Below are 55514 nucleotides of genomic sequence, written 5' to 3' on the forward strand. Positions count from 1 at the left end.
AGTGTGGACACCACTGTGTCCCCCCTATACGAAAAGAATCTCCCCGCACGGCCCCGAGTTGGGGTGCCGCGCGGACAGAGTCAATGGCCGGTTCCTTGCGCACCAGCACGTCGAATGTGGAGAACGAGTGAACGGTTCATGCCATTTGAGTGGGGGAGATGTGGGCGTCTGTGTGTTGGAGGCCCGGGCGGGACGAGGCCGGTGGGGCGGTGTGCGGACGTGAAGACCTGGGCGGGTGGGCGCGAAGGGGCCTGCGAGCGGCTCCGCGGGCCTGGTGGGCCGGGCACCCGCGTCCGGCGGGCGGGCGTCGAGGCCGCGGCCGGGTGACGGGGGAGTGAAGGTGCGGTCCTGGCCGGCGAGTCGGGGCGGCGTCCGACACGGGGGCCGGGCGTCGGCCGGGGGGCGAGTCGAGCCGCGCGACGGGCGGACGGTCCTTCCGCGGGCCGGGGGAGTGGTCCGCGACCGGTTCAGTCGCGTCCGGCGTGGGCCAGGGCGCGCCTGACGGCGTCCTCGTTGCGGCCGAGCACCGCCTTCTCCACGCTGTGGTCGTCGTGCCGGGAGAACCGCTCGCCCTCCGCGACGTCCTCCTTGCTCAGCACCCTTCCGCACCACTCGCCCTGGTCGCCGGTGTGGTCGTCGAAGGGGACGGCCCCGCCCTCGCCGAGGACCACCCAGCCGCCCTCGCGCCAGCGCAGCGCGAGCAGATAGGTGTGGCCTACCTCGAGCCGGGGCGCGTCGGTGGCCGTCTGCGCCACCCGGGTGCCGCCGGCCCGGTGGACCTCCCGGCCCGGCGCGACCATGTCGAAGTCCCGCCCGACGGCGTGCCGGGGCGAGCTGCGCGACCACAGCCGGCTGTCGGTCCGGAAACTCACCCGACGGTCCATCGCGTACGCGATCGGTCCCTTGCGGTAGTTCCGCCGGTTGGTCTCCTGCTCCCGGACCGGGCCGGCGACGACGACGTGATCGGCGTACGACACCCAGTCCTTGGCCGTCTGCGACGGATAGAGGTCACCTGACGTCCCGCACCCCGGCACCGAAATCCAGCCCTGGCCTGCCGAGCAGCACCCCGGCGACGACCCCGACGGCGGCCAGGACCGCGGCGACGGACCGTGCCGGCACGCGCCGAGGCATGACAGATCGTTCCCCCATGACGAAAACGCCCCCCCCTGTGCGTCAGTCAGATGCTCGCGGAGTCCGGACCCGGTCAAGATCCGTAACCGCGGTGGTCACCTTAGGCAGGAGCAGACGAAAGTGAACAAGGGTCACCTCGGCCCGGCACAGAACTGTGACGTGGGGGGCGGGGGACGGGTCAGCAGCCCTCGGCGGTGGGGGTGAACTCCAGCCGGGCGTGCTCGTCCGCGGTCCGGGCGGCGCCGTAGTCCGTGGTGCCGGCCTGGAACCAGACGTCGTCCCGCGCCCTGTCACCGTTCACGTCGTCCAGCTCCACGCACCACTTCTCGGCACGCACGGTCCTGCGGTAGGTCTCGGTGCCGCTGCGGACCTCGGTGCAGGACCGGTACCGCTCGCTGGTGTACCAGGTACGGGTCGTGCGCCTGCTCCCGGTTCCGGTGCCGGAGGTGTGCCGGACCCGGCGGGTGGCGGTGGAGCACTTGCTGACCCTGCGGGGCCGGGTGGCCCTGGCGGTCTTCACGGTGACGTGCCGGACGGTGTCCTTCAGCCCATGCACGGTGCTGTCCCGGGCGGTGGGGGCGCTGTCCTGGCCGGAGGCGGAGCCGGAGCCGTCGCCGCCCGAGGCGGTGTCGCTCTGTTCCCAGGCGATGCCGTCGTCGTCTCCACCCTCGCCGCCACCCGAACACGCGCCGAGCGTGCCGATCAGGATCGCCATGACCCCGCTCACCACGAACCGTTTTCCGAACATGAATCCCCGCCCCTGCGAACCGTGCCGATCACCGGCAGGTGATCGCGCCGATTCTGCACGGAGCCCCGGTGCGTGCGCCGGGCGGGTCGGGTATAGCGTCGCGCAGTGGGTCTGATCTGACCTGACCCGTTTCGTCCCCGACGCGAGGACCCAAGGAGGGTGAGCGGGATGGCCGAGCTGACCGTGGGCCGGCTGCTGACGTCATGGCAGCCGGACGTACCGGCACTGCTGCTGGTCATGGTGCTGGGCGGGCTGTACGGCTGGGGCGTGCTGCGGGTACGCGCCAAGGGCGAGCCCTGGTCACCGGTCCGTACCGCCGCCTTCACCGCCCTGGGCCTGGGCGCGCTGGTGGTGGCGACGATGTCGGCCCTCGCCGTCTACGACCACGTGCTGTTCTGGCCGGCCGCCGTCCAGAACATCCTGCTGGACCTCGTCGCGCCGCTGGGCCTGGCGCTGGGCGACCCGCTCCGTCTCGCGGTGCGGGCGCTCCCGGAGCCCGCGGCGGCCCGGCTGCGCCGCACGATGACCGGCCGGGTGCTGCGCCTGCTGACCTTCCCCCTGGTCAGCACGGCGCTGGTACTCACCACCGAGCTCACCGTCTACTTCACCCCGTACTTCGGTACGGCGCTGCGGGTGGGCTGGCTCCACGAGCTGATGTACCTGCATCTGCTCGCGGCGGGCTGTCTGTTCGTCGTACCGGTGCTGACCCGGGAGGAGACCCTCCCCGCCTGGTGCACCCATCCGGTGCGGGCGGGCCTGGTCTTCCTGGACGGGGTGATCGACGCGATCCCGGGGGTCGTCGTCATGACGCACGGCACGCTGATCGCCGGCGCCTGGTATCTGCACCACCATCCGTCCTGGTCCCCGGACGTCCGGCAGGACCAGCAGCTCGGCGGCGGTGCGATGCTGAGCATCGCCGAACTGGTCGCGCTGCCGTTCCTGCTGATGATCCTGTTCCAGTGGGCGCGTGCGGAACGGGTGCAGACGGCGGCCCTGGACCGCCACCTGGACCGCCAGCAGGCCGCCGCGGTCCCCACCGCCCCCGCCGCGCCGGCGGACCCCACCACCCCTTCCGCCCTCCCTGCCGAACAGGTCCGCCCCTGGTGGGAGACGGAGAACAACGAGGTGGCGGCGAGGATCCGGCGCCAGCACGGGGAACGGTGACCGGATCCTCGCGCCTCGGAAGGCGGCCGGGGCCGTTCGGTACGGGACACCGTGCTCCGGTCCACCGCTCCCCCCGCACGACAATGGCCTGTTCTGAACGCGGGACAGCGCCCCCGTCGCCTCCCCGACCAGGAATCCGTCCCCGTTCCGCCGCCGGAAACCGCAGTAACCCCCTCATGTCGCTCCGCCTTCGCCCGCGTGTCCGGCGCCTGTGGGGGCCGCACGCTGGATGACCTGCGGCCGTCTTCCACTGCAGGGCCATTGCAGCCACCATGGAAGCGCGCCCAGAGCCGCCAAACACCATGTCAGGGGGGAACCACGTATGGCAGACCCTGCGAAGGACTTCCGTTCCGACCTTCTAGATCTGTCTGGGCTCTCTCTGGCGGAGCTGCAATCGAGTGACGATCCCGCGCTGCGACGCGCGTTGAGGGAGACGAACGCCAAGGCGGCCCTGGCCTTCGGAACGCTGGTGGGCGACAGTCAGAGCGACGAGATGAGATTCGTCCGCGACAGGCGTCCGGACGAGTGCGGGCGGTGACCGCTGAGCCGTTGGACGTCCACCGGGTGTCCCGGGACTCGTTCCGGGACATAGCGGCGGGCAGTGCGAGCGAGGCCGACCTCCGCCTGTTACGCGCCGCCCAGCGCAGCCGGCTCCTCCTGGTGCTGCGTGCCCTGCTGGAACACATCGACGAAGCGGCGCGGCGCAGCCGGCACCCCGGGGTTCTGTCGGGCCGGACGGCCTGGAGCCTGCTGTGCGCCGCGGAGGAACGGTCTCCCGAAGCGGTGGAGGCCGTCCTGGCGGATCCCACCGTCATGGGGTGGGCACTGCGTCTGCTCCGCCGGCTGGGCGGTGTCGCCGAGGGCCCGTCGTCCGCCGCCCCGCTCTGGGCCGATCTCGGGCAGTTCCAGGCGCTGGCCGCGGCGGCCGCCTTGCGGTCCGGGGTCCCCGGTGTGCTGCGGGTGCCCGCGCACCGGGGCATGATCTGGCTCCCCGGCGCCGGAATGGCGGGCCCGGTGGCACGCCGCCGGTGGTCCGAGGCCGAGGTCCGGGTGGACCGGGAGGGCGTCGTCGCGGTCGGGGAACTGGCGGAGGTACGGCTGCCGGCCTCCCGCCTCCTGGCTTCGGAGACGCCTGGCTGGCGTCCGCTACGGGCGATGCGCGGCTTCGCGCCCGCCGGGAACGGCGCCGTGCGACCGTGGCCGTGGCTGGACACGGTGAGTCCGTACCGGGACTTCACGCGCTACCCACGGTCTCCCGACCGTTCCGGCGGTGACCGACTGCGGGTATGGGAGACACGACTGGCCGGCGCGTACGCGCTGCTGGACCGGGAGTGCCCGACGGAGGCCGTCGCGCTCAGGACGGTGGTGCGGGCCCTCGTGCCGCGCTCGTTCCACGGCGCGCGGGGAGCCCTGGTGGCCAGCGCCTCCTCGTTGGACGCCTTCGGCGCGGTCACTCTGTCGCTGCCCTCCGACGAGACCCAGGCGGCGGCCGTCCTCGTTCACGAGTCCCGCCATCAGCAGCTCAACGCGCTGCTCGGTCTGGTGTCCCTGGTCCACGACCCCGAGAGGGAAAAGGACGAGGACAGCGGCGAACCCAAGGAACAGCGGCTCCACTACGCGCCGTGGCGCAGCGATCCCCGGCCGGTCGAGGGCCTCATCCACGGAATGTTCGCGTTCGCCGGTGTCGGGCGGTTCTGGCACGCGCACCGCAGGCATGTGACGGGCGCGGAGGCCCGGCGCGCGGACTTCGAGTTCGCTGTGCTGCGGGAGCAGTTGCAGGAGGCGATGGCAGCGCTGCTGCCCGACGAGAACCTGACGGAGGCCGGTGAGCTGTTCGTCGGCGAGATCGCGGATCTGGTCGCCACCTGGCAGGACGACGAGGTGGCCGCATACCCGGGCGCACTGGCCCGCGACTACTGCACGTTGCGCCGTGCGGTGTGGCGAGCGCGGCACCTGGAGGTTCCCGCTCCGACGGCGAATCGTTTGGCCGAGGCATGGATGGCCGGAGCCGCTGCTCCGGCCCTGCCCCCCTCGGAGCTTCGTCCGCGCCCCGACCTGATCCGTCTCGACACGTTCGGACCGTTGGCCAGGGTCCGGCTCTCCGCACCGGACACCTTCGAGCGTCGGCGGCTTCGGGAGGACAGGGCCGGAGTGCCCGCGCTCAGGGCCGGCTACGCCGTGGTCGCGGGAGACACCGACCGGGCCGTGGCCGCGTACGCGGAGTGGGCGGCTCAGGACCCCGGCGACCCCGAGGCATGGATCGGCGCGGTGTTGGCGCAACCCGAGCATGCCAGGGGGAAAGGTGCCACCCTGCTGCTGGACCGCCCCGAGGCGGTGGCCGGCGTCCGCCGGGCGGTCGCCGCCGCCGGAGGGGACGTGCCCGCCCTCGCCGAACTCGCCCAATGGCTGGGCGGGTCCGCTTCCTAGAGGGAGAGCAGGTCGATGTCGCCGTTGGCCCGCTGCCCCCTTTCGGCATCGAGCGTAGCCGGGTGGGAGGGGCCCAGACGATCGCGGTACCGGTCGAGTGTCGCGGCGTACAGCGGCTCGCTCTCCTCGGTCCTTCGCAACGCCTTCAGGTCATGGCTCAGGTTGAGTTCCACGGCCAGGTTCGTCGGGTGGTTCTCTCGCAGACGCCTGGACTCCTCGGCCAGGGCGTCGTCGAGTTCGTGAGCCTCCTCGACGCGCCCCAGCGCGAAGTAGTCGCTGGCCAGGTTCATCCGGGCGAGCAGGGTGCGGGGGTGCTGGGGAGGAAGAACCTGAGAGAGACCCTCGACCGACTCCGTGTCCAGTTCCAACGCCGCCTCGGGTTGCCCGAGCAGACGCAGTGTCACCGCCAGGTTCATGGCGATGGCGTAACTGTGAGGATGTTCCCGGCCGTACTTGGCTCGGTGCATGTCCAGCATCTCGGCGCTCAGGGCGCGCGATTCCTGGAGTTTGCCGACCTGCCGCAGGTCGTTGGCGTGGCTGACCGCGAGCAGCAGATACTGGCGGCTGGGGGTGCCCAGGGTCTGGGCGGTCAGCTCCAGGTACTTGCTCGACAGCGCGTAGGCGCCCTGGTGGTCGCCCATCTTGCGCAGGGTGACACACCGGTTGCGGTTCACCAGTGCCACGAACCGGTGCTGTTCACCGAGACTCGCGGTGACCTCCGCGGCCAGCGCCTCGTATCCCTCGTTGGCCTCCTCGTAGCGGCCGACCTCCTGCAGGTCGAGGAGATAGGCCTCCCGGGTGCCCAGTGTGTTGATGTGGTCCTCGCCGAGGACCTCGATCCGGCGCTGCCAGGTGTCGTAGTCGAGTTCCAGGGCGTCTTCGGCGCTGCCCGCCAGACGGAGGCTCACGGCGTAGTTGTGCGCGGCGAGAAGCGTGGCCGGGTCGTCTCTGTCGAATTCCCGTGCGCTGGTTTCGAAGACGCGCTGGTCCATCTCGCGGGCCTCTTCGAAGTGTCCGCGGGTCCGGTGGTGGATGGCCATGTAGCTCTGGGCGCGCAGAGTGTTCTCGTGTTCCTCGCCGAGGACCCTGCGATACCGCTCCACCAGGTCGGACTGGAGTGCGTAGGCGCGCGGCAGGTCGATCTCCTGCTCGCGCAGCGTCTCGGCGATCTGCTGGTCGATGGCGAGGATCTCCTCGTGATCCTCGCTCAGGTCCGCACGCCAGATGGCAGCCGCCTGCTCGCCCAGGGCGAGGGATCCCGCGTGGTCTCCGCGTGCCCGCAGGAACCGCACCTCGTTCAGGATCAGCCGACGTGTCCAGCCGTCCTTGCACCGCACCGCGTCGGAGGCCCTCAGGTGGCTGAGCAGCGACGAGTACCGGGGCCAGTAGACGGATCGTTGCGGGTTGCGTGGATCCGCGTGGGCCAGCAGCTGATGCGCCGCGTGCCGCATCGACGCCTGCTCCTGCGGGTTCATCTGCTCGATGAGCACCCGCTGGACCAACCGGTGCATGAGGACCGTGTTCTGGCGGTGGTCGATGCGGGCCAGGGCGTAGCGACCGATCTCCCGCACGGCGCGGCCCAGTCTGACGGGATCGTCCAGCGTGGCCTGCAGCTCCGGAGACACCGAGATGCCGCGCACCGCCGAGAAGAGGTCCCAGTCGATGGGCTCGGGCGCGAAGAACGCGCAGACCTGGAGCAGTTGCAGGGCGTCCGGCCGGCTCTCGCGCAGCCGGTCGAGCGACACGTTCCACGCCGCCGCCACCGACCGGTTGTAGTCGCTCGGAGGGTCCGACTGCATCAGCTCCGTGAAGTTGCGCTCGTACACCTCCAGGTACTGCTGCACCGGCATGCCGGTCTCGGCCAGCCAGACCGCCGCCTGCTCCACCGCAAGGGGCAGGTCACCGAGCGCGGCGGCCAGATGGTCCACGGCGTCGTCGGGCAGGTTCTGACTGCGGCGGCGCAGCAGGGCGACGCTTTCCTCACGGGTGAAGACATCGACTTCCAGGGAGCTGAAGTCGGTGGACCAGTGGGAGTTGCGAGATGTCACGATGATGCTGCCTGGTCCGCTGCTGGGGAAATATTTGCGCACTGTACGAGGATCTTCCGCGTTATCGAACACCAGTAGCCAGTCGGTGTACGGATCACCCTCGCGCAGGGCCCTCAGTACGGTCGGGACCGCCCCCACGTCGGAGCCGGCTTCCAGGCCCATCTGCTCGCCCAGTTCGATGAGCGACTGGACGATCTGGCTTTCCTGTTCCGCCGGGATCCACCAGACCAGCCGGTATTCCCGGGAGTGCCGGTAGAGGTACTCGATGGCGATCTGGGATTTGCCCACCCCGCCCATACCGTGCAGAGCCTCGGGAAGGACTGCGGCGACACCACCGCGCAACCGCTCCCGCAGCCGGTCGAGCAGCGCTTCCCGCCCCGTGAAGTTCCGGTTGCGTTGCGGGACGTTGCCCAGGAGGCGGGGCGGGGAGTTCGGGGGCTGTGCACCGGAGGCAGTGAGGGAGCCGGGGGACACGGTTTTGCCTCCTTGTCGCGGGGCGCTGGCTATGGGCAAGACACCGGTGGACGGTGGTGCTGCTGATGAAGTCCCCGCGAGGGGCCGAACGTTCGTTGGTTGCGCGGGCTGAGGCGTAGGCCCGTAATTTAGCGCGCCCTCGGGGGGAATATTCAAGTTTGACCGCATTTCGGAGTGTCTGTACCCTGATCCTTTTATTTGATCCGGTGCGGCTTGGGTGGCCGGAGCCGCCGGTGGCCCGGCCGGTCCGGGCTCGCTGTGCTGCAGGAGGCGGCCGAGCTGGTTGGCTCGCGCGAGGTAGGGCCCGGAGACCGAGCACAGCGCGGTGTACAGATGGGCGACGAACGGGCGGGTCTGCTCCGTCATCGGTGGGTTCGGGGGATCTCCCTCCGGTGCCACGAGCGCGTCCCCGCCCTCGCCCCACAGCGCCTCCAGCCTCGGCCCGACGTGGCGGCGGACCTGGCGCATCGCGCGCAGCGTCTCGGAGCGTGAGCCCAGAGCCAGGAGTTCCTCCCGCACCCCCTCCGGGAATTCGTAGGAGACCCGGTGGACGGCCTCGGCCTCGGCGGTGTCGTCGACGCGGCGCACCAGGCCGAGCAACATGATCTCGGCGAGGTTCCAGGGCTCGGAACCGGGCTGCAACTCCTGGAGCAGCCGCATGACCGGGAGACTCAGCGCGGCTGCTGCAAGCCGCTGAGCGAGGGTGTAGGCGGCCGGGGAGGCCGTGGCCCGAAAGCGCCGCACGGCGACGGCAGCACGTTTCGCCCGCAGCTCCGCGAAGGACTCGGCGGTGTGCGTCTCGTCCGCCTCGCCACCGAGGGGGCCGGTCACCAGGTCGGCCAGTTCCTCGGTCGGCGGGCCGACCGCCGCGGACCGCAGATCCCGGTCCGGCGCGGTCCACAGGGTCGCCAGGGAGTGCCCTTCGTCGCCGCGTGCCGCGGCCACCAGGCGGGCCCAGCGACTGAGCGCGTTCGGCCGCAGTTCCAGGACGGGTACCGGGATCGCGTTGACCCGGCCGGACCCGCCGACCACGGGCGACCGAGGGTCCAGAGGATCCGTGACGGGGTGCTTCCGGTCGGCGCCGTAGGCCCGGTTGGGGGCGGCGGGCGACGGCGCCTGTAACCGGGTGCGGGTGACCGTCGGCAGAGTGAGATCCCACAACTGCTGGGGAAGCAGGCTCAGTACGGCTACGGGAGAGGACCGGCCCAGCCGGTTCAGCACGGAGGCCGCACGCCCGGTCCGCCAGGCACTGTGGCCGCCGTCCGTGACGGCCAGCAGCACCTGCCGGCCGTCGGAGCGGACCTCGGCGGCCGGCAGGCCGGTCGGCGTGCTGGCGGCCAGGTCCCAGGGGACCGTCCGCACGGTGCGGAACGCCGCCGTGTGCTCCATCAGTTCGGTCAGGCGGCGCGTGGCCGGTGCCCACAGGAGCATCGAGGGGCCCGTGTCCACCAGCAGCAACAGATCCAGCCGGCGTTCCGGCTTCGGTCGGCACACCGGTGTCCATGTCCCTGTCGCGGCAGCCTGCTCGGCGGTCGCCTCCTCGTCCAGTTCGACCTCATAGGGCGAGTGGTGGGTCAGGCGCAGTGGACGCAGCGATCTGACGAGCTCGAGGCCGTCGACCGGCTGGGGAGACGCCGGCCATCCCGACGGACCGGGATCCGTCTGCGTCTGCCTGTGCAGGGTGTGCAGCGGGCGGGAGGGCACCGGACCTTCCGGTACGTGCGCGCCCAGCTCGGGGCGGGCGGCGGCCGGGCGTCGGTCTCCGGTTGCCGCGGGGGCGCCGGGCGCGGGCCGGTCCTGCTCTTCGGGCGGGGTGTCCTGCCCGCTGGGCGGTACCCGGCCGGCACGTCGGCGCCCGGCCTGCCGTACGCTCTCGCCGCGCTCCAGGGCGGCCCGCCCCGCCACGTCGAACTGCGGGATCGCCCCATCCTGGTACGCCGCCAGGTACAGGGCGTCCAGCAGTTCGGTCCCGTCCGGCATGTCCTGGTCCGGGGCAGAGCGGAATGCCCCCTCTGCCGACACGGAGGGGGCCGGGGGTTCAGCGGGCGCCGCCGTCATCCGGTCCTCGATTCCGCCCCCACCCCGTCGAGCCGGTGCCACAGCGCGTCCACGAGGTCCTCCAGCGCGCTCTCGTCGCCGGAGAAGCGTCCCGAGGTCGCCACGAACGCGGCATTGAGCAGCTGGTCGATGGCGAGGCCGCCGCGTTCCCGGCTGCTGCGCAGGAACTGGTCGATCAGGCCCTCCGCTCCCGAGATCCCCGGTGCCGCGGATCCGGCCCGCTCCAGGTGGGCCGCGACCATGCCGACGAGCTGTGGCCGGTCGGGATCCGGCATCTGCAACCGAAGGCACCGGCGCAGAAAGGCCGGCGGAAACTCCCGCTCGCCGTTGGACGTGATCACCACGACGGGGAAGGCGCGGCACCTGACGATGCCTTCGACGATCTTGGCGTCGCGGCCCGGATCGTCGATTCCGACCGTCACCTCGGGGTGGTGCCGTCGGGCCCGCACCAGCTCGGGAATGCGGAACTGCCCCTCTTCGAACACGCTCAGCAAGTCATTGGCCAGATCTTGGTCGCTCTTGTCCAGCTCGTCCACCAGGAGCACCCTCGGGACCTCGTAGGGAAGTAACGCCGTTCCCAGTGGGCCGAGTTGAAGGTAGTCGCCGATTTCGGGGAGCCGTTCCTCGGCCTGTGACTCCGCCCCGGTGGCGGCGGTGTCGCCCGCCGGGTGCAGGGTGTGCCGGGCCGCCGAGTCCTGGACGCGGCCGATCGCGTCGTATTCGTACAGGCCGCCGCGCAACGTGGTGCGGCTGGTGATGTGCCAACGCAGCACCCGGCCCAGCCGCAGCTCCCTGCTGATCCGGTACGCGAGCGACGACTTGCCGGTTCCCGGACGCCCGGTGACCAGCAGCGGCCGGCGCAGCACCAGGGCTGCGTTCACCATGTCCACTTCACGCCTGAGCTGGTCGGAACCAGTGGACAACGCGCTGATCCGCCCCAGTCGACGTTCGATCTCCTCGTCGTCCGGCGGGGGCGGGGACACCGCGGGGCCACCCGTGAAACGGCGCCAGGGCGGCGGCTCGGGCAGCAGGTCGCCGACATGGTCGTAACGGGGCTGGCCGGTGCCGTGATAGAGCCACCAGCGGTGATCCGCTCCGTTCCGCCCCGCAACGCCGCCGTCGGGCCCCGTGGCGCTCTTCGGGTCCGGAGCCGCCGTGCCATCCTTCACCGGTGCGTCCTCACCCGGACGCGTCCTCTCGCTCTCGCCGTCCGGCAGCATCTCGTCCCTCCCCTCCCCCTCGTGCGGAAGACTCCGCCGCTTCGGCCCGCCCGCCCGGAAGGCGGTGGGGGTCGTCCCAGAGCACGGCCGCGTACCGGCCGAGCGCCGAAACGCCGTTCATAGCAGGATCCTCGCCTCCGGCCGCAATGCGCAACGACCTGACTTCGTCAGGTAACCGGTGTATGCGTTTGCCCTCGGCCAGTTTTAGCAACTCTCTGCGGAAGACGGGGTCGATTCCCCCACCCCGCCGGTCCCAGACCACGATCGGTACGCCGGCGCGGAGCGAGGCGTCCAACTCATCGGTCCCCGCGCCCGTGCCGCCCCGCTCGCCCGGCGGTTCGCTGAGGACCGCCATCACCGGGTGCGGCTCGGAAAGCAGCCGGTCCGGGTGCTCCTGGGGGAACCAGTGGACCGGTCCCCGGCAGTCGGGTTCAAGAGCTTCCCAGCGCTTGAGCCAGCGCCCGTGCGTGGCTCTGCCTTCCACTCTTTCGAGACTGCGCAGCACGACCGGGTGGTCCTTCCCCAGAGTGGCCTCGGCCTTGCCGAACGCCTTCTTCGCCCAGTTCTCGACGTCCAGGTGCATCAGATCCCTGGAGAGTACGAACTCCAGTGCTATGTCTTCGCGGCACAGATAGGCCCATCCGGTCTCGGCCTCGTGCACCAGAGACTTCACCCGCTCGGGCAGGTCGCTCTCGTCGACCTCCAGATCGCCGCCCTTGACCGGATACGGGTTCGGGTCACCGCCGTTGCGCCACCAGTAGGTCAACTGGCGCCTGCCCTCGTGCTCGGCGTAGTACAGCGGACGCAGCCGGATCAGCAACCAGGTGGAGGGCGCCCAGACGGTCTCCGCGCCGTCTCCCGTGCCGTGCGCCGGCAACGGCTCGGGACGAGGGCGTTCCGGCGGGCCGAACTCGGTGTGAGAGCGGGCGGACGCAGGAGCCTGGCCGCCGCCGGCGCAGGGCGACGGTCCGTAGGACCCGGCGGCGCCGGCTGGATAGGCCTCGGGCCGGTCCCGGTGCTCCGCCACCCAGTCCAGCAGGTCCTGCCGTTGCCGCCCCTCCGCGTAGCGCGCCAGGTGCTCGACGAGAAGGACACAGGGCAACGGCCTGCCAGGGCGTGCGTTGAGATTCGCTGCGTACAGCACCGCCGACCAGGGTTCCTGGTAGTGGGCGGGCAGAGCGTCGGGGTGGTCTCCCACGGCCTCGCGGAAGACCCGGGCGATGTCGAGCACGTCGAGGCCACCGAGGAGGATCATGAGCCGTTCCCAGCTGCTCCCGTCGAACAGCGGCACCTCGGCGATAGCGATCGCGGCGCGCAGCCGTGCCATCGGGCGGGTCTCTCCCTCCAGCGCCGACACCACGATGCCCAGCGCCTGCAGACCCTCCGGGAAGGGCATCACCTCGCGGAGCAGGACCAGCAGCGCGGTGCGGTGCCGGCCGGTCCCGGGCAGCTGGATCCTGATCCGCAGCGCCCGGCTCACATGGCGTGCGCACTCGTGCAGCATCGCCGGATCCTCGAAGCACGAGATGGCTTCCAGCGCGTCGACCAGCACCTTGGGAGGGCCCCACGAGCCGTGGGTGTCGTTCATGACCGGCCCCCCGGCATGCGCGCTCTCCCTAAGGCCGAGCGTCCTGCCGCGTCCCCCTTGACCACTGACATGTCCCTTCCCCCGCGTGGAGCCGTCGACGGACGCCTCCACCGATGAACCAGCCTACGGAGCGCAGGCGTTCGACACATCCGCCATGCGCATCCCGGATTTTTACCGGCCGGGGCTTTCGTGAACCATCCGGCGTTCTCGCCGTGCGGCGTCCCGTCCGGTGAGAGGAGGCCGCCGCGTCCTCCCTCCTGATGCGGGAGTGACACCAGGGATGCTCGGAACTGCAACCCCGGCGGGGGAAAACACGTCCAACTGTCGTGGCTCAGTTGCTCGATGGAACAGACGGTACAGACGGAACAATCGGCGTCACCGGGACAGAAGGGGTGGACGGGAGGGAACGGCTTCGGGGCCGACGGAACCCGCCGCCGGTCCCCGGGCTGCCCCCCGCCGATGTCCGGGAGCGACTCGTCGCGCCGTTCCCCCGGCCGTCCCCCCGTCCGTGGACGCTCGTCGGTGTTCCGCCCGCGGCGGCCTGCCGCCTCGCGGGGGCGATGGAGTGGCTGGGGCCGGTGCTGGTCGCCGTGCTGGCGGGAGCGATCCGGTTCTGGCGGCTCGGGCGGCCGCGGGAGGTCGTGTTCGACGAGACCTACTACGCCAAGGACGCCTGGTCGCTGCTCCACCTCGGCTACGAGGGCACCTGGCCGGACCGCAAGATCGCCGACCCGCAGATCCTCGCCCACCCGCAGGTGATCCCCCTCTCCGACGGGGGCTCCTTCGTGGCGCACCCGCCGACCGGCAAGTGGGTGATCGCCCTGGGCGAGGGGCTGTTCGGCCTCACCCCGTTCGGCTGGCGCTTCATGACCGCGCTGCTGGGCACGCTGTCGGTGCTGATGCTGTGCCGGATCGGCCGCCGCCTGTTCCGGTCCACGTTCCTGGGGTGTCTGGCCGGAACGCTGCTGGCGGTGGACGGCCTGCACGTGGTGATGAGCCGTACCGCGTTGCTGGACCTCGTCGTGATGGTCTTCGCGCTGGCGGCCTTCGGGTGCCTGCTGGCCGACCGGGACCGGGCGCGGGCCCGGCTCGCGGCGGCACTGCCGGCCGACGCCGACGGCCGGATACGACCGGACGGCGACACCGGCGACCGTACGGGAACGGGATGGCGGCCCTGGCGGCTCGCGGCCGGACTCTTCCTCGGCCTGGCCGCCTCGACCAAGTGGAACGGCCTGTACTTCCTGGTCTTCTTCATGGTCCTGACGCTGCTGTGGGACGTCGGCGCGCGCCGGGTGGCCGGGGCCCGCCACCCCTACCGGGCGGTGCTGCGCAGGGACCTCGGTCCCTCGCTGCTCTCCCTCGCGCCGGTCGCCGTCGCCACGTATCTGCTGACCTGGACCGGCTGGTTCCTCTCCGACGACGGCTGGGGACGCCACTGGGCGGACGGCCGCGGCGGCACCTGGGCGTGGATCCCGGCCCCGCTGCGCAGTCTGTGGCACTACGAGTACCTGGTGTACCAGTTCAACGTGGGCCTGCACACGCCCCACAAGTACCAGTCGAATCCGTGGAGTTGGCTGGTGCAGGGCCGCCCGGTGCTGTTCTCCTACACCTCGCCGCAGCCCGGTGAGGACGGCTGCCACACGGTGTCCCCCTGTACCCGGACGGTCCTCGCGCTGGGTACCCCGGTCCTGTGGTGGGCCGCCTGTTTCGCCCTTCTCTACCTGCTCTACCGCTGGGCACTGCGCCGCGACTGGCGGGCCGGCGCCGTCCTGTGCGCGGTGGGCGGCGGCTATCTGCCGTGGTTCCTGTACCAGGACCGGACGATCTTCTCCTTCTACGCGGTCGTCTTCGTGCCCTACCTGTGCCTGGCCGTGACGATGATGATCGGAGCCATGGCGGGCCGGCCGGGCGCGACGGAGCGGCGCCGCCACACGGGCGCGGTGGCGGCCGGCGTCCTGGTCCTGCTCATCGTCTGGAACTTCGTCTACTTCTTCCCGCTCTACACCGGCCAGACCATCCCGTACTCCGGCTGGCAGGCCAGGATGTGGCTCGACACCTGGATCTGAGGCGGGCGTTCACTTCGCGGGGCCCGGCGGCGAATCAGCCGCCCGGCGCGCCACGCGGTAACGGAGGCAGACGACCTTCGAACTGAAGGTGCGGGTCCCGACGAGGTCGAGATCCACCCGGCGTCCGTCCCGGGGGAAGAACGGAACGCCGCCGCCGACCAGCACCGGGAGGACCATGGCCCGGTACTCGTCGATCAGACCCGCCGCGGCCGCCTCGGCGGCGAGTGTCGCGCCGCCGATCGCGATGTCGCCCGCTCCCGGCTCGGCCCGCAACCGCGCGATCTCCTCCGCCAGCCGGCCGGGGACCGGAGGGCCGGAGACCAGACGGGCGTTGCCCCTGACCTCCGACAGCGTGCTGGAGAACACCACCTTCGGGAGCGGGTTCCACAGCGCGGTCCACTCGCGGTCCGCGTCGTCGAGCGAGGGATCCTCGTCGGCGGTCTCCCAGTACAGCATCGTCTCGTACAGCCGCCGCCCCATCAGATGGACGCCGACGTCCCGGATCTCGTCGATCCAGAAGCGGAACACCTCCTCGTCGGGGGCGGTCCAGTCGAAGCGGCCGTCCGGCCCGACGACGTAGCCGTCGAGCGAGACACTCATCGAATAGGTCACCTTGCGCATCGGAGCCCTCCTGTGGCGCTCAAGTCACCCTCTGGCCATGACAGATGAGACGGCGAGTACGATCACCGCGAACTCGCTCTGTACTTTCTCACCGGCGCGATGGAGTTGCCATGACGACCAGTCCTCAGCCGTCCGGGTCGATCGACACCAGCAGGGCGCACCCTGCGCGGGTCTACGACTGGCTGCTCGGCGGCAAGGACAACTACCCGGTCGACGAGGCGGTCGGTGAGAAGCTGCCGCCCGAGGCGAGGGACGCGGCGCGGCAGAACCGTCAGTTCATGCACCGGGCCGCCGCCTGGCTGGCCACCCAGGGCATCGACCAGTTCCTGGACATAGGCACCGGCATCCCCACCGAGCCCAATCTCCACCAGATCGTGCAGAACGTGGTGCCCTCGGCCAAGGTCGTCTACACCGACAACGACCCGATCGTCCTGCGGCACGCGGAGGCGCTGCTGATCAGCCGTCCCGAGGGGGCGACCGACTACATCCAGGCGGACGTGCGGGACCCGGAGGCGATCGTCCGGCACGCCCGGCACATCCTGGACTTCGACCGCCCGGTCGCACTGTCGCTCATCGCGCTGATGCACTTCATCAGTGACGAACAGGACGCCCACGGCATAGTCCGCGCCCTGGCCGGCACGCTGCCCCCGGGCAGCCACCTGATCCTGTCGCACGCCGCGTCCGACCTGTACCCGGACCTCGTCGAACAGGTCGTCGCCGAGTACGCCAGGGGCGGCATCCAACTCGCCTTCCGCACCCGCCCGGAGGTGGAACGGTTCTTCGACGGCATGGACCTCGTCTCCCCGGGGCTGGTGACGGCGACGGAGTGGTTCCCCGCCGCCCCGGCGCCGGCTCCCGAGGGCAGCGGCATCTACGCGGGTGTGGCCCGCATCCGCTGAACGAGCAGAAAGGGCGAGGTCCGAAGACCTCGCCCGCCACTCGTGAAACCCGTGCGGCCCACGAGAACCCGCTGAAGTCGCGAGACCCTGCTCAGGGCCACACCAAGCAGTACGGCTGATGCCCCGCCTCATGCAGCCGGTGGCTGAAGTCCTGCCACTCGTGCAGCAGCTGGTACACGTTGAACGCGTCCCTCGGGCCGCCCCGGTCCGGGACCGTCGACCAGATGAAGGCCGCCGCGCCGACCGCTTCCTCACCTATGCCGCGCAGCGGGTCGACGACCGTCATGGGGAGCTTGACCACCGCGTAGTCCGGGTGCAGGACGACCAGCTCCAGGGGTGGCACCTTGTTGAGAGGTACGCCTTCGATGCCCGTCAGCACCATCGCGGCCATGGTCTCCGGCTTGATCTTCGTGAACATGCCGTTCATGCCGAGCTCGTCCCCGCCGAGTTCCTCGGGGCGCATCGAGATCGGGACCCGGGCCGCGGTCGCGCCGTCCGGTGCGCCGAAGTATTTGTACGTCACCCCCACCCGACCACCATTCCTGCTCCCGGTCTGAAGACGGTCGATCCGGCGATCGATCCGCTGGCCCCTCTGGTCCCACTGATCGATACGTCGGTCGCGCCGCTCGGACTCACCCGGTACGCCGCTCTGTTCCTGACGTGCTGCCTCAGCCGCTTCCTCCGCGTCGCGTCGGTGCCTTCCCTGCCGGGCACGTCGAGGACCCAGGTCGTCAGTCCCCTCGCCCAGTCCGCCACCGCGATGCATATCTCCACCCGACTGCTTTTCTAGGACGCGTGGCCCCCGCCGCGCAACCCGATCATCGTGTCAGTGACCTCCCCCACGGCCGCCCGCCGAAACGTGCGTCGAAACATCAGTCCGCAGGATCTTTACAGCCTCCGGCCGGCTACGTACCGGATGAGCTGGGTGTATCGGATCACAGTCTCGCAGATGCCCCGGGCCCCGCGCGGGGCCCGCCGTACTCCGGCGGGAGAAGTACCCCACCGCCGGTCCGTCACCGGTCCCGTCTCCGGTCCGCCGCCGGTCCCGTCACCCCGAGAAGGCCACCGCCGCTGCGAGCAGAGCTTCCTCCTCCGCCTACCCTGAGGAGGTCACCCCAGCAACCGGAGTCCGAGAAGCCGGAGTAGCCGCACGCCATGAGTGCCCAGAGCGAAACGCCCTATCCCTACGACGCGCCCGCCTCACAGGCGCTCTTCGACCGCGCCTCCGCGGTCACGCCCGGCGGCGTGAACTCCCCGGTGCGCGCCTTCCGTGCCGTCGGCGGCACCCCTCGCTTCATGGTCTCCGGCAAGGGGGCCTACCTCACCGACGCCGACGGCCGCGAGTACGTCGACCTGGTCTGCTCCTGGGGACCGATGATCCTCGGGCACTCCCACCCCGAGGTCATCGCCGCGGTCCAGGACGCCGTCTTGCGCGGTACCTCCTTCGGTACGCCCGGCGAGGGCGAGGTCGCCCTGGCCGAGGAGATGGTCGCCCGGATCGCGCCCCTGGAGCAGGTGCGGCTCGTCAGCAGCGGGACCGAGGCCACCATGTCCGCGATCCGGCTGGCCCGCGGCTTCACCCGGCGCACCAAGGTGATCAAGTTCGCCGGGTGTTACCACGGTCACGTCGACTCGCTGCTCGCGGCGGCCGGCAGCGGGGTCGCCACCTTCGCGCTGCCCGACACCCCCGGTGTCACCGGTGCCCAGGCCGGCGACACGATCGTGCTGCCGTACAACGATCTCGAAGCCGTGCAGGAGGCCTTCCACCGGCATCCCGGGGAGATCGCCTGCGTGATCACCGAGGCCTCGCCGGGCAACATGGGCGTCGTGCCGCCCGCGCCCGGGTTCAACCAGGGGGTCAGGGACACCTGCCACAAGAACGGCGCCCTGTACATCTCCGACGAGGTCATGACCGGGTTCCGGACGAGCCGGGCCGGATGGTTCGGGATCGACGGGGTGGTCCCCGACCTGATGACCTTCGGGAAGGTGATGGGGGGCGGCTTCCCGGCCGCCGCCTTCGGCGGACGCGAGGACGTGATGGCGCACCTCGCCCCGGCCGGGCCCGTCTACCAGGCCGGTACCCTCTCCGGGAACCCCGTCGCCACCGCCGCCGGGCTGGCCCAGCTGCGGCTGCTCGACGAGGCGGCGTACGAGAAGGTGGACGCCGTCTCCGCGCAGATCCAGGCGCTGGTCTCCGAGGCGCTGAACAAGGAGGGCGTGGCGCACCAGGTGCAGACCGCCTCCAACATGTTCTCCGTCTTCTTCACCAACAGGCCGGTGCGGAACTACGAGGACGCGCGGGGCCAGGAGTCCTTCCGGTTCACCGCCTTCTTCCACTCCCTCCTCTCCGACGGCGTCTACCTGCCGCCGTCGTCCTTCGAGTCCTGGTTCGTCTCCACGGCCCACGACGAGCGGGCCGTCCAGAAGATCGCCGACGCCCTTCCGGCGGCGGCCCGAGCGGCAGCGGAGGCCACGGCAGCATGAGCGAGCAGCAGGACATCACCGTCGTCCACGTGATGCGGCACGGCGAGGTCGACAACCCCGACGGGGTGCTGTACGGCCGTCTTCCCGGCTACCACCTCTCCGAGCTCGGCCGGAAGATGGCCGACCGGGTCGCCGAGCACCTCGCCCCGCGGGACGTGACGTACGTCGTCGCCTCGCCGCTGGAGCGTGCGCAGGAGACCGCCACCCCGATCGCCAAGGCGCACGGGCTCGACCTCGCCACCGACGAGCGGCTCATCGAGGCGGAGAACATCTTCCAGGGCAAGACCTTCGGTGTCGGCGACGGAGCGCTGAAGAACCCCGCCAACTGGAAGTACCTCGTCAACCCGTTCCGGCCGTCGTGGGGCGAGCCCTACGTCGACCAGGTCGTCCGGATGCGGGGCGCGCTGGACGCGGCCAGGGACCGGGCACGGGGTCACGAGGCGGTGCTGGTCAGCCACCAGCTGCCGATCTGGATCCTGCGGTCCTACGTCGAGAAGCGCCGGCTGTGGCACGACCCGCGCAAGCGGCAGTGCACTCTGGCCTCCCTGACGACTTTCACATACGAAGGGGACAGGATCGTCTCCGTCGGGTACGCCGAGCCGGCCATCGACCTCGTCCCGGTCCACCTCCGCGCCGGCGCCAAGCCGGTGAAGGGGAAGGGCAAGGCCTTCGGGGCGTGAACTCCGCGCCGCCGAAACCGGTTTCATTAAAATAATCTGAAAATATGTGCTTCCGTGTGGAACCTCCCGGTTCGTCCCGGCCTCTGAGTGGGTGACCACCAGCGGACGTGACGAATCGGGGAACCATGCGGACCTTCACCCGAAGGGGAATTCTCGGCGCCGGCGCGGGCGCCGCGGCCGGACTGGGCCTCGCCGGCTGCGGGTCCACGCACACATCGTCGGACGGGACGACCCATGCCGGCGGTTCCGGCGGAACCCCCTCCGCAACGCCCAAGCCCAAACCCAAGCCCACCGCCCGCCCCCTGGGCGACGGCTCCACCTCGAACACCGGCAAGCAGCCCCACCAGCCCGCCGCCCCCGAGCCGCTGGAGCCCGGCCAGACCCCGCCGCAGTTCGTGATCTTCTCCTGGGACGGCGCCGGCGAGGTCGGCAACGGCCTCTTCCCGCGCTTCCTGGACCTGGCCAGGGAACACGGCGCGTCGATGACCTTCTTCCTCTCGGGGCTGTACCTGCTCCCCGAGTCGAAGAAGCGGCTGTACAACCCGCCGAACAACCCCCGTGGCGCTTCCGACATCGGCTACCTCACCGACGAGCACATCAAGGCGACGCTCACCAACGTCCGCCGCGCCTGGCTCGAAGGGCACGAGATCGGCACCCACTTCAACGGGCACTTCTGCGGCGGCTACGGCACGGTCGGCAACTGGACGCCCAAGCAGTGGCGCAGCGAGATAGACCAGGCCAAGGCGTTCGTGAAGGAGTGGCGGACCAACAGCGGCTGGACCGACCTGCCGTCCCTGCCCTTCGACTACGACAAGGAGCTGGTCGGCGGCCGCACGCCCTGCCTGCTCGGCCAGAACAACCTGCTGCCCACCGCCCGCGAGCTCGGCTGGCGCTACGACGCCTCCTCGCCGGGCGGCCGCCAGGTCTGGCCGGACAGGAAGCTGGGCATCTGGGACCTGCCGCTGCAGCAGATACCGTTCCCGGGGCACTCCTTCGAGGTCCTGTCCATGGACTACAACATGCTCGCCAACCAGTCGGTCAACTCGACGAAGGCCCCGGCCTACAACTACCCGGGCTGGCGACACCAGTCCACACAGTCGTACATAGCCGGATTCGAGCGGGCATACACGACAAACCGGGCACCGTTCTTCATAGGCAACCACTTCGAGCAGTGGAACGGCGGCATCTACATGGACTCCGTAGAGGAGGCCTTCAAGCACATCGCCCGCGAGAAGGAGAAGGGCGCCGACGTGCGCATGGTCTCCTTCCGCCAGTTCGTGGACTGGATGGACGTCCAGAAGCCCGAGGTCCTCGCGAAGCTGCGCACGCTGGACGTGGGGCAGCGCCCGGCGGGCGGCTGGAAGACGCTCCTCAAGAAGGGCGCCGCGGCCTGAAAGGGCCGTTCCCCGGACCGAGGGGGGTGCGCAAGATCCCCAGAACGGGCATGCGAAACTTTTCACATGAGTACCCGTAGCCGCGCCGTCCTGCTCGGCGCCATGGCCGCCTCGGCGGCCCTGACCCTGTCCGCGTGCGGCAATGGCGGTACCTCGGGCGGAGGCGGCAACACCAACTTCGTCACCGGCAAGAACGGCATCGACACGGTCGCGAAGGGCCACCGCGCGGCGGCCCCGGACCTGTCGGGCAGGACCATCGACGGCAGCACGCTGGACGTCGCGGACTACAAGGGCAAGGTCGTGGTCCTCAACGTGTGGGGATCCTGGTGCAGCCCGTGCCGCGCCGAGGCGCCCTACTTCGCCTCCGTCTCCAAGGAGTACGCGAGCAAGGGCGTCCAGTTCGTCGGCATCAACACCCGCGACACCAGCACCGGTTCCGCGGTCGCCTTCGAGAAGCAGAACGGCATCGGCTACCCGAGCCTGTACGACCCGACGGGCAAGCTGATGCTCCGGTTCAAGAAGGGCACGCTCAACCCGCAGGCCATCCCCTCCACTCTGGTCCTCGACCGGCAGGGCAACGTCGCGGCGCGCTCGCTGGCGGCGCTCAGCGAGGAGAACCTGCTGAAGATGATCAAGCCGGTCGTCGCGGAGAAGTGACGTGAGCGCACTCCTCACGGTCGCGGCCGCGACCGACGGACCGAACACGACCGTCCTGAACGGCGCGCTGCTGCTCGCCCTGCCGATCGCGCTGCTCGGCGGACTCGTCTCCTTCTTCTCCCCGTGCGTGCTGCCCCTCGTGCCCGGATACCTGTCGTACGTCACGGGGGTCGCCGGGACGGACCTCGCCGAAGCCCGGCGGGGCCGGATGGCCGCCGGCGCAGCACTCTTCGTGCTCGGCTTCACCGCCGTGTTCGTGTCGGGCGGAGCCCTGTTCGGCTACTTCGGCCAGGACCTCCAGGAACAGTCCGGCACCCTGGGCAAGGTGCTCGGAGTCCTGATGATCGTCCTGGGCGTGTTCTTCATGGGCCTGATGCCCTGGTTCACCCAGCGCGAGTTCCGCTTCCACCGGCGGCCGGTGACCGGTCTGATAGGGGCACCGCTGCTCGGCGCGCTGTTCGGCATCGGCTGGACCCCGTGCATCGGCCCGACGCTCTCCGCCGTGCTGAGCCTCTCCGCCCAGCAGGGCAGCGCCGGCCGCGGCGCCGTACTGACGGTCGCGTACTGCCTCGGCCTCGGCGTGCCCTTCGTGCTCACCGCGGTCGCGTTCCGCAAGGCGCTCGGCGCCTTCGGCTGGGTCAAGCGCCACTATGTCTGGGTGATGCGCATCGGCGGCACGATGATGATCGTGACCGGTGTGCTGCTGCTGACCGGGGCCTGGGACGGCCTCGTGCAGGAGATGCAGGGCTGGTCCGACGGCTTCACTGTAGGGATCTGATCGATGAGTTCGAGTTCGAAGCACGTCTCCGACGATCAGGAACTCGGTGCGGCCGGCTCGCAGCTGTCCACCGCGCCCTCCCAGGACGAGCCGCCGATCGTCCCCGGCATCGGTGTCGTCGGCTGGGCCCGCTGGTTCTGGCGGCAGCTGACCTCCATGCGGGTCGCGCTGCTGCTGCTCCTGCTGCTGTCGCTGGGCGCGATCCCCGGTTCGCTGATCCCGCAGTCCGGCGCCGACATCTCCAAGGTCGACGACTTCCGCAAGGCCCACAGGACGCTGTCGCCGCTCTACGACAAGCTCGGCCTGTTCCACGTCTACAGCTCGGTGTGGTTCTCGGCGATCTACATCCTGCTGTTCGTCTCCCTCGTCGGCTGCATCATCCCGCGCGCCTGGCAGTTCGTGGGCCAGCTGCGCGGCCGGCCGCCGGGCGCGCCGAAGCGGCTGGACCGCCTCCCGGCGTACACCACCTGGCGGACCACGGCCGCTCCCGAAGAGGTCCGTGACGCGGCGCTGACGCTGCTGAAGAAGCGGCGCTTCCGGTCGCACCTCGTCGGGGACGCGGTCGCGGCCGAGAAGGGCTACGTCCGCGAGTTCGGCAACCTGGTCTTCCATGTCGCGCTGATCGTGATGCTGATCGCGTTCGCCTCCGGGCAGATGTACAAGTCGGACGGCACCAAGCTGGTCGTCGAGGGCGACGGGTTCGCCAACTCGATCCTCCAGTACGACGACTTCAAGTCCGGTTCCCTGTTCAGTACCGACGACCTGGTGCCGTTCAGCTTCGACCTGAAGAACTTCAAGGCCAGCTACCAGACCAGCGGCCCCAGCAAGGGCACCCCGGTCACCTTCAGCGCGGACATCGACTACAGCGAGGGCGCCTACGGCAAGCCGAAGCGGACCACCATCAAGGTGAACGAGCCGCTGCGCATCGACGACGCCAAGGTCTACCTCGTCAGCCACGGCTATGCCCCCGTCGTCACGGTCCGTGACGCCAAGGGCGACGTCGTCTACCACGACGCCGTGCCGCTGCTCCCGCTCGACGCCAACGTCACCTCGCAGGGCGTGGTCAAGGTGATGGACGGCTACAAGAACCCGCAGGGGATCAGCGAGCAGCTCGGTATCTCGGCGTTCTTCCTGCCGACCTACGGCGGCGGCTCCTCCGTCCTGTCCACCTTCCCGGCGCTGGGCAACCCGGTGCTGAACCTGACGCCGTACCACGGTGACCTCGGCGTCGACTCGGGTATCCCGCAGAGCGTCTACCAGCTCGACAAGTCCCACATGAAGGAGTTCAAGGACTCCAAGGGGGCGCAGTTCCGCGACAACCTGAAGCCCGGGCAGACCATGCAGCTGCCGAACGGCGCCGGTTCCGTGACGTTCGAGAAGGACGTCAAGGAATGGGCAGGCTTCGAGATCGTCCAGGAGCCCGGCAGCGGCTGGGCGCTGGGCGGCGCGCTCGCCGCGATCTTCGGTCTCGCCGCCTCGCTGTTCATCCAGCGCCGCCGCGTCTGGGTGCGGGCCGTGCCGGGCGCGGACGGTGTGACGGTGGTCGAGATGGCCGGGCTCGGCCGCAGCGAGTCGGCGAAGGTGCCCGAGGAACTGGGCGACCTCGCGGGAATCCTCTACGACCAGGCGCCGGGGGCTTCCGATCCCGGCGAAGACGACCATTCAGCAGCATCCCCCGTACCTGCCGAAGGGGCTGAGAAGCGATGACTTCCGCCACCGCAACCACGCTCGCCGCGACCAACGAGCATCTCGCGAGCATGAGCAACACGCTCATCTACTCCTCGATGGCCGTCTACACACTGGCCTTCTTCGCCTACATCTTCGAGTGGCTGCTGGGCAGCCGCAGCCGCGTCGCCCGGACCGCCAACGCCCTCACCACCGACACCGCGGCGAGGAAGGCGCCGGCGGTCACGGTCAAGAAGGCCGGCGGCACCGCCGTACTCGAACGTCCGAAGGTCGTCGTGCGCTCCGCGGCGGGCTCGCGTGACGTGCCGGACGGCCCCGGCGCCCACGGCGGCGACGAGCAGGGCGACCTCTACGGCCGGATCGCGATCTCCCTCACGGTCCTCGCCTTCCTCGTGGAGCTGGCCGGTGTGATCACCCGGGCCGCCTCCGTGCAGCGGGCGCCGTGGGGCAACATGTACGAGTTCAACATCACGTTCTCCACGGTGGCCGTCGCCATCTACCTCGGGCTGCTGGCCCTGAAGAAGAACGTCCGCTGGATGGGCCTCTTCCTCATCACCACGGTCCTGCTCGACCTCGGTCTCGCGGTCACCGTTCTGTACACGGCGAGCGAGCCGCTGGTCCCGGCCCTGCACTCGTACTGGCTGTACATCCACGTCTCGACCGCCATCTTCTGCGGCGCGGTCTTCTACGTGGGCGCGGTCGCCACGGTCCTGTACCTCTTCAAGGACTCCTACGAGAACAAGCTGGAGACCGGCGGCACCCCCGGCCGCTTCGCCACCTCGGTCCTGGACCGGCTGCCGGCGTCGGCCTCGCTGGACAAGTTCGCCTACCGGGTCAACGCGGCGGTCTTCCCGCTGTGGACCTTCACGATCATCGCCGGTGCGATCTGGGCGGGCAGCGCCTGGGGCCGGTACTGGAACTGGGATCCCAAGGAGACCTGGTCCTTCATCACCTGGGTCGCCTACGCCTGCTACCTGCACGCCCGGGCCACCGCCGGCTGGAAGGGCCGCAAGGCCGCCTACCTGGCGATGCTCGCGTTCGGCTGCTGGCTGTTCAACTACTACGGCGTCAACATCTTCGTCACCGGCAAGCACTCCTACGCGGGCGTGTGAGCCGGCGAAGGGCGACACTGGTGCCATGGCCGTCCTTCAGCTGGTGATCCGACTGCCGAGGCCGATGGGCCAGGTCTGGCCGAGCCTGTCCACCCCGGAGGGCCTGGCCGCCTGGCTCACCCCGGTCGACGTGCTGCAACCGAGACTGGGCGGCACGGTCACCCTCGGCGACCTCGGCACGGGCAGGGTGACGGCCTGGGACGTCGACCGGATCGCCGAGTACACGGTGGCGGGCGGCGGCAGGATCCGCTTCCACCTGGAACACGACGGCGAGTCCGGCACGGTCCTGCGCTTCACCCACGAGTCCGGGGACGCGACGGCCACGGAGCAGCAGTGGTCGAGTCGTTTCGAACGTCTGACCGAGCTCTTGGCGGTGTGAGAACCCGGGCACCCGCCTACGACGGCGGCAGACACGCTCCGCCCGGCGGCTTCCCCTCGGGCCAGGCCAGGGTCACGAACCGCGAGCCGCCCTCCGGCCGCAGCTCCACGATCGGCACGGCCTTGTCGTACGGATTCCCGTGCACGTCCAGGCAGATCCACCCGCTCGCCCCGTCCACCCGCAGCGACCCCTTCACCTGAGGCCACTGCAACCCCACGTCGGCGAGCGTCGGCACCGACCTCCCCTGGGGCACCGCCTCGCGGATGCCGTGCACCGCGAGCCGCATCGCGTCGTACCCGATGATCAGCTGCCCGTCCTCCAGGGCCACCGGCCCGATCGGTCCCACCGGTGACTTCTCGGCCGTCGTCAGCAGCCGGGTCAGCGTCCCCGCCGCCACGGCCGAACCCCCGGTTCTCGGATTGTCCCCGAGCCAGGCGTCCGGATGGGCGAGAGCGGTGTACCGGACCGACAGACGGTGCCGGAGGGCGTCCCGGTCCAGGTGCTTCTCGCCGGTGAGGTACGACCCCTCGTCCCCGGTCAGCACCGTGAACGTGCGGTCCTGGCAGCCCCGTGCGCCCAGCGCGTTGATGAACTGCCGCAGCTGCGTGTGCCGGCCGGCGAACAGGATCGTGTCGGTCGACCGCGAGGTGTCGCAGACCAGGTTGGTGATCTGCCGGAACGTGTTCGCGGTCGTCCCCTCCTTGCTGCGGTCGGCCGGCGGTGTGAACGGCTGGGGTTCGTAGGGCGAACCCTTGATCAGCGCGGCGAACGAGTTCTGGAGCGTGCGGGTGTAGGGGTCGCCCGGCTTGTCGTACACCAGCAGCGCGCGGCCCGCGCCGACCTTGGCGAAGGAGGCGAGGGCACGGGCCTCGTCGGTGTTGGTGGGGGAGACCCGGGCCAGACCGGGATAGGGGTCCTTGCCGCCCTGCCCGTTGGCGAGGTCGTCGGCGGTGATCGACGAACCCACCACCGGGATCCCCCGCCGGGTCAGCTCCTTGACGGCCTTCTTGTTGTCGTCGGTGCTCTGCCCGACCCCGGCCACCGCCCGCAGCCGGTCCGCGGAGTCGGTCATGGCGGCCAGCCGGTCCACCATCTCCTTCCAGTACCGGCTGGTCGCACCGGGGTTGGCCAGCACCAGCCGGATCGCCGGGGACTGGCCGTTGGAGTCGTGGTTGGCCTGGTACTGGGCCAGGTAGGCACCCTGGAGTTCGTGCTGGATGTCGGCGAGGCTCGCCGCCGCCGTCGCGGTGTACGGCAGCATCACCGCGACCGTCACATAACGTCCGGGCCTCAGGCGGGCGTTCTCCCGGGCGATGGCCCGTACCGTGGCGCGGAGCTGCGGATGCCCGAAGTCGAACGCCGTCGTCGCCACGCCCACGCACTCGTCACTGCCCTCGGGCCGGGCCACCCCCGGCGCGCAGGACCGGTCCTCGCGGACCGCCGTCCGCACCCCGATCACCAGACCCGCGACCAGCCCCGCCGCGACCAGCAGGGCGAGACAGCGGCGCAGTGGGATCTCCCAGACGCCCTCGCGCAACCACGTGCCCACGCCCCGCCGCGCCATCACGCCACCCCGCTCCGCTCGTCGTCGCCCTCGTCGTCGTCCTCCTGCGGCGGACGCCCCGCCAGGGCCGCCGCGGGCCAGACCCGGGAGGCCTGCCACAGCAGGGCGTTGTCGGCCGGACGCAGGTTGGACAACTGCTCCAGCTCGAAGCGCAGCCGGTCACCCACCTTCGGGTCGGGCACCACCAGCGGGTCGGTGAGATACCACAGCGCGTGCAGCAACCGCCGTACACGCAGGTGCAGTACGGGGTCCGCGCCCTCGGGGACCAGGTGGCTCGCGTCGGTGCGGCCCAGTGCCACCGCCGCCCGCCGGTCGCCGTGCCCGGCGAAGTCGCGGCCCTCGGCGTCGTGGGCGTGGAAGTAGGGCGCCGAGGCGAGGAAACGCAGGGTGCGCAGCCAGTCGGGCGTCTCCACGGTCAGGAAGGTGTCGTGGAGGTGGGCGACGGCCTGCCCGGTCTCCCCGAGCGCCATCCGCAGGTGCAGCCGGAAGCCGGCCGGCCAGTCCCCGGCGTAGTAGGCGATCAGCGTCTCGTGGACCGTGCGCCACTCGCCGTGGTCGCTGTCCCGCAGATGCAGCCGGAGCAGGAGCAGGGTGCGGACGAAGCGGTCACCGACGAACTGCCCGTACCCGACCGGCATTCCCTCCTGGGCCAGCCGGTCCTGCAGCGCCCGTACGCCCGAGGGGCCGAAGTCGTCCGGGAGCAGCGCCTCGGCGAGGGCGCACGCCGAACCGTAGTCGTGCGCGGCCGCCAGTACGGTCAGTTCGTCCAGCCGGTCCGCAGGGACCAGCCGGTCCAGGAGCTGCACGTACACGGGGGCCGCCGGGCCGTCCTCGGTCAGCCGTACCTCGGCCGTCAGCAGCTCGCCCAGCGTGCCGACGCGGTCCGGGTGCTGGGCCGCCGCCTCCGCGAGCACGGCGATGCCCAGCGGGTTTCCGCCGGTCAACCGGTGCACCATGTGAGGCAGTTGGGGTGCGGCCGGGGTGGCGACCAGATGCAGGGTGTCGTCGGGGGAGAGCGGCGGTAACGCCACCAGCAGCGCCCGTGAGGACGCTGCCGCCGTGTCCGCCACCCACTCGGTGCGCCGGGCGACCTCGGCCAGCTCCCGCCGTACGCCGTTGCGCAGCAGCTCGCGGCCGTCGCCGCGCAGACCGGCGACGAACGCCACCTGGTCGGCGACCCCGTCGGCGCGGTCGCGCAGCACGGCGTCCAGCAGGCCGGGGCCCGGTCCGGTCCCCGCGTCGTCGATCAGCACCAGCGGGCGGCCGAGCCGCTGCATCCGGGGCAGCACCCCGCTGTACGCCTCTGTCAGGTCGGCGAGCAGGGCCCGTACGAGATAGCGCTCGGCGTGCCGCCGGGAGGTGCCGCCGGCCCGGAAGTGCCCGGACAGCAGGATCAGCCCGCGCTGCGCGTGGCCGCCCGCGTTGGGATACGTGCGGTACCAGACGGACGCCTTCTGGTGCCGGCGGCTGGCGAACCCCTCGGCGACCGACTCCAGGGTGGCCTCGATGGCGCCGGAGACCAGCGGCCCGGTGCCGGTGGCGGCGGCGACCACCTTCGCGGCCACCTTCCCTGCCCACCGCCCGGCGAACCCGCTGATCCAGGAGCCGCTCTCGTTCAGCAGCAGGATCCGCTCCACCTCGCGCCGGATCCGCTCCGAGTCGGCGTCGCCCCAGCCTCCGGCGGCCACCGCGACCAGCCCGGACATGAGGCGCGGGAAGGTGATCCGCCCGGCGCCCGTCACCGGTTCGGCGAGCTGCTCGGCGACGACCAGCAGGAGCTGCGAGACCGGCGACCAGGACTCGGCGGGCCGCTCCGCGGGCGCCGCCGTGAACTGGGCCTCCGCACAGTCGACGAGCGCGACCGGTGTGTGCCCCCGGTAGGCGTCCCGCAACTCGCCGAGCACCGCGCTCTTGCCGAGCCCCCGGGTCCCGGTCAGCACCACGAACGGCAGCTCGCCGGGGTGTTCGAGGGGATGGGCACGGTGCTGGTACGGCCGTAACCCGACGATCCTCGGTATGAGCCCGGCCGGCTCCACGTCGAACAGCGCCCCACGCCCGTGCAACCGTCTGTGCAAGACATCTCCCCCCTGACGCCAGTGTAGGAAGGGGTGGTTGCTTCGGGCCAGACCGAGTGATGTCCGTCCGGTCACGAAACCGGCACCAGGAGTGACAGGGGCGGTGGCGGCCGGGACGGCGGTCAGGCGACCGTGATGGAGTCCAGCTTCTGCCTCAGGTACACGTGTGAGTCGACCGGCGGGTACGCCACCCGGCCGACCGGTGCCGGGACCGACTCGACGACCGTGCCCGGAGTGCACTCGCCGAAGTAGACGAGGGACATCAGTTCCTCCTCCGGCGCGTCCGTGGGCGGCGGCAGCACCCGGTGCCGCCCGGACCGCCACCGGTCGCCGGTCCAACGGGCCATCAGGTCACCGATGTTGACGGTGAAGGCGGCCGGGTCGTACGGCGCGTCCTCCCAGCCGCCCTCATCGGTGTACACCTGGAGTCCGCCCCGGCCCGCCTGGCGGTCCAGGACGGTCACCGTCCCGAAGTCGGTGTGCGGCCCGATGCGGAACTGCCCCGGCTCGGGCTCGCCGACCACCCCGGTCCCCGGATACCAGTTGATGTTGAAGCCGTACGTCGGGTGGTCCATGTGCCGGGAGAAGAAGTGCCCTTCCAGACCGAGCGCGTGTCCCAGCAGCTCCAGCAGCGTCTTCTCCAGTTCGCCCATCCTCTGCAGGTACTCCTCGCAGACCGCCCGCAGCTCCGGCACCTCGGCCGGCCACACGTTGGGCGCGTACCACTCCGCGTTGGTCACCGGGTCCTCGAAGGGTTCGTGGGTCGCGAAGGTCAGCGACTCCTTGAGGTCGGGCGGGGTCTCGGTGCCCTCCGAGTAGCCGTTGGCCTCCGCGCCGGGCCCGAGCCAGCCGCGCCCGCCGACCTTCGCCGTGTAGGCCGCCTTCACCTCCGCGGGCAGCGTGAAGAAGGCCCGCGCGGCCTCCCGTACGCCGTCGCGCAGCCCGGTGCCGACGCCGTGGCCGGTGACGAGCAGGAAGCCGGCGCTCTGCAGGGCGGCGTCGACGGTCCGGGCGATCCGGCGCCGGGTGTCCACGTCGCCGTCGAGCCAGGGCCGCAGGTCGACGGTGGGGATACGGGTGCCGGTGCCGGTGCGGGTGGTGTCACTCATCGCCGATGTCCTCGTTCCACAGGGCCGGTTGGTTCTTGATGAAGGCGCGCATCACGTCGACGCACTCCGGGTCGTCCAGCAGGACGATCTCCACGCCGTGCTCGGCGAGCCAGTCGTGGCCGCCGTGGAAGGTGGTCGCCTCGCCGATCACGACCCGGGAGATCCCGAACTGGCGGACCAGACCCGAGCAGTACCAGCACGGGGACAGGGTCGTCACCATGGTGGTGCCCCGGTACGACCGCTGCCGTCCCGCCGCGCGGAAGGCGGCGGTCTCGGCGTGCAGGGACGGGTCGCCGTCCTGCACCCGCCGGTTGTGCCCGCGGCCGAGCAGCGAGCCGTCGGCGCCGTAGAGCGCGGCGCCGATCGGAACGCCCCCCTCCGCGAGCCCGGCGCGGGCCTCGGCGACGGCGGTGGCGAGCCAGGTCCGTGCTTGCAGCTGATCCATGTCTTCACTCTCCTGTGGCCGAAACACGAGGGCAACGTGCGGAAAGTACCCTCCGGGCAAGCCGCGGCCGGACGAAACGTCAGCGCCCGTGCCCGTCCCCTGGAGGTTCCCGTGCCCGCACTCACCCTCCGCGACGTCCTGGCCCTCGACCAGGTGCGGGCGGCCGGCCCCGAGCTGCTGGCCGGTGCTGACGCCCTGGACCTGCCGGTCCGCTGGGTCCACACCAGCGAGGTTTATGAGGGCGTCAACTTCCTCGACGGCGGCGAGCTGCTGCTCACCAACGGCTTCGGGCTGACCGGCGTCGGCGAGGAGGTCCGTCGTCGCTACGTCCGTGAGCTGGCCGCGCGCGGTGCGGCCGGGCTCGCGGTGGAGGTCGGCCGGTCGCTGCCGAGCATGCCGCCCGAGGTGACCGACGAGGCCCGCACCCGGGGACTGCCCCTGCTGGCCCTGCACCGGGTGGTGCCCTTCGTGCGGATCGCGGAGGCCGCCAACCGGGCGATCGTCGCCCGCGGACTGTCCGGGCGGGCGGCGGTACGGCCCTGGGGCGACGACCACACGGTGGCCCTGCTGGCCGACCTGGCCGACCGGGCCGCGCTGAACCAGCCGGAGGTGGAGGCCCGCTCGGCGCTCGCCGGGTTCCGTCCGGGGCCGGGTGCGCGGCTGATCGGGGTGTCGGTGCACGGGACGAGGGAGACCGGGGTGGTGGACCGGGCGGTACGGCTGTCGGGCGGGGCGGGGGTGATGCGGGCGGCGTTCCCCGGGGACGTCCTCGCGCTGATCGCACTGGCCGGTGCCGGTGCCGGACAGGGTTCCCGCGATCCCGTGCGCGCGGTTCAGGAGGCCTTCCGTACGGTCGCCGGCTCCGGGCTGACCGTCGCCGTCGGGCACGCCGTCGAGGCGGGCGGCGGCTGGCTGCACTGGAGCGAGACGCTGCGCGCGGCCCGCACCACCCTCGAACTGGCGCTGACCGTGCCGCCCGCCGAACCCACCGCCCCCGAGGGGCCGTTGGTGACCTCCGCGCGCGCCCTCGCCCTGGAGCGGGAGCTGACCCGGGGCGGTGTCGCCGCCAACCGCGAACGCCTCACCGCGCTCGTCCGGCACACCCTCGGCCCGCTGCTCGCCTGGGAGGCCGCCCACGCCAGCGACCTGGTCCGCACCCTGGAGACGCACCTGCGCCACGGCTGCTCCCCGACCCGCACCGCGGCCCTGCTCCACATCGGCCGCCAGTCCCTCTACCAGCGCCTGGAGCGCATCGAGACCCTCCTCGGCCTGGAGATCGACGACCCGGACCTGCTGGGCGAACTGCTGACGGCGGCCTGCGCGCACCGGCTGGTACGGGGGGCCGGAGCGGCGCTGGGCGGCCTGCGCACGGTGGCCTGAGCCGGCCGGCCCTCACCCGATGGTGGCCCTCCCGCCCGGCAGACGGGCGACTGCGCGTGCGTGGCGCGCGGGCCCCGCGGACGCTGGGACGGTGGCCGACGGGATCAGCGGTGAGGGCGATGATCGTAACGAGGGTGTCGGTGCCGGACGGGGGCAGGACACGAGTGTCCCTGGCGGAGGCCCGGCGGCTGCTCGTCGAGGACCCGTTCCTGCTCCTCGGGGTCCAGCTGCTCGATGAGGCGGACCCCACGGACGAGCAGGTCGCCCGCCGGTTCGGCCTGGACGACGAGGACCTGGACTGGTTCGGCAGGCCGGACGAGTCGCCACGGGCCGAATTCCTCGGGGACTTCGCCGGTTTCGTCGTGCCCGTGGTCATCGACGACCGGATCGCCTATGTGCACGCCCTGGCGGGCGAGCGCTTCGTGCTGGCCGCCCACTGGGGCCAGGACGTCCTGGCGTCGGGCTTCACGGCGCAGCTGTGCAGGGAGCGCCCGCGGGACGCCGTGGCCACCCTTTTCCTGCTGCTTCAGGAGGGGCTGGCGACCTTCCGCCGGGCCACGGTGCGGGCGCTGCTCCAGGTGGAGGAGCTGGAGGACGGCATGTTCGAGGACCGGCGCCCCGAGCAGATCTACCTGCTGTCCCAGCTGCGCCGCCGGGCCGCGCTGCTGCACCACTCGCTGCTGCCCTACCTCCAGGCGGTCGACGACGTGGTGGCCCGCCGGATGACGAGCAGTGACTTCCCGGCCGAACGGCAGCGTCTGGCTCAGGAGTTCGTCCGTTCGGCCCGGCTGGTCCGCACGGACATCGAGTCCCTCCAGGATGCCGCCCGCCGCGCCCTGGCCAGTTACTCGTCCCTGATCGCGGGCGAACAGAACGGCGTGATCAACCGGCTGGCCATCGTGTCGGTGATCTTCCTGCCGCTGTCGTTCCTGACCGGGTTCTTCGGCATGAACTTCACCTTCCTGACGGACAAGCTGGAGACCCGGGACGAGTTCTGGCTGCTCGCCGTGGGCCTCCAGATCATCGCCCTGGTCGCCGCCATCTACGTGCTGCACCGCACCCGCATCTGGCGACGGCTGCGGGACGACTAGGGCGTGTTGCGAAAGTCCCGTCGTTCGCCCGGAGGGCGGGCCGTGCATGGCGTCGTACCGCAGACGGGACTTTCGCAACACGCCCTAGGCCGGACGTATGCGCGCCGTTACTCAGGGCGACCCGGGTGGCAGGCTGAATGCGCCGACCGAACTCGAAGGAGCCGCGCCATGTACCCGTCGGATTTCAAGTACACCCAGGAACACGAGTGGATCCAGATGAACGGCGGCACCGCCAGGATCGGGATCACCGAGTACGCCCAGAAGCAGCTCGGTGACATCGTGTTCGTGGAGGTGCCGGACGTGGGCCGGACGTTCGAGGCGGGTGAGCCGTTCGGCAGCGTCGAGTCGGTGAAGGCGGTGACCGAGGTCTACCTGCCGGTCGGCGGCAAGGTGATCGAGGTGAACGAGGAGCTCAACTCGGAACCCGAGCTGCTCAACACCGAGCCGCACGACGCGTGGGTGATCAGGATCGAGGTCTCCGACAGGAAGGCTCTCGACGCCCTGATGAGCGCCGAGAGGTACCAGGCGTACATCGCCTCGGACGAGACCTAGGACTTCCGTCCGCGCAGGGCCGCGTACAGCAGGGCGCTCACCGCGAAGCCGATCAGCGGGGTGATGTCGCCGAGGGCGGGGTGGTGCTCCGGCACCCAGCCCACGTAGTCCTCCTGGTTGGAGAAGAGCGGGACGGAGACCGCGACGCCGGTCAACAGGGACGCGACCCCGGGCCAGTTGGTGAAGGAGCGGTCGGTCAGCCGGGCTGCCAGGTCCGCGTCGGCCGCGGTACGGCCCTGGAGCCACCGCTCCACCAGCACCACGCCCAGCCAGGGCGCCACCCAGTACGCGATGACCAGCAGGAACGCCTCGTACGCGGCACCCGCGTCGTCCAGCGAGGCCCAGGCAGCCGCCGTACCGGCGATGCCCGACACCACGACCAGCGCACTACGGCTCAGCCAGGTGGGCAGCCGCAGGCCGAAGGAGGCGATCGAGATCGCCCCGGAGTAGACGTTGAGGGCGTTCGCCGAGACCCCGCCGAGCATGATGGCGAGCAGGACGAGGTCGCCGAGCCAGCCGGGGAGATGACCGGTGAAGGCGGCCGTGGGCGTGGCGCCCTCCGGGGCGGCGATCGTGGCCGAGGCGGCGCCGACGACGGCGACGAGCGAGACCGACACGAACAGGCCGACCGCCGGGTACACGACCGTTCTCACCTTGTTCGCCGTGCGCGGGAGGTAGCGCGAGTAGTCCGTGGCGTACGGGTTCCAGCCGGCCGCGTACCCCCAGGCCGCGCTGAACGCGAGCAGGAAGCCGCCGGTACCGCCGCCCGCGCCGCCACCGCCGAGATCCGCGTCCTTGAAGGTCCACACCCCGGCCAGCAGGAAGATCACCGCGAGGGCCGGGAACGCGTACTTCTCGAAGGTGTGCACGAAGTTGTGGCCGATGAACCCGATCAGGATCTCCGCGACCACGACGAGCAGCAGGGAGGGGAGCGGTCGCAGGCCGGTCAGTGTGTTCAGGGCGAAGGCCGCGCTCACACTGTTCACCGCGAACCAGCCGACGCCCGCCAGCAGGCCGTTGGCCGCGGAGGGCAGGATGTTGCCGCGATGGCCGAAGGAGAAGCGGCCCACCACCATCTGCGGGACGCCGAACCGCGGGCCGTCCAGTGACAGTACGCCCTGGGTGACCGCCCCGATCGCGGTGCCCAGCAGGATCGCGGTGGTCGCCGTCCAGAAGTCCAGGCCGAAGAAGAGGACCGCGATCACGCCGATGTAGACGGTCGCGAACTCGATGTTGGGGGACGCCCAGGTCCACAGGAGCTGGAGCGGGCTGCCGTGGCGTTCGGCGTCGGGGATCGGTTCCGAGCCCGCCGCCTCCACGGCGATGACCCGGTCGCCGTACTCGGGCGCGACACTGGTGGTGGAACCGGCGGGAGCAGTCGTCATACGAGGTAAGTGTCGGGTTCGCGCCCGGTCCGGCCCAGGGGCGCATTGTCGGTCGCGGACGGCTCGCCGGCGTACAACCTGCACGCATGCGGAAGCTTCCGGAGGCGGGTCGGTCCTCCGGAAGCTTCCGCGGCGGCGTCCCGGCAGGGTCAGCCGTTGGTGCAGACGTTGGCGGCCGCCGGGTTGAGCAGGCCGATCAGGTTGATGCTGTTGCCGCACGCGTTGACCGGGATGTCGACCGGAACCTGGATGACGTTGCCCGACAGCAGGCCCGGGCTGTTGGCCGCGGAACCGATGGCGTCGGCGCCGTTGTCGGCGTAGGCGGCGGTGGTGCCCAGGGCGAGGGTGGCGGCGATGGCGCCGGTGACAGCGAGGGCGCGGATGCGCATGAAGGCCTCCTGGTAGCGGGATGACAACGCGTCCATCACAACCGCCCGCCACCGGACCCGCATGTGGAGCTGGGCCGATCGGCGCAATCCGCTCCGCCGGGGCCGCTAGGCGGCGAAGCGGCCCGCGAGGTCCTTGGCCTTGTCGGCCGCGTCCTGGAGGGAGCGGTCACGGGAGGCCTCGTACAGCGGCACGAGTTCGGTCATGGCCGGCACATGCGGAGCCATCGTCAGTTCCGGCACGATGAAGTCGACTTCGAGGCCGAGCCCGCCGGAGAGGGCCGCGGACAGGTAGTTCTGCACGTACTCGAACGACTCCCGCGGGGTGCCCGGCGCGTACGAACCGCCGCGGCTGGCCACGACGGTGACCGGGGTGCCCTTGGCGGACGGGTCCTCGCCCCCGGTGCGGCCCATCAGGATCACGTTGTCCAGCCACGCCTTGAGCGTCGAGGGGATCGTGAAGTTGTACATCGGGGCGCCGATGAGGATCGCGTCCGCCTGCTCCAGCTCCTCGATCAGCCGCACACGGTCGGCGAAGGCGGCCGCCTGCTCGGGGGTGTGGGTGGCGGGGTCGGCGAATCCGGCGGTGTGGCCGGCCGCGGTGATGTGCGGCACCGGGTCCGCCGCCAGGTCGCGGTAGATCACCGTGCCGTCGGGGTGCTGCTCCTGCCATGCCGCACGGAAGGCCTCCGTGACGGTGCGGGAGGCGGACGCCTCGCCCGGGAACAGCGACGAGTCGATGTGGAGAAGGGTGGCCATGGGGGTCTCCAGACACAGGGATAGCGAGCCCGGCGCGAGGCGCGAGGGCTGAGAATTCGTACTCAGCTATAGATAACACAGGTGCTTACTTTTTTTCACCCCCGCCTGTGGCGGGCCTGTACCCTGATTGCATGGCGGTGGACCAGACGCACGACCCGGGGCAGTGCAAAGCCGTGGACGGCGGCATCACGCGCGTCTTCCAGGTACTCGGGAAGCGCTGGAACGGCCCTATCCTCTCCGTCCTCATGGGCCAGCCGACGCACTTCGCCAGCCTCCGCCGCGCCATCCCCGGCATCAGCGAGCGCATGCTCTCCGACCGGCTCACCGAACTCGGTGCGGCCGGACTCGTCGTGCGCGAGGTCGACGAGGGCCCGCCGCTGCGGGTCTCGTACCGCCTGACCGCGGCGGGCGCCGCGCTGGAGCCCTCGCTGAAGGAACTCGGCGAGTGGGCGAAGGAGCACCTGCCCGGCGACTCGCCCTGCTGACCCCCGTCAGGGCCGCGCGACCTCCCTCGAGCGCGGGACGTCTCCGTCACGTCAGTGCAGCGGCCTGTCCGCGAGGGCAGACCCGGGGGCAACTTGCCCTGCGGGGACCGGAATCGGTCAACCGTGCGGGCCGGCGGTCCTATGCTGACCGGGTCTTCGGGAGTCAGCGGTGCGGGAGGGGTCGTGGCAGCTCTGGAGCCCGGCGATCCACGCTCCGTCGGGGAGTACCAGCTGCTCGGGCGGCTTGGCGCGGGCGGCATGGGCCGGGTCTTCCTCGGCCGCTCCCCGGGTGGCCGGGCCGTCGCCGTGAAAGTGGTCCACGCAGAACTGGTGGCGGGGCAGCCCGAGTTCCGGTCCCGGTTCCGACGTGAGGTGGAGGCCGCCCGCAAGGTCAGCGGTGCCTTCACCGCACCCGTCGTGGACGCCGACCCGGACGCCCCGCTGCCCTGGCTGGTGACCAGCTACATCGCCGGGCCCTCCCTCCAGGACGCGGTCATGGAGCGGGGGCCGCTGCCCGCCGCCACCGTGCTCGGTCTCGCCGCCGGACTGGCCGAGGCGCTCACCTCCATCCACGCGGCCCAGCTGGTCCACCGTGACCTCAAGCCGTCGAACGTGCTGCTCGCCGACGACGGGCCGCGGGTCATCGACTTCGGTATCGCCCGCAGTGTGGAGTCGGATACCATCACGCGGGCCGGGCTCATGGTCGGCTCGCCCGGATTCATGTCGCCGGAGCAGGTCGAGGGCGCGGAGGTGACCGGCGCGAGCGATGTGTTCTCGCACTCGGTGCGGTGCTGACCTTCGCGGCCACGGGCGGCAACCCCTTCGGCGACGGGTCCACTCCGTCCCTGCTCTACCGGGTCGTGCACGACGGACCCGACATCACCGCCGTCACCGACCCGGACCTCGCCTCCCTCATCGCCGCCTGTCTGGCCAAGGACCCGGCCGGGCGGCCCACCCCGCGCGAGATCCTGGCCCGGATCGGGCTCACGGCCGACGCCGGCGCGCTGCTCGCCCGGCCGGTCACCGGCCTCGCCGCCGAACCCGTGGCCGGGACCGACGACGTCACGCGACCGGTCCCGCGGCCCGTCGCGACCCGCCCGGTCACCCGGCTCGACCCGGCGCCGCCCCCGGTGCGGCCCGTGTCGTACCAGCGGAACCCGGGCACGAGCCGTCGTACCCTGCTCCTCTCCGGGGGAGCCCTGGCCGTCGCCGCGCTCGCGGCCGTACCGGTCGCGCGCCTCGTCGACAGGGGCGGGCCCAGGAAGTCGCCGAAACGCTCCGCCGGTTCCGTCTCCGTCCCCCCGCCGGCCGACGCCTGGCCGCTGGACGAGACCTCTGGCGCGGTCGCCGCCGACGACACCGGCCGGTACGACGGGACGGCCACCGGGGTCGGCTGGGGACGGGGCAAGGACGGGGCCCCGCTGTTCGACGGCGGCACCAGCCAGATCGTGACCGGGGGGCCGGTGCTGCGGACCGGCAAGGGCCACGGGTTCACCGTCTCGGCGTGGGTGGCGCTGAGCAGAGTGCCCTCGGGCTTCGCCACCGCCGTCAGCCAGGACGCCGGTGCCGTCAGCGGCTTCTACCTCCAGTACGCGGCCGCGGAGAACCGCTGGGCCTTTGCCCGGCCCGACGTGCGCGCCCTGTCGTTCACCGTCCCCGAGCCGGACGCCTGGACCCACCTGGTCGGCGTCTACGAGGGGCTGCGCGACCAGCTCCTCCTGTACGTCGACGGCGTACAGGAGGCCGGTGTCGACGACGGTGCCCCGGTCGCCGCCGACGGCCCGCTGGTGATCGGCCGTGCCACCGCCGGGGGCGCTCCCGCCGACTGGTTCCCCGGCTCGATCAGGCAGGTGCAGGTGTTCCGGCGACCGCTGACCGGGGCGCAGGTGAAGGCGCTGCTGTAGGGGGACGCGCCCGGTCAGTCGGTGCGCGGATCCTCCGGCTTCAGGGACTTCAGGAACTCCGGGTTGTCGTCCGGTGCGACCCACCGCTCGCGCGGCTGCCGTGCCTTGCCCGCGACCAGCCAGGCCACCGGGCCGACCAGCACCTCGCCGAAGAGCAGGATGATCAGCACCCACGCCAGCTTCGGCAGCGCGCGGACCTCGTCCTCGGGGGTGTTCAGGCAGTCCACGAAGGCATAGATCCACAGCGCGAGGACCAGCAGGAAGGGCAGATACCTGAGCATGGCGGCCAGGGTAGCGGGTGGCCGCCGCCGGGGGCGGGGCCGTGGGCATGACGGGTGCCCTCGATTCGGAGGGGGACGTCGAGGATGCGTGGATGGTCTCGCAGGGGGCGGGCGGCGGCCGGTGTCACCGCGGCCGGCCTGGTGGCCGGTGCCGCACTGGTGGCGTACGAGCTGAACTCGCCGGTGTTCGCACTGGCGCAGGGGCCGCTGGCGAAGGACCCCGCGTGCGCGCGGATCGCCGGCCGCTACCCCGCCCGCCTCGGGGAGGCCGCCCGCGACCCGGTCACCTTCGAGGGCCTCGCGGTCTGGGGCCAGGGGGCGGTGGAACTGCGCTGCGGCGTCACCCCGCCCGGGCCGACGACGGACGCGTGTGTCAGCGTCGACGGCGTGGACTGGGTGTGGCGGGAGCGGGCCGGGGACCGCGAGTACCTGGTCACCTACGGCCGCAGTCCGGCCGTGGAGGTCTCGGTCGCGACCTCGGTGACCCGCCTGGACGGGGTCCTGCTCGACCTGAGCCACCTGGTGGCACCCCTCGCGCCGAACGCCGAGTGCCTCGGCGGCGGGTGAAGCCGCGGCTACTCGGCCAGCAGCGGCCGCGTGATGGTGCGCACGTCCGCCGCCGTGAGCGGGCTCGGGTACTTCGCGGCGATCTTTCCGTCCCGGTCGACGAAGAGGGTGTACGGCAGCGCCCGCGGCGCGTAGCCACGGGGCAGCCGGAGCAGCTTGCGGCTGCCGGGGTCGTGCAGACTCGGGTAGACCAGCCCGTGCTCCCGCTCGAAGGACCGCCCCTCGTCCCGCTCGGCGTCCGTGTCCACCCCGAGCACCTGGACCCCCTTGCCCGCCAACTCGCGCTGCGCCTTGGACAGTTCGGGCGCCTCGGCCCGGCAGGGTCCGCACCAGGACGCCCACACGTTCAGGACGACGACCTTGCCCCGGTAGTCGGCGAGCCGTACCGGCCGGCCGTCCAGGCCACCGCCCGACAGGTCCGGGGCCGCCGGGCGGTCGGCGGGCGGGACGCGGGTCAGTACGGAGACGGGCGCGCCACCGGTGTCCTGCCGGGGCGCGCAGGCGGCGAGCACGAGGAGCAGGGCGAGCAGCGGTGACCGGCTGGTCCGGCGGCGGACTGTCACGGCCGACGAGTATCGCAGGGGGTATCGCAGGGGGCGGTGACCGGGCCCGGGCCCCGGGTGGCCGATACTGGGACGCATGGCTTACGACGATCTTCGCTCCCTGCTCCGGGCACTGGAGCGCGAGGGAGACCTCAAGCGTGTCAAGGCCGAGGTCGACCCGTATCTGGAGGTCGGGGAGATCGTCGACCGGGTGCAGAAGGCCGGCGGCCCGGCGCTGCTCTTCGAGAACGTGCGCGGCTCCAGCATGCCCCTCGCCATGAACGTCTTCGGCACCGACCGGCGCCTGCTCAAGGCCCTCGGCCTGAAGTCGTACGGCGAGATCTCCGAGAAGATCGGCGGGCTGCTGCGCCCCGAACTCCCGCACGGCTTCGTCGGCGTGCGGGAGGCCTTCGGGAAGCTCGGCGCGATGGCTCACGTCCCGCCGAAGAAGGTGAAGTCCGACCACGCGCCGGTCCAGGAGGTCGTCCTGCACGGCGACGAGGTCGACCTGCACCAGCTGCCGGCGCTGTTCACCTGGCCGCAGGACGGCGGCTCCTTCTTCAACCTGGGCCTGACCCACACCAGGGACCCCGAGTCCGGCATCCGCAACCTGGGCCTGTACCGGCTCCAGCGGCACGACCGGAACACGATCGGCATGCACTGGCAGATCCACAAGGACAGCCGCAACCACTACCAGGTGGCGGCGCGGCGCGGCGAGCGGCTGCCCGTCGCGATCGCCTTCGGCTGCCCGCCGGCCGTCACCTACGCCTCCACCGCACCGCTCCCCGGGGACATCGACGAGTACCTGTTCGCCGGGTTCATCGCGGGCAAGCGGATCGAGATGGTCGACTGCAAGACGGTCCCGCTCCAGGTGCCGGCCAACGCCGAGGTCGTCCTGGAGGGCTGGCTGGAGCCGGGCGAGATGCTGCCCGAGGGCCCCTTCGGCGACCACACCGGCTTCTACACCCCGCAGGAGCCGTTCCCGGCTCTGAAGATCGACTGCGTGACGATGCGGAAGCGTCCGCTCCTCCAGTCGATCGTCGTGGGCCGCCCCCCGACGGAGGACGGACCCCTCGGCCGTGCCACCGAGCGCTTCTTCCTCCCCCTCCTGAAGATCATCGTCCCGGACATCGTGGACTACCACCTCCCCGAGTCCGGCGGTTTCCACAACTGTGCGATCGTCTCGATCGACAAGAAGTACCCGAAGCACGCGCAGAAGGTGATGCACGCGGTCTGGGGGGCGCACATGATGTCGCTCACCAAGCTGATCGTGGTCGTCGACTCCGACTGCGACGTCCACGACCTGCACGAGGTCGCCTGGCGGGCTCTCGGCAACACCGACTACGCCCGTGACCTCACGGTCGTGGAGGGCCCCGTCGACCATCTCGACCATGCCTCCTACCAGCAGTTCTGGGGCGGCAAGGCGGGCATCGACGCGACGAGGAAGTGGCCCGAGGAGGGTTACACCAGGGACGGGGGCTGGCCGGACATGGTCCTGTCGGACCCGGATACGGCGGCGACGGTCGACCGCCGCTGGAAGGAGTACGGACTGTGACCTCCGCTTCCGCAGCGCTCCCGCAGCCGGGACGCACGAAGGCCTTCCTCCGTCTGGTGATGATCGAGCACTCGGTCTTCGCCCTGCCCTTCGCGTACATCGCCGCGCTGACCGCGATGTTCGCGTGGGACAGGAACATCCACTGGGGACGGCTGCTCCTGGTCACGGTCTGCATGGTCGGCCTGCGCACCTTCGCGATGGCCGTGAACCGGATCATCGACCGCGAGATCGACGCCCGGAACCCGCGCACGGCCCACCGCGAGCTGGTCACCGGCGCGATGAGCGTGAAGCACGCCTGGACCGGCGCGCTGATCGCGGTGGCGGTCTTCCTCGGCTCGGCGGCCCTGCTCAACCCGCTCTGCCTGGCCCTCGCCCCCGTCGCGGTGATCCCGATGGTGGTCTACCCCTACGGCAAGCGGTTCACGAACTTCCCGCAGGCCATCCTGGGTCTGGCCCAGGCCATGGGCCCGATCGGCGGCTGGCTGGCGATCAGCGGCGAGTGGTCCTGGGACGCGGTCATCCTCGGCCTCGCCGTCGGCATCTGGATCGGCGGCTTCGACCTGATCTACGCCTGCCAGGACGTGACGACGGACCGCGAGATCGGCGTCATGTCGGTCCCGGCACGCTTCGGCATCCCGGCCGCGATCTGGGGCGCCCGCGCCTGTCACCTGGTCACCACGGCCCTGTTCGTCTGGTACGCCGTGGCGACGGACGCGGGCGGGTTCTTCTGGCTGGGCCTGGTGATCGTCGCCGGCGCCTTCGCCTACGAGCACTCCATCGTCCGCCCCCACGACCTCTCCCGCCTCAACCGCGCCTTCTTCAGCGTCAACGGCTTCATCGGCATTGCCCTTTTCGGGTGCGCGCTGCTCGATCTCCTGGTGCGAGGGCTCACCGTCTGAATACGGTGCGGCCCCGCCCGGTACCAGGACGTGTTCCGCGGGTACCGGGCGGAGATCGTCGAGGGCGACATCGTGATGAGTCCGCTCCGGCCGTTCCACAGCGAGATTGTCGTGAGGGTGTGGACACGCCTCGAACCCAGAAGAGCCGCAACCTCACTTCCTACCCGCCCGACCTGGTGGAGTCGGCGATCGAGGTGGTCTCGCCGAGCAGCGTCCGCAATGACCACGAGGTCAAGAACAAGCAGTACGCGGCTCGCGGTATCCCGAACCACCTGATCTTCGGTCCTCGCACGGGGCACCGCGTCACGCCGTGGAACCCCGGCCCGGACGGACACCTCGGCCGGGACACGCTCTCCTACGGGGGCGAGCTGACCCTGGAGACGAAGCCCGGCAGCCTCACGGTGGCCACCTCCCGCCTCCGCGTCGACCCCGAGGCACCCCACCCGGCCTGAACCTCGGTCGGCGCGCCGGTACGCTCAAGGTGTGAACGCAGGAGAAACGCAGCGCGTGCCTTGGATCGTGGGGGTGTCCGGGGCGTCCGGAACGCCCTATGCGGCCGCGGTGCTGCGTGCGCTGCTGGATGCGGGCGAGAGCGTCGACCTGGTGGTCAGCCGGGCCTCGCGGCTCACCCTGCTGGACGAGACCCGAATCTCCTTCCGGGACGCGCACTGGCGGGACGACCTGGGGGAGTGGCTGGCCCGGGGGGCCGACGGGAAGCCGGGGACCTTCCAGCCGGACCTGGCCCGGGTGCGGTACTGGAGCGCCGGGGACCTGGCCGCCGGGCCATCCTCGGGGTCGTACCGGACCAAGGGCATGCTGATCGTGCCGGCGTCCACCGCCGCCGTCGCGGGGGTCGCGCTCGGGCTCTCCAAGGACCTGCTCCAGCGGGCGGCCAGCGTCAACCTCAAGGAGCGCCGGCCGCTCGTCGTCGCGGTCCGCGAGACCCCGCTGAACGGCCAGACGCTGCGTCACCTCGTCACCCTGGACGACCTGGGGGCGGTCGTCGTTCCCACCTCCCCGGCGTTCTACGCGGGCGCGACGCACATCCAGGACCTGGTGGACTTCGTCGCCGGACGGGTGCTGGACGCGGCCGGTGTGGGGCACCGGCTGTACCGCCGCTGGGAGGGCGACCTCGGCGGCGCGGGCAAGTAGCAGTACCTCTCATCTACTTCGGGAACTTTCAGCGGAAGGCTTCGATCGCATGGATGCCGTGGACAGGCAGCTCATCCAGGCCCTGAGGGAGAACGGCCGGGCCTCGTACGCGGAGCTGGGGCGCCTCGTCGGACTGTCGGGACCCAGCGTCACCGACCGCATCAACCGGCTGGAGGCGGCCGGTGTCATCACCGGCTACCGCGCCACCGTGAACGCGGCCTCGCTCGGCCTCGGCGTCATCGCCCTGATCGGCATCTCGCTCTCCGACGCGGCCGACCACGAGGACGTGGCACAGCGGCTGCGGGACCTGCCGGAGATCGAGGACTGCTGGTTCATCGCCGGCGACGACTCCTTCATGCTCAAGGTGCGTTCGACCAACGTCGACGGCCTGGAGAAGACCATCCGGCGGCTGTCCGGGACCAAGGGCGTCTCCCGGACCCGCACCACCATCGTGTTGTCCACGAAGTGGGAGAACCGGGTCGGGGAGCTGCCCGAGGAGGCGTAGGCCCGAAGGGCCGTACGGGGGCACCTCCCGCCCGGAGGGCGGGGGCGTACCGTTGGCGAAGTTGTCGAGGAGAGGTGTGGGCATGGACGTCGGGCTCAAGCGCGAGCTGGAGGAGAAGGTCAGGGCCGGTGAGCGGCTGACCCGTGAGGACGGCGTCGCGCTGTACGAGTCCGACGACCTGGCCTGGCTGGGCGGCCTCGCCCACGAGGTGCGGACGCGGAGGAATGGTGACGTCGTCCACTTCAACGTCAACCGCCACCTCAACATGACCAACGTGTGCACCGCGTCCTGCGCGTACTGCTCGTTCCAGCGCAAGCCGGGCGAGAAGGACGCGTACACGATGCGCATCGAGGAGGCGGTGAAGCTTGCCAAGGCGATGGAGGGCGAGAACCTCACCGAGCTGCACATCGTCAACGGGCTGCACCCGAACCTGCCGTGGCGGTACTACCCGCGGTCCCTGCGGGAACTGAAGGCGGCCCTGCCGAACGTCTCGCTGAAGGCCTTCACGGCCACCGAGATCCACCACTTCGAGACGATCAGCGGACTGTCGGCCTCCGAGATCCTCGACGAGCTGATCGACGCGGGTCTGGAGTCCCTGACCGGCGGCGGCGCGGAGATCTTCGACTGGGAGGTCCGCCAGCACATCGTGGACCACCGGACGCACTGGGAGGACTGGTCGCGCATCCACCGGCTGGCGCACGAGAAGGGGCTCAAGACCCCCGCCACCATGCTGTACGGCCACATCGAGGAACCGCGCCACCGGGTCGACCACGTGCTGCGCCTGCGCGAGCTCCAGGACGAGACGAACGGCTTCCAGGTTTTCATCCCGCTCCGGTACCAGCACGACTTCGTGGACATGAAGGACGGCAAGGTGCGCAACCGGCTCCAGGCGCGCACGCAGATGGCGACCGGAGCCGAGGCGCTGAAGACCTTCGCGGTCTCCCGGCTGCTCTTCGACAACGTGCCGCACGTCAAGGTCTTCTGGGTCATGCACGGTGTCCAGACGGCGCAGCTGGCGCTCCAGCACGGGGCCGACGACATGGACGGTTCGGTCGTCGAGTACAAGATCACCCACGACGCGGACAACTACGGCACGCCGAACAAGCTGACCCGCGAGGACCTGCTGGACCTCATCCGCGACGCCGGCTTCCGGCCGGTGGAGCGGAACACGCGGTACGAGATCATCCGCGAGTACGAAGGCCCGGACCCGGCGCGGCGGGAGTCCCCGCAGCCGATGCGGGTGTGAGCGGGAGGGCCGGGTCCGGTGTCGGCCGCGGGTGCGCCGTGGCCGACGGCGTACCCCGGTCCGCATGGTGAATGGTCGTGTCACCCCACTCTGCGTAATGGATAGCATCCGGTCATGCCCCTTACCTTCACTCTGGACCCGGCGGTCACCCCCGACCTCCGGGACGGCGTCCTCGACCTGTGGACGGACGTGTCCAACGCCGGCGGAGCCGTCGGCTTCGTCGCGCCGGTGACTCCCGAGGACATCCGGCCGGAGCTGGTCAGGCACCTCGTCGCCATGGCCGAGGGCCGCCACCGGCTGCTCGTCGGCCACGACGAGGCCGGTACCGTCGCCGCCACCGCCTTCTTCTCCTTCAACACCCACCGCCTCATGAAGCACTGGGTGTGGCTGTACACGGTGATGGTGCATCCCAAGCACCAGGGTCAGGGCTACGGCCGGGACCTCCTCGCGGCCGCCGCCGACGCGGCCCGCGGCTTCGAGGGCATGGCCGCGATACGCCTCACCTGCCGCGGTGGCCAGGGCCTGGAGAAGTTCTACGGCTCCTGCGGCTACCGGGAGGTCGGCCGCGTCCCCGGAGCGATCCGCGTGGCCCCGGGCGAGGACCGCGACGACATCACCATGCTGCTGCCGCTCGGCTGACCCCACTGCAGGATCGGTTCCGGTCCGTGCTTCACTGGACGGTGCCCCTTTTCGTCATCGGAAGACTGGATTGAGATGCTCCGCTACACGCTGATGCGCCTCGGGATCTTCGCGGGCTGCCTCCTGGTCGTCTGGGGCCTGGTCTACGCTGGCGCGTTCCCGCGCGGCTTCGGCGACTCCAACCTCCTGTGGGTCCTGCTGCTCTCCCTGGTCCTGTCGGCGCCGATCAGTTTCATCGTGCTGCGCAAGGAACGGGACCGCGCGTCGGTCCGGGTCTCGCAGCGGGTCGACCGGATGAAGGCCAACATCGAGGCCAGCCGCAGCCAGGAGGACGAGGCCGTCGACGAGGCGGCCCAGCAGCGGGGACAGGCCCAGACCTCTTCCTGAGCGCTCCCGCGCGTCCGGCCCCCGTAGGCTTTGCCCATGGGTGCCGTGAAGACCAAGCGCATGCCGCGGGCGGTCCGGGAGCAGCAGATGCTGGACGCCGCCGTGCGGATCTTCGGGCAGCGCGGCTACATGGCCGCGTCGATGGACGAGATCGCCGAACTCGCCGGTGTCTCCAAGCCGTTGGTGTATCTGTACCTCAACTCCAAGGACGACCTGTTCACGGCGTGCATCCGCCGTGAGGCACAGGCGCTCACCGAGGCGGTCCGCAGCGGCGTCCGCCCGGGCCTGCCTGCCGACCGCCAGCTCTGGGACGGGCTCCAGGCGTTCTTCGCGCACACCGCCGAACACCCCGACGGCTGGTCCGTGCTGCATCTGCAGGCGCGAACGCACGGCGAGCGGTTCGCCTCCGAGGTCGCCGCCATGCGCACCGAGATCGTGGCGTTCGTGACCCAGCTCATCGTGGTCGCCGCCCGCGAGGCGCGCCGCGATCCCGACCTGCCCGAGCGTGAGGTGGCGGGGCTGGCCGAGGCCCTGGTCGGCGCCGCCGAGTCCCTCGCCGCCTGGGCGAACCTCACTCCCGGTGTCACCGCGCGAGAGGCGGCGACGACCCTGATGAACTTCGCCTGGGCCGGCCTCGGCGACCTGATGGGCGGCCGCCCGTGGGTGCCGCCGGCCGCGAACTAGAGCGGCAGCACCCGTCCCTCGACGTGCACCCGCTCCGGGCCCCGCAGCTCGAACCGTCCGGCGTCGTCCGCCGCGTACGCCACCGTGCCGGGCAGCAGCACCGGCGCCCGGAACTCCGCTGCCACCCGCGCGCGTTCGGGCACCCCGTGGGCGGCCAGGCACCGGGCCGCGGTCCACATGCCGTGCGCGACGGCCCGGGGGAACCCGAAGAGCCGGGCGGTGAGCGGGTGGAGGTGGATGGGATTGCGGTCCCCCGAGGCGGCCCCGTACCGGCGCCCGACATCGGCGGCGATCCGCCACTCGGCGGCCGTGGGCAGCGGCACCCGCTCCTTTCGGGCGGCCTCCGTCGACCGCGCGCTCCGGTGCCGCGCCAGATAGCCGCTGCGCGACCGCCACACGAGGCTCTCCCCGTTCCGTACCTCGGTGACGACGGCCGCCTCGGTCCCCCGCCGGTGCGGCGTCAGCCCGGCGACATGGACGGAGAGCTCGTACGCCGCGTCGGCCGGCATCACCGCGTACCGGGTGATCTCGACGGAGGTGTGCACGAGCCCCAGCAGGGGCAGCGGGAACTCGCGCTCGCTCATCAGCCGCATGGCCAGCGGGAATCCGAGGACGTGCGGATAGGTGACGGGCAGCCCGTCGTCACCGGTGGCGAATCCGCAGACGCGCTCGTAGGCGGCGAGCCTGCCGAGGTCGGCGCGGACGGCCGGGAGCACGAACCGGGCGCGGGGGAAGGAGGCGCCGGCGGCCGGCCTCTTGAAGGGCGAACGCAGCGCGCCCCGCGCGAGCAGGGGTCCGAGAGCGGGCGGGCCGCCGAGGACGATCTCCGTCATGTGCGGCCCCCGCATCGTCCTATTGCTGACCCTGGAGTAAGGTTACCGGAGGTAAGTCTATGTCACAGGGGGCAAGGTCCGGAAGTGGGGCCAAACGTGAGAGACCCTCACGTAACCTCCGGGATTGCACAGGCCCGGCCCCGGACCATCCCCGAAACCCCACACCCCCGCCACAGCGGCCCCGTACGATCTCCAGACCTAACCGCCGGTAACCCCCTGCCCGGGCCCGGCGCCGGTGAACGCCTCGCCGCACGAGGCACGTACGTGATGCAGCAAGCAGTTCACCGCTGCACGCCCGAGGAGCCGCCCCGTGTCCACTTCGTCTTTCCAGCACGCCGCGCGGGTCTCCCCGGGCGTCGCGATCCAGGCCACGGACTACGACGGGCAGCCGATCCTGATCGAGCCCCTCGTGCAGCGGCTGGACGGAGTGGTGCGGGAGGCCTCCGTACCGCCGTTCGCGCCGCCCGTGCGGCACGGCTCACTCGCCGACCTGCCATTCGACAACGCGGAGGCCGGCCCCGGCACGATCGTGCTCAGCCGCAAGCCGGCGACGGGCGGGGGCCGTTGGGAGCAGGTGACCGCCGCCGAGTTCGCCGCGCAGGTGCTGGCGGTGGCCAAAGGCCTGATCGCGGAAGGGCTGATGCCGGGCGACCGGATCGCCATCATGGCCCGGACGACGTACGAGTGGACGCTGCTCGACTTCGGCGCCTGGGCGGCGGGCCTGGTGACCGTCCCGGTCTACCCGACCTCGTCGGTCTTCCAGACCCGCTGGATCCTGCACGACTCGGGCGCGGTCGCCCTGGTCACCGAGAGCTCCGCACAGGCCGCCGCGCTCGGCCCCGAACTGGACCGGCTGCCCGATCTGCGCCACCTGTGGGTGATGGAGAAGGGGCACGTGGACCGGCTCGCGGAGGCGGGTGCCCACCTCCAGGACGCCGAAGTGGGCGTACGCCGGGGCATGCTGGGTCCCGACACCATCGCCACCCTCATCTACACCTCGGGCACCACCGGCCGCCCCAAGGGCTGCGCCCTCTCGCACGGCAACTTCTTCGCCGAGGTCGACAACGCGATCGAACTCCTCTACCCGATCTTCAAGGCGCGCAGGGACGAGGAGGTCTCCATCCTCCTCTTCCTGCCCATGTCCCACGTCTTCGGGCGGATGGTGGCGATCGCCTGCATCCGCGCCCGGGTCCGGCTCGGCCACGCCCCGAGCCTCAAGGCCGAGGACCTGCTCCCGGACCTGGCCGCCTTCAAGCCGACCTGTCTGCTCACCATCCCCTACATGCTGGAGAAGGTCTTCAACTCCGCCCGGGCGAAGGCGGAGGCGGGCGGCCGGGTCGCGGTCTTCGACCGGGCCACCGGGGTCGCCCAGCGCTACGGCGAGGCCCTGGAGGCCAAGCAGACCGGCACCGGCACCGGCCCCGGCCGCGCCCTGAAGACCGCCCGCGCCTTCTACGACCCGCTGGTCTACCGCCGTATCCGCACCGCCATGGGCGGCCGGGTCCGCCACATCATCTGCGGCGGCTCCCCGCTGGGCCGCCGCCTCGCCGCGTTCTACGCCGGCGCCGGCATCGAGATCTACGAGGGCTACGGCCTGACCGAGACCACCGCCGCCTCCACGGTCACCCCGCCGCTCAAACCCCGGCTGGGCACGGTCGGCTGGCCGATGCCCGGCACCAAGGTCCGGATCGCCTCCGACGGCGAGATCCTGCTCGCCGGCGACCACGTGCTGCGCGGCTACTGGGACCCGCAGGCCGGCGGGGTCGTCCCGGCGACCCGGGACGGCTGGCTGGCCACCGGCGACATCGGCGAACTCGACGACGAGGGCTACCTCACCATCACCGGCCGCAAGAAGGAGATGCTGATCACGGCCGGCGGCAAGTCGGTGGCCCCCGCCCCGCTGGAGAACTGGCTCCGCTCCCACCCGCTGATCTCCCAGGTGATGCTGGTCGGCGACGGACTGCCCTACGTCAGCGCGCTGATCACCCTCGACCGGGACGGCCTGACCCACTGGCGCCAGATGAACGGCAAGCACCCCGTCCCGCCGGAACTGCTCCTGGACGACCTGGAGTTGCAGGCGATCCTGCAACGGGCCGTGGACGAGGCCAACAAGCTGGTCTCCCGCCCCGAGTCCATCCGCCGCTTCACGATGCTCCCCGTCGACTTCACCGAGGCGGCCGGACACCTGACGCCCTCCATGAAACTCCGCCGCGAGGCGGTCATGAAGGACTTCGCGACGGAGATCGAGGGCCTCTACGCCAAGGAGAGGTGACCCGGCCCCGCCGAGAGGCCCTACGCGTCGTCGGCCAGGCGCTCCAGCCACTCCGTCAGGAGGTGCCGTTCCGCGGGGCTGAGGGGGGTCCGGTCGGTGAGGCCGGCGCGCAGGGCCCGGGCGGCGCCGGCCGGGCCCGCGGTGCGGACGGCCGGTTTCTCGTCGGTGACGGCCGTGACCATGGCCTCGCGGAGGGTCGTCAGCAGGGCCGGGTCGCGCTCGGACTCCGGCATCGACAGCCAGGTGAGGACGGCGCCCCGGGCCGTGGCGTGGATGACGTTGGCCGCCAGGGTCTCGCCGACCCGGAGCCGGCCGCCGACGGCGAGGCGCCGCACCCGCCCCCGCAGGATCCCGAGCCCGGTCTGGAAGGCGGCGGAGTCGCCGCGCGTGGCGTCGCCGTACATCAGGGAGTAGAGCGCCGGGTTCTCCAGACCGAACTGGACCGCCAGGTCCCAGCCGTCGCGCAGGTCCTGGATCGGGTCCTCGGGGTCCGGGACGACACGCTTGCTCGCGAGGAACGTGGCGAAGCCGTACTCGGCCACCGCGTCCAGCAGTCCCTCCTTGTCGCCGAAGAGCCGGTAGAGGGCCGGGGGCTGCAGACCCGCCGCGACGGCGACCGCCCGCGTGGTGACGGCGTCCCGCCCGTCGCGCTCCAGCAGCCCGATCGCGGCGTCGATGACGCGCTGCCGGGTGTCCGAGGGGGTCCTGTCAGGTGATCCGGAGGCCATGGGATCAACGATATCGCGTACTTGATTCCACCGTTAATATCAGTGCTACGCTAAAACCGTTTCCATCGATAACACCTCTTGGGGGAGCACCGTGATCATCGTGACCGGAGCCACCGGGCAGCTCGGCGGCCAGATCGTGGAGCGGCTGCTGGACCGCGTACCGGCCGAGCGGGTGGGCGTCAGCGTCCGCGACCCGCACAAGGCCCGGTCCCTCGCGGACCGGGGAGTGCGGGTGCGCCAGGGCAGCTTCACCGAGCCGGCCGGGCTGGCGCACGCCTTCGAGGGCGCGTCCCAGATCCTGATCGTCTCCGTCGACCGGATGGGTGAGGAGACCGTACGGCAGCACCGCACCGCGGTCGACGCGGCCGTCGCGGCAGGCGCCCGCCGTATCGTCTACACCGCCCAGATGGGCGCGAGCCCCACCTCCCGTTTCCAGGCCTGCCGCGACCACGCGGCCACGGAGGAGGCCCTGGCCGCCTCGGGCGTCGCCTGGACCTCCCTCCGCAACGGCTTCCACGCGGCCAGTGGGCTTCACTTCCTCGCCCAGGGCCTGGAGTCCGGGGAGGTCGCGCTGCCCGCCGACGGCCCGTTCTGCTGGACGGCCCACGCGGACCTGGCGGAGGCGGCCGCCGTGATCCTCGCCGACGAGGGCCGCTTCGAGGGTCCGACGCCCCCGCTCACCGCACCCGAGGCGCTGACCTTCGCCGACCTGACCGCCGTCGCGGCCGAACTCACCGGCCGCACCCTCACCAGGACCACCGTGTCCGACGACGGCTTCCGCGCCCACCTGGTGGCCGGCGGCCTCCCGGCCGAGACCGCCGGCCAGCTCCTGAGCATCTTCACCGCGGCCCGCGAGAACGAGTTCGCGACCCCCGACCCGGCCCTGGCGAAGCTGCTCGGCCGCGAACCGCTGACCATGCGGGAGCTGCTGAGGGAACGGCTCCACGGCGGGTGAGGTGCCGCCGTCCGCGCCGCCCGCTTCGCCGTGGAGCTCTCAGGGGAAACCTTCCCCCGGCGTTCCTCGGGGAAAAGGGCAGGAGCCCCGTCGCCGGAAGGCGCGGGGCTCCTTGGGTACTGCACTCAGTCTGAGATCAGACTCTGGGGTGTCTGGATCGGTGAGATCAGACGGGGGTGACGTTCTCCGCCTGCGGGCCCTTCGGACCCTGCGTGACGTCGAAGCTCACCTGCTGGTTCTCCTCGAGCGAGCGGAAGCCGCTCGCGTTGATCGCGGAGTAGTGAACGAAGACGTCCGGGCCGCCGCCCTCCTGGGCAATGAAGCCAAAGCCCTTTTCGGCGTTGAACCACTTAACGGTTCCGGTAGCCATAAGCCCTCCTTGGGCTCAAAAGGGTCGCCCTGCTCCAGAACCTGCAAGTGTGAAAACAAACTAAGTGCCGCACAACTGCATACGTCTGAAAACGACGAGAGCCCGCGGTTACATGCTCCGCAGGCTCTGTACTGCAAGGGAAACCAAACTGCAACTTGCGGCGAGCCTAGCATGTGGGCAGCCGAAAGCAACAGAGGCCAAGATCACGTCACCCGGACGTTTGAACGGCCTCGCAAATGGGTTGACGTCAGGGGCGGTCTCAGCACCGTACCTCATGGGGTCTACTGTCGCGATGTGGACAATTCTCGCACCCGGCCGCGCGTCGGCCACATCCAGTTCCTGAACTGCCTGCCCCTCTACTGGGGGCTCGCGAGAACCGGCACCCTCCTCGACTTCGAGCTGACCAAGGACACCCCTGAGAAGCTCAGCGAGCAGTTGGTGCGCGGCGACCTCGACATCGGGCCCATCACCCTCGTCGAGTTCCTGCGCAACGCCGGCGACCTGGTCGCCTTCCCGGACATCGCCGTCGGCTGCGACGGCCCGGTGATGTCCTGCGTGATCGTCTCGCAGGTCCCGCTGGACCAGCTGGACGGCCGCCGGGTAGCCCTCGGCTCGACCTCGCGCACCTCGGTCCGGCTGGCCCAGCTCCTGCTCGCCGACCGCTACGGCGTCCAGCCCGACTACTACACCTGCCCGCCCGATCTCAGCCTGATGATGCAGGAGGCGGAGGCGGCGGTGCTGATCGGCGACGCGGCGCTGCGCGCCAACCTGCTGGACGCCCCCCAGTACGGCCTCCAGGTGCACGACCTCGGCGCGCTGTGGAAGGAGTGGACGGGCCTGCCGTTCGTCTTCGCCGTCTGGGCGGCACGCCGGGACTACCTGGAGCGCGAGCCGCACCTCACCCGCGAGGTCCACGGCGCCTTCCTGGACTCCCGCAACCTCTCCCTGGAGGAGGTCGCCAAGGTCGCCGAACAGGCCGCCCGCTGGGAGGCCTTCGACGAGGCGACCCTGGCCCAGTACTTCACCACCCTCGACTTCAGCTTCGGCCCGCCGCAGCTGGCCGCCGTCGCGGAGTTCGCCCGCCGGGTCGGACCGACGACCGGATTCGCGGCGGATGTGAAGGTCGATCTGCTTCAGGCCTGACAGGCAATAGGCTGCTGCCCGGACTGACTGGGGGGTGGGGACATGCAGCCGCTCGCGGGTGACGAACCTACGGTTGTCGGGCCGTACCGGCTGCTCGGCCGGCTCGGCTCCGGCGGTATGGGCCGCGTCTATCTGGGCCGTTCGGCCGGCGGCCGGAGCGTCGCGGTGAAGATTGTGCATCCGCACTTCGCCCTGGACGAGGAGTTCCGGGCCCGCTTCCGCCGCGAGGTGGCCGCGGCCCGGCGGGTCGGCGGCGCCTGGACGGCACCCGTCCTGGACGCCGACCCGGACGCGCCGGTGCCCTGGGTCGCCACGGCCTACGCGGCGGGCCCCTCGCTCACGGCCGCCGTGACGGACGGCGGCCCGCTGCCCGCGCACACGGTACGGGCGCTGGGCGCGGGCCTCGCCGAGGCGCTCGCCGCCGTGCACGAACTGGGCCTGGTGCACCGGGACGTGAAGCCGTCCAACGTGCTGCTGACCCTCGACGGCCCGCTGCTGATCGACTTCGGCATCGCGCGGGCCACGGACGGCACCGCCTCGCTGACCTCGTCGGGCGTCTCCATCGGCTCCCCGGGATACATGTCACCCGAGCAGATCCTGGGCAAAGGCGTCACGGGCGCCGCGGACGTCTTCTCCTTCGGCGCGGTGCTGGCGTACGCGGCCAACGGCGCACCGCCCTTCCCCGGCGACTCGTCGGCCGCCCTCCTCTACAAGGTCGTCCACGAGGAGCCCGAACTCGGCTCGCTCAGCGGTGAGCTGCGCGAGGTCGCCGAGGCCTGTCTGGTGAAGGAGGCGGGCGCGCGCCCGGCCCCCGGCGAGGTGGCCAGGAGGCTGGCCCCGGACGGGGCGGCGCGGCTGATGGCCGGCGGATGGCTGCCGGGAGGGCTGGTGGAGCGGGTCAGCCGGAGCGCGGTGGAGGTGCTGAACCTGGAGGTCACGGAGGCGGCGGTACCGGCCCTTGGGCCGGCGCAGTTCAGCGCGCCTTCGGTGGATGACACGGCCGCGCCCGCCGCCGACGTTCCCGCGGGTGTCCCGGTGACGGCGGGCGTGTTCGGGCCGCCCCCGGCGGTGCCGCCCGCGGCGGTGCCGGAGCCGCGTGACGCCGTACCCCCGGGGAAGGTCTCGGTGAGCCTCGCCGCGACCGCCGTACCGGCCGGGGAGGGCGGTCGCGGCCGCCGGGTGAGCTGTACGGTCGCGCTCGCGGTGGCCGGGGCGCTGGCCGTGGTGACCGTCGGGGCGGGGTTCCTGCTGAAGCCGTACCTTGGCGACGGCGGCGGCCGGGACAGCGACAACGGCGCGGCCGCCACGCCGCCCTCGAGATCCGCGTCGTCGTCTGCATCGTCGTCCTCGTCGTCCTCTCCGTCGTCCTCTCCGCAGTCCCCGTCGGGCGGCGGGCCGATCCCGGCCGCCTACCTGGGCACCTGGGAGGGCCCGGCCACCGCCCTGGACGGCAACCTGCCCGTCGGCACCTTCCGCGTCACCGTGCAACAGGCCAAGACCGGGGCGGAGCTGGGCCGCCTGCGCCAGACCGACCAGCTGGGCGGGGTCTGTACCGACGTCCTCACCCTGAAGTCGGTCACCGCCGAGAAGCTGGTCGCCACATCGAAGGGCGTCGAGGGCAACCACGACGGCTGCGACCCGGACCCCACCACGGTCTACCTGACCCCCAAGGACGGCGAGCTGGTCTACACCTCGGACAGCTCGGCGGAGGGGAACCCGACGGCGGTCATGACGAAGGCGGGGGACTGAGCCCAGCCCCCCGCCCGACCGCGGTACGGCTACTGCGGGGTGGTCACCGTGACGTGCTCCCCGCTGCCCAGGTGCAGCATGCCCTTGCCGGGGGTGACGGGTCCGCCGACCATGTTGCGGGTCGTCCGGATGCCGATCAGCTCGCCGGAGCCGGACTCCTGCGGGGAGAGCAGGATGCCCCGCCGGGCCTTCTTCGCGTCGACCTGCCAGCCGGAGAATCCGTCGCAGATCTCGTCCTCGTCACCGGCGATGACCACG

54 protein-coding genes (1 of these 54 only partly in view) are annotated in these 55514 nt (G+C 71.3%); 33 read left to right on the top strand and 21 right to left on the bottom strand.

Translation table 11 applies throughout. The features are described 5' to 3' along the window. Window positions 1–467: 467 nt before the first annotated feature. The 3 genes from ACZ4O3_RS32090 to ACZ4O3_RS32100 all read right to left on the bottom strand — a co-directional run bounded on the left by ACZ4O3_RS32090 (window position 468) and on the right by ACZ4O3_RS32100 (window position 1879). On the bottom strand, window positions 468–977 hold the full coding sequence (locus ACZ4O3_RS32090) for a hypothetical protein (protein ID WP_467725552.1): 510 nt from the start codon (window positions 975–977) through the stop codon (window positions 468–470). 31 nt (window positions 978–1008) lie between these two features. Continuing rightward, complete coding sequence (locus ACZ4O3_RS32095) at window positions 1009–1131, bottom strand: hypothetical protein (RefSeq protein ID WP_467725554.1); 123 nt, start codon at window positions 1129–1131, stop codon at window positions 1009–1011. A gap of 178 nt (window positions 1132–1309) precedes the next feature. Next, window positions 1310–1879: a hypothetical protein gene (locus ACZ4O3_RS32100; protein WP_467725556.1), complete on the bottom strand. Its 570-nt coding sequence runs from the start codon at window positions 1877–1879 to the stop codon at window positions 1310–1312. Between the two features lie 168 nt (window positions 1880–2047). Here ACZ4O3_RS32100 and ACZ4O3_RS32105 point away from each other — a divergent pair, with 168 nt between their 5' ends. From ACZ4O3_RS32105 to ACZ4O3_RS32115, 3 genes are all read left to right on the top strand, one after another. Further along, the gene (locus ACZ4O3_RS32105) at window positions 2048–3043 is read left to right on the top strand and encodes a cytochrome c oxidase assembly protein (protein ID WP_362716744.1); all 996 of its coding nucleotides are present in this window, start codon (window positions 2048–2050) and stop codon (window positions 3041–3043) included. A 322-nt stretch (window positions 3044–3365) separates the two neighbouring features. Further along, window positions 3366–3581, top strand: a complete 216-nt coding sequence (locus tag ACZ4O3_RS32110) for a hypothetical protein (RefSeq protein ID WP_467725558.1) — start codon at window positions 3366–3368, stop codon at window positions 3579–3581. Next, window positions 3578–5470, top strand: a complete 1893-nt coding sequence (locus tag ACZ4O3_RS32115; RefSeq protein ID WP_467725560.1) for an aKG-HExxH-type peptide beta-hydroxylase — start codon at window positions 3578–3580, stop codon at window positions 5468–5470. Before ACZ4O3_RS32110 ends, ACZ4O3_RS32115 begins: the two co-directional genes overlap by 4 nt. Here the strand turns inward: ACZ4O3_RS32115 and fxsT are convergent. From fxsT to ACZ4O3_RS32130, 3 genes are all read right to left on the bottom strand, one after another. Further along, window positions 5467–9972 (bottom strand): FxSxx-COOH system tetratricopeptide repeat protein, encoded by a 4506-nt coding sequence (fxsT, locus tag ACZ4O3_RS32120; RefSeq protein ID WP_467725561.1) that lies wholly within the window; start codon window positions 9970–9972, stop codon window positions 5467–5469. The two genes, ACZ4O3_RS32115 and fxsT, sit on opposite strands and share 4 nt — an antisense overlap. A gap of 74 nt (window positions 9973–10046) precedes the next feature. Beyond that, window positions 10047–11219 (bottom strand): AAA family ATPase, encoded by a 1173-nt coding sequence (locus ACZ4O3_RS32125; protein ID WP_362716752.1) that lies wholly within the window; start codon window positions 11217–11219, stop codon window positions 10047–10049. 10 nt (window positions 11220–11229) lie between these two features. After that, the gene (locus ACZ4O3_RS32130; protein ID WP_467725562.1) at window positions 11230–12858 is read right to left on the bottom strand and encodes a VMAP-C domain-containing protein; all 1629 of its coding nucleotides are present in this window, start codon (window positions 12856–12858) and stop codon (window positions 11230–11232) included. A 560-nt stretch (window positions 12859–13418) separates the two neighbouring features. Between ACZ4O3_RS32130 and ACZ4O3_RS32135 the strand changes: the two genes are divergently transcribed. Further along, the gene (locus tag ACZ4O3_RS32135) at window positions 13419–14924 is read left to right on the top strand and encodes a dolichyl-phosphate-mannose--protein mannosyltransferase (RefSeq protein WP_467725564.1); all 1506 of its coding nucleotides are present in this window, start codon (window positions 13419–13421) and stop codon (window positions 14922–14924) included. Between the two features lie 9 nt (window positions 14925–14933). On the opposite strand, the gene ACZ4O3_RS32140 is transcribed toward ACZ4O3_RS32135, so the two are convergent. Next, the gene (locus ACZ4O3_RS32140) at window positions 14934–15545 is read right to left on the bottom strand and encodes a dihydrofolate reductase family protein (RefSeq protein WP_467725565.1); all 612 of its coding nucleotides are present in this window, start codon (window positions 15543–15545) and stop codon (window positions 14934–14936) included. Between the two features lie 110 nt (window positions 15546–15655). Between ACZ4O3_RS32140 and ACZ4O3_RS32145 the strand changes: the two genes are divergently transcribed. Next, the gene (locus tag ACZ4O3_RS32145; RefSeq protein WP_362717285.1) at window positions 15656–16444 is read left to right on the top strand and encodes an SAM-dependent methyltransferase; all 789 of its coding nucleotides are present in this window, start codon (window positions 15656–15658) and stop codon (window positions 16442–16444) included. Window positions 16445–16535: 91 nt separating this feature from the next. Here ACZ4O3_RS32145 and ACZ4O3_RS32150 read toward each other — a convergent pair whose 3' ends face one another. Next, entirely contained in the window at window positions 16536–17210 is a 675-nt protein-coding gene (locus tag ACZ4O3_RS32150; protein WP_362713377.1) for a hypothetical protein, read from the bottom strand. Window positions 17211–17599: 389 nt separating this feature from the next. Between ACZ4O3_RS32150 and hemL the strand changes: the two genes are divergently transcribed. The 8 genes from hemL to ACZ4O3_RS32190 all read left to right on the top strand — a co-directional run bounded on the left by hemL (window position 17600) and on the right by ACZ4O3_RS32190 (window position 25614). Next, window positions 17600–18928 carry a glutamate-1-semialdehyde 2,1-aminomutase gene (gene hemL / locus ACZ4O3_RS32155; protein ID WP_362713379.1) on the top strand — a complete coding sequence of 443 codons (1329 nt, stop codon included), beginning with the start codon at window positions 17600–17602 and terminating at the stop codon, window positions 18926–18928. Continuing rightward, a complete protein-coding gene (locus ACZ4O3_RS32160; protein ID WP_362713381.1) occupies window positions 18925–19608 on the top strand; it encodes a histidine phosphatase family protein in 684 nt (227 codons plus the stop codon). Before hemL ends, ACZ4O3_RS32160 begins: the two co-directional genes overlap by 4 nt. Before the next feature lie 125 nt (window positions 19609–19733). Continuing rightward, entirely contained in the window at window positions 19734–21002 is a 1269-nt protein-coding gene (locus ACZ4O3_RS32165) for a polysaccharide deacetylase family protein (RefSeq protein WP_467725568.1), read from the top strand. 66 nt (window positions 21003–21068) lie between these two features. Continuing rightward, on the top strand, window positions 21069–21659 hold the full coding sequence (locus ACZ4O3_RS32170; protein ID WP_362713385.1) for a TlpA family protein disulfide reductase: 591 nt from the start codon (window positions 21069–21071) through the stop codon (window positions 21657–21659). A 1-nt stretch (window position 21660) separates the two neighbouring features. Further along, window positions 21661–22437, top strand: a complete 777-nt coding sequence (locus ACZ4O3_RS32175; protein ID WP_362713387.1) for a cytochrome c biogenesis CcdA family protein — start codon at window positions 21661–21663, stop codon at window positions 22435–22437. Window positions 22438–22440: 3 nt separating this feature from the next. Beyond that, window positions 22441–24144, top strand: a complete 1704-nt coding sequence (gene resB / locus ACZ4O3_RS32180) for a cytochrome c biogenesis protein ResB (protein ID WP_467725571.1) — start codon at window positions 22441–22443, stop codon at window positions 24142–24144. Further along, window positions 24141–25235 (top strand): c-type cytochrome biogenesis protein CcsB, encoded by a 1095-nt coding sequence (gene ccsB / locus ACZ4O3_RS32185; protein ID WP_467725573.1) that lies wholly within the window; start codon window positions 24141–24143, stop codon window positions 25233–25235. Before resB ends, ccsB begins: the two co-directional genes overlap by 4 nt. A gap of 25 nt (window positions 25236–25260) precedes the next feature. Next, window positions 25261–25614, top strand: a complete 354-nt coding sequence (locus ACZ4O3_RS32190; RefSeq protein ID WP_467725575.1) for an SRPBCC domain-containing protein — start codon at window positions 25261–25263, stop codon at window positions 25612–25614. Between the two features lie 16 nt (window positions 25615–25630). Here the strand turns inward: ACZ4O3_RS32190 and ACZ4O3_RS32195 are convergent, their stop codons facing one another. The 4 genes from ACZ4O3_RS32195 to ACZ4O3_RS32210 form a co-directional block, all read right to left on the bottom strand. Then, complete coding sequence (locus ACZ4O3_RS32195; protein WP_467725577.1) at window positions 25631–27178, bottom strand: type 1 periplasmic-binding domain-containing protein; 1548 nt, start codon at window positions 27176–27178, stop codon at window positions 25631–25633. After that, entirely contained in the window at window positions 27178–29253 is a 2076-nt protein-coding gene (locus tag ACZ4O3_RS32200; protein ID WP_467725579.1) for a hypothetical protein, read from the bottom strand. The genes ACZ4O3_RS32195 and ACZ4O3_RS32200 overlap by 1 nt, the downstream gene beginning before the upstream one ends. Window positions 29254–29375: 122 nt before the next feature. After that, window positions 29376–30362 carry an isopenicillin N synthase family dioxygenase gene (locus ACZ4O3_RS32205; RefSeq protein WP_362713399.1) on the bottom strand — a complete coding sequence of 329 codons (987 nt, stop codon included), beginning with the start codon at window positions 30360–30362 and terminating at the stop codon, window positions 29376–29378. Beyond that, the gene (locus tag ACZ4O3_RS32210; protein ID WP_384990388.1) at window positions 30355–30807 is read right to left on the bottom strand and encodes a nucleoside deaminase; all 453 of its coding nucleotides are present in this window, start codon (window positions 30805–30807) and stop codon (window positions 30355–30357) included. The genes ACZ4O3_RS32205 and ACZ4O3_RS32210 overlap by 8 nt, the downstream gene beginning before the upstream one ends. 111 nt (window positions 30808–30918) lie before the next feature. Here ACZ4O3_RS32210 and ACZ4O3_RS32215 point away from each other — a divergent pair, with 111 nt between their 5' ends. The 3 genes from ACZ4O3_RS32215 (at window position 30919) to gcvH (ending at window position 33830) form a co-directional block, all read left to right on the top strand. After that, complete coding sequence (locus tag ACZ4O3_RS32215; RefSeq protein ID WP_467725580.1) at window positions 30919–32187, top strand: PucR family transcriptional regulator; 1269 nt, start codon at window positions 30919–30921, stop codon at window positions 32185–32187. A 119-nt stretch (window positions 32188–32306) separates the two neighbouring features. Next, entirely contained in the window at window positions 32307–33278 is a 972-nt protein-coding gene (locus tag ACZ4O3_RS32220) for a magnesium transporter CorA family protein (protein ID WP_467725582.1), read from the top strand. Between the two features lie 168 nt (window positions 33279–33446). Then, window positions 33447–33830: a glycine cleavage system protein GcvH gene (gcvH, locus tag ACZ4O3_RS32225; protein ID WP_362727708.1), complete on the top strand. Its 384-nt coding sequence runs from the start codon at window positions 33447–33449 to the stop codon at window positions 33828–33830. On the opposite strand, the gene ACZ4O3_RS32230 is transcribed toward gcvH, so the two are convergent. From ACZ4O3_RS32230 to ACZ4O3_RS32240, 3 genes are all read right to left on the bottom strand, one after another. Continuing rightward, window positions 33827–35215, bottom strand: coding sequence for a purine-cytosine permease family protein (locus tag ACZ4O3_RS32230; RefSeq protein ID WP_467725584.1), 1389 nt, complete (start codon window positions 35213–35215; stop codon window positions 33827–33829). The genes gcvH and ACZ4O3_RS32230 overlap by 4 nt on opposite strands. 149 nt (window positions 35216–35364) lie before the next feature. Continuing rightward, window positions 35365–35604, bottom strand: coding sequence for a chaplin (locus tag ACZ4O3_RS32235; protein ID WP_467725586.1), 240 nt, complete (start codon window positions 35602–35604; stop codon window positions 35365–35367). 105 nt (window positions 35605–35709) lie between these two features. Further along, complete coding sequence (locus tag ACZ4O3_RS32240; RefSeq protein WP_362727714.1) at window positions 35710–36360, bottom strand: FMN-dependent NADH-azoreductase; 651 nt, start codon at window positions 36358–36360, stop codon at window positions 35710–35712. Between the two features lie 131 nt (window positions 36361–36491). Between ACZ4O3_RS32240 and ACZ4O3_RS32245 the strand changes: the two genes are divergently transcribed. The 3 genes from ACZ4O3_RS32245 to ACZ4O3_RS32255 all read left to right on the top strand — a co-directional run bounded on the left by ACZ4O3_RS32245 (window position 36492) and on the right by ACZ4O3_RS32255 (window position 38749). Further along, window positions 36492–36845: a winged helix-turn-helix transcriptional regulator gene (locus ACZ4O3_RS32245; protein WP_362727716.1), complete on the top strand. Its 354-nt coding sequence runs from the start codon at window positions 36492–36494 to the stop codon at window positions 36843–36845. A 183-nt stretch (window positions 36846–37028) separates the two neighbouring features. Continuing rightward, window positions 37029–37640 carry a serine/threonine-protein kinase gene (locus ACZ4O3_RS32250; protein WP_467725587.1) on the top strand — a complete coding sequence of 204 codons (612 nt, stop codon included), beginning with the start codon at window positions 37029–37031 and terminating at the stop codon, window positions 37638–37640. Further along, entirely contained in the window at window positions 37634–38749 is a 1116-nt protein-coding gene (locus tag ACZ4O3_RS32255) for a LamG-like jellyroll fold domain-containing protein (protein ID WP_467725589.1), read from the top strand. Before ACZ4O3_RS32250 ends, ACZ4O3_RS32255 begins: the two co-directional genes overlap by 7 nt. Before the next feature lie 14 nt (window positions 38750–38763). Here ACZ4O3_RS32255 and ACZ4O3_RS32260 read toward each other — a convergent pair whose 3' ends face one another. Beyond that, the gene (locus tag ACZ4O3_RS32260; RefSeq protein WP_362721164.1) at window positions 38764–39030 is read right to left on the bottom strand and encodes a PLD nuclease N-terminal domain-containing protein; all 267 of its coding nucleotides are present in this window, start codon (window positions 39028–39030) and stop codon (window positions 38764–38766) included. Window positions 39031–39114: 84 nt separating this feature from the next. Between ACZ4O3_RS32260 and ACZ4O3_RS32265 the strand changes: the two genes are divergently transcribed. Then, entirely contained in the window at window positions 39115–39597 is a 483-nt protein-coding gene (locus ACZ4O3_RS32265) for a DUF3515 family protein (protein ID WP_362721166.1), read from the top strand. Between the two features lie 8 nt (window positions 39598–39605). Here the strand turns inward: ACZ4O3_RS32265 and ACZ4O3_RS32270 are convergent, their stop codons facing one another. Further along, on the bottom strand, window positions 39606–40160 hold the full coding sequence (locus ACZ4O3_RS32270; RefSeq protein ID WP_467725591.1) for a TlpA family protein disulfide reductase: 555 nt from the start codon (window positions 40158–40160) through the stop codon (window positions 39606–39608). A gap of 76 nt (window positions 40161–40236) precedes the next feature. On the opposite strand from ACZ4O3_RS32270, the gene ACZ4O3_RS32275 reads away from it, so the two are divergent. The 9 genes from ACZ4O3_RS32275 (at window position 40237) to ACZ4O3_RS32315 (ending at window position 47206) form a co-directional block, all read left to right on the top strand. After that, complete coding sequence (locus tag ACZ4O3_RS32275; RefSeq protein ID WP_362721172.1) at window positions 40237–41694, top strand: menaquinone biosynthesis decarboxylase; 1458 nt, start codon at window positions 40237–40239, stop codon at window positions 41692–41694. After that, window positions 41691–42593, top strand: coding sequence for a menaquinone biosynthesis prenyltransferase MqnP (mqnP, locus tag ACZ4O3_RS32280; protein ID WP_467725593.1), 903 nt, complete (start codon window positions 41691–41693; stop codon window positions 42591–42593). Before ACZ4O3_RS32275 ends, mqnP begins: the two co-directional genes overlap by 4 nt. A gap of 119 nt (window positions 42594–42712) precedes the next feature. Further along, complete coding sequence (locus ACZ4O3_RS32285; protein ID WP_467725595.1) at window positions 42713–43045, top strand: PDDEXK family nuclease; 333 nt, start codon at window positions 42713–42715, stop codon at window positions 43043–43045. Window positions 43046–43100: 55 nt separating this feature from the next. Further along, window positions 43101–43745, top strand: coding sequence for a UbiX family flavin prenyltransferase (locus ACZ4O3_RS32290; protein WP_467725596.1), 645 nt, complete (start codon window positions 43101–43103; stop codon window positions 43743–43745). Between the two features lie 49 nt (window positions 43746–43794). Then, the gene (locus tag ACZ4O3_RS32295; protein ID WP_362721184.1) at window positions 43795–44250 is read left to right on the top strand and encodes an Lrp/AsnC family transcriptional regulator; all 456 of its coding nucleotides are present in this window, start codon (window positions 43795–43797) and stop codon (window positions 44248–44250) included. Between the two features lie 82 nt (window positions 44251–44332). Then, window positions 44333–45496: an aminofutalosine synthase MqnE gene (gene mqnE, locus ACZ4O3_RS32300; RefSeq protein WP_467725598.1), complete on the top strand. Its 1164-nt coding sequence runs from the start codon at window positions 44333–44335 to the stop codon at window positions 45494–45496. 114 nt (window positions 45497–45610) lie between these two features. Beyond that, complete coding sequence (locus ACZ4O3_RS32305; protein ID WP_362721190.1) at window positions 45611–46135, top strand: GNAT family N-acetyltransferase; 525 nt, start codon at window positions 45611–45613, stop codon at window positions 46133–46135. A 75-nt stretch (window positions 46136–46210) separates the two neighbouring features. After that, complete coding sequence (locus tag ACZ4O3_RS32310; RefSeq protein WP_467725600.1) at window positions 46211–46522, top strand: DUF4229 domain-containing protein; 312 nt, start codon at window positions 46211–46213, stop codon at window positions 46520–46522. 36 nt (window positions 46523–46558) lie between these two features. Then, on the top strand, window positions 46559–47206 hold the full coding sequence (locus ACZ4O3_RS32315; protein ID WP_467725602.1) for a TetR/AcrR family transcriptional regulator: 648 nt from the start codon (window positions 46559–46561) through the stop codon (window positions 47204–47206). On the opposite strand, the gene ACZ4O3_RS32320 is transcribed toward ACZ4O3_RS32315, so the two are convergent. Next, window positions 47203–48039: a MaoC/PaaZ C-terminal domain-containing protein gene (locus tag ACZ4O3_RS32320; RefSeq protein ID WP_467725604.1), complete on the bottom strand. Its 837-nt coding sequence runs from the start codon at window positions 48037–48039 to the stop codon at window positions 47203–47205. The two genes, ACZ4O3_RS32315 and ACZ4O3_RS32320, sit on opposite strands and share 4 nt — an antisense overlap. A 361-nt stretch (window positions 48040–48400) precedes the next feature. On the opposite strand from ACZ4O3_RS32320, the gene ACZ4O3_RS32325 reads away from it, so the two are divergent. Continuing rightward, entirely contained in the window at window positions 48401–50311 is a 1911-nt protein-coding gene (locus tag ACZ4O3_RS32325) for an AMP-dependent synthetase/ligase (RefSeq protein ID WP_467725698.1), read from the top strand. Between the two features lie 20 nt (window positions 50312–50331). Here the strand turns inward: ACZ4O3_RS32325 and ACZ4O3_RS32330 are convergent, their stop codons facing one another. Continuing rightward, the gene (locus tag ACZ4O3_RS32330) at window positions 50332–51039 is read right to left on the bottom strand and encodes a TetR/AcrR family transcriptional regulator (protein ID WP_467725606.1); all 708 of its coding nucleotides are present in this window, start codon (window positions 51037–51039) and stop codon (window positions 50332–50334) included. 91 nt (window positions 51040–51130) lie between these two features. Between ACZ4O3_RS32330 and ACZ4O3_RS32335 the strand changes: the two genes are divergently transcribed. Then, entirely contained in the window at window positions 51131–51994 is an 864-nt protein-coding gene (locus ACZ4O3_RS32335; RefSeq protein WP_362728978.1) for an NAD(P)H-binding protein, read from the top strand. 166 nt (window positions 51995–52160) lie between these two features. Here ACZ4O3_RS32335 and ACZ4O3_RS32340 read toward each other — a convergent pair whose 3' ends face one another. Next, a complete protein-coding gene (locus ACZ4O3_RS32340) occupies window positions 52161–52364 on the bottom strand; it encodes a cold-shock protein (protein ID WP_003992177.1) in 204 nt (67 codons plus the stop codon). Window positions 52365–52658: 294 nt separating this feature from the next. Between ACZ4O3_RS32340 and ACZ4O3_RS32345 the strand changes: the two genes are divergently transcribed. Then, window positions 52659–53507, top strand: coding sequence for a menaquinone biosynthetic enzyme MqnA/MqnD family protein (locus ACZ4O3_RS32345; protein ID WP_362728980.1), 849 nt, complete (start codon window positions 52659–52661; stop codon window positions 53505–53507). A gap of 42 nt (window positions 53508–53549) precedes the next feature. Then, the gene (locus ACZ4O3_RS32350) at window positions 53550–55256 is read left to right on the top strand and encodes a serine/threonine-protein kinase (RefSeq protein WP_467725608.1); all 1707 of its coding nucleotides are present in this window, start codon (window positions 53550–53552) and stop codon (window positions 55254–55256) included. A 29-nt stretch (window positions 55257–55285) separates the two neighbouring features. Here the strand turns inward: ACZ4O3_RS32350 and ACZ4O3_RS32355 are convergent, their stop codons facing one another. Continuing rightward, window positions 55286–55514, bottom strand: partial view of an FtsK/SpoIIIE domain-containing protein gene (locus ACZ4O3_RS32355; RefSeq protein WP_467725610.1) — the 3' end only. The gene runs 4346 nt beyond the window's last position; only the last 229 of its 4575 coding nucleotides appear in the window; its start codon lies off the right edge, out of view — the gene reads right to left on this strand; its stop codon occupies window positions 55286–55288.

The sequence above is a fragment of the Streptomyces sp. NPDC026515 genome, from assembly GCF_055567595.1.

Excerpts from the sequence above, each read along its gene's own strand:
- ACZ4O3_RS32140 (WP_467725565.1), bottom strand. The coding sequence starts at position 15,545 with ATGCGCAAGGTGACCTATTCGATGAGTGTCTCGCTCGACGGCTACGTC.
- ACZ4O3_RS32230 (WP_467725584.1), bottom strand. The coding sequence starts at position 35,215 with ATGACGACTGCTCCCGCCGGTTCCACCACCAGTGTCGCGCCCGAGTAC.
- ACZ4O3_RS32195 (WP_467725577.1), bottom strand. The coding sequence starts at position 27,178 with ATGGCGCGGCGGGGCGTGGGCACGTGGTTGCGCGAGGGCGTCTGGGAG.
- ACZ4O3_RS32130 (WP_467725562.1), bottom strand. The coding sequence starts at position 12,858 with ATGAACGACACCCACGGCTCGTGGGGCCCTCCCAAGGTGCTGGTCGAC.
- ACZ4O3_RS32170 (WP_362713385.1), top strand. The coding sequence starts at position 21,069 with ATGAGTACCCGTAGCCGCGCCGTCCTGCTCGGCGCCATGGCCGCCTCG.
- ACZ4O3_RS32350 (WP_467725608.1), top strand. The coding sequence starts at position 53,550 with ATGCAGCCGCTCGCGGGTGACGAACCTACGGTTGTCGGGCCGTACCGG.
- fxsT (WP_467725561.1), bottom strand. The coding sequence starts at position 9,972 with ATGCCGGACGGGACCGAACTGCTGGACGCCCTGTACCTGGCGGCGTAC.
- ACZ4O3_RS32220 (WP_467725582.1), top strand. The coding sequence starts at position 32,307 with ATGATCGTAACGAGGGTGTCGGTGCCGGACGGGGGCAGGACACGAGTG.
- ACZ4O3_RS32310 (WP_467725600.1), top strand. The coding sequence starts at position 46,211 with ATGCTCCGCTACACGCTGATGCGCCTCGGGATCTTCGCGGGCTGCCTC.
- ACZ4O3_RS32160 (WP_362713381.1), top strand. The coding sequence starts at position 18,925 with ATGAGCGAGCAGCAGGACATCACCGTCGTCCACGTGATGCGGCACGGC.
- ACZ4O3_RS32260 (WP_362721164.1), bottom strand. The coding sequence starts at position 39,030 with ATGCTCAGGTATCTGCCCTTCCTGCTGGTCCTCGCGCTGTGGATCTAT.
- ACZ4O3_RS32150 (WP_362713377.1), bottom strand. The coding sequence starts at position 17,210 with ATGCATCGCGGTGGCGGACTGGGCGAGGGGACTGACGACCTGGGTCCT.
- gcvH (WP_362727708.1), top strand. The coding sequence starts at position 33,447 with ATGTACCCGTCGGATTTCAAGTACACCCAGGAACACGAGTGGATCCAG.
- ACZ4O3_RS32320 (WP_467725604.1), bottom strand. The coding sequence starts at position 48,039 with ATGACGGAGATCGTCCTCGGCGGCCCGCCCGCTCTCGGACCCCTGCTC.
- ACZ4O3_RS32330 (WP_467725606.1), bottom strand. The coding sequence starts at position 51,039 with ATGGCCTCCGGATCACCTGACAGGACCCCCTCGGACACCCGGCAGCGC.
- ACZ4O3_RS32295 (WP_362721184.1), top strand. The coding sequence starts at position 43,795 with ATGGATGCCGTGGACAGGCAGCTCATCCAGGCCCTGAGGGAGAACGGC.
- mqnE (WP_467725598.1), top strand. The coding sequence starts at position 44,333 with ATGGACGTCGGGCTCAAGCGCGAGCTGGAGGAGAAGGTCAGGGCCGGT.
- ACZ4O3_RS32275 (WP_362721172.1), top strand. The coding sequence starts at position 40,237 with ATGGCTTACGACGATCTTCGCTCCCTGCTCCGGGCACTGGAGCGCGAG.
- ACZ4O3_RS32210 (WP_384990388.1), bottom strand. The coding sequence starts at position 30,807 with ATGGATCAGCTGCAAGCACGGACCTGGCTCGCCACCGCCGTCGCCGAG.
- ACZ4O3_RS32135 (WP_467725564.1), top strand. The coding sequence starts at position 13,419 with ATGGAGTGGCTGGGGCCGGTGCTGGTCGCCGTGCTGGCGGGAGCGATC.
- ACZ4O3_RS32105 (WP_362716744.1), top strand. The coding sequence starts at position 2,048 with ATGGCCGAGCTGACCGTGGGCCGGCTGCTGACGTCATGGCAGCCGGAC.
- ACZ4O3_RS32235 (WP_467725586.1), bottom strand. The coding sequence starts at position 35,604 with ATGCGCATCCGCGCCCTCGCTGTCACCGGCGCCATCGCCGCCACCCTC.
- ACZ4O3_RS32100 (WP_467725556.1), bottom strand. The coding sequence starts at position 1,879 with ATGTTCGGAAAACGGTTCGTGGTGAGCGGGGTCATGGCGATCCTGATC.
- ACZ4O3_RS32110 (WP_467725558.1), top strand. The coding sequence starts at position 3,366 with ATGGCAGACCCTGCGAAGGACTTCCGTTCCGACCTTCTAGATCTGTCT.
- ACZ4O3_RS32190 (WP_467725575.1), top strand. The coding sequence starts at position 25,261 with ATGGCCGTCCTTCAGCTGGTGATCCGACTGCCGAGGCCGATGGGCCAG.
- ccsB (WP_467725573.1), top strand. The coding sequence starts at position 24,141 with ATGACTTCCGCCACCGCAACCACGCTCGCCGCGACCAACGAGCATCTC.
- ACZ4O3_RS32265 (WP_362721166.1), top strand. The coding sequence starts at position 39,115 with ATGCGTGGATGGTCTCGCAGGGGGCGGGCGGCGGCCGGTGTCACCGCG.
- ACZ4O3_RS32165 (WP_467725568.1), top strand. The coding sequence starts at position 19,734 with ATGCGGACCTTCACCCGAAGGGGAATTCTCGGCGCCGGCGCGGGCGCC.
- ACZ4O3_RS32145 (WP_362717285.1), top strand. The coding sequence starts at position 15,656 with ATGACGACCAGTCCTCAGCCGTCCGGGTCGATCGACACCAGCAGGGCG.
- hemL (WP_362713379.1), top strand. The coding sequence starts at position 17,600 with ATGAGTGCCCAGAGCGAAACGCCCTATCCCTACGACGCGCCCGCCTCA.
- ACZ4O3_RS32315 (WP_467725602.1), top strand. The coding sequence starts at position 46,559 with ATGGGTGCCGTGAAGACCAAGCGCATGCCGCGGGCGGTCCGGGAGCAG.
- resB (WP_467725571.1), top strand. The coding sequence starts at position 22,441 with ATGAGTTCGAGTTCGAAGCACGTCTCCGACGATCAGGAACTCGGTGCG.
- ACZ4O3_RS32245 (WP_362727716.1), top strand. The coding sequence starts at position 36,492 with ATGGCGGTGGACCAGACGCACGACCCGGGGCAGTGCAAAGCCGTGGAC.
- ACZ4O3_RS32340 (WP_003992177.1), bottom strand. The coding sequence starts at position 52,364 with ATGGCTACCGGAACCGTTAAGTGGTTCAACGCCGAAAAGGGCTTTGGC.
- ACZ4O3_RS32205 (WP_362713399.1), bottom strand. The coding sequence starts at position 30,362 with ATGAGTGACACCACCCGCACCGGCACCGGCACCCGTATCCCCACCGTC.
- ACZ4O3_RS32095 (WP_467725554.1), bottom strand. The coding sequence starts at position 1,131 with ATGCCTCGGCGCGTGCCGGCACGGTCCGTCGCCGCGGTCCTGGCCGCC.
- ACZ4O3_RS32240 (WP_362727714.1), bottom strand. The coding sequence starts at position 36,360 with ATGGCCACCCTTCTCCACATCGACTCGTCGCTGTTCCCGGGCGAGGCG.
- ACZ4O3_RS32305 (WP_362721190.1), top strand. The coding sequence starts at position 45,611 with ATGCCCCTTACCTTCACTCTGGACCCGGCGGTCACCCCCGACCTCCGG.